This window comes from Streptomyces sp. NPDC007945 (assembly GCF_042958885.1).
Taxonomy (GTDB): Bacteria; Actinomycetota; Actinomycetes; order Streptomycetales; family Streptomycetaceae; genus Streptomyces.
On record NZ_JBIBJV010000001.1, the window covers coordinates 344480 to 401124 of the forward strand.

The 56645-nt window shown below is 72.5% G+C and carries 49 protein-coding genes and 1 riboswitch (2 of these 50 running past the window's edge); of the genes, 21 read left to right on the top strand and 28 right to left on the bottom strand.

The features are described from left to right. The 4 genes from ACFZCF_RS01580 to ACFZCF_RS01595 form a co-directional block, all read right to left on the bottom strand. Positions 1 to 749, bottom strand: partial view of an NlpC/P60 family protein gene (locus ACFZCF_RS01580; RefSeq protein ID WP_388439824.1) — the 5' portion only. Its footprint begins 277 nt before the window's first position; the window shows 749 of its 1026 coding nt (coding positions 1-749); its start codon is at positions 747 to 749; its stop codon lies off the left edge, out of view. 188 nt (positions 750 to 937) lie between these two features. Continuing rightward, positions 938 to 1984, bottom strand: a complete 1047-nt coding sequence (locus tag ACFZCF_RS01585) for an NlpC/P60 family protein (RefSeq protein ID WP_391283881.1) — start codon at positions 1982 to 1984, stop codon at positions 938 to 940. A gap of 265 nt (positions 1985 to 2249) precedes the next feature. Then, on the bottom strand, positions 2250 to 3614 hold the full coding sequence (locus ACFZCF_RS01590) for an NYN domain-containing protein (RefSeq protein WP_388439829.1): 1365 nt from the start codon (positions 3612 to 3614) through the stop codon (positions 2250 to 2252). 34 nt (positions 3615 to 3648) lie between these two features. Next, the gene (locus tag ACFZCF_RS01595; RefSeq protein ID WP_360600295.1) at positions 3649 to 3891 is read right to left on the bottom strand and encodes a hypothetical protein; all 243 of its coding nucleotides are present in this window, start codon (positions 3889 to 3891) and stop codon (positions 3649 to 3651) included. 159 nt (positions 3892 to 4050) lie between these two features. On the opposite strand from ACFZCF_RS01595, the gene ACFZCF_RS01600 reads away from it, so the two are divergent. Together ACFZCF_RS01600 and ACFZCF_RS01605 are read left to right on the top strand one after the other, a co-directional pair. Continuing rightward, on the top strand, positions 4051 to 4785 hold the full coding sequence (locus ACFZCF_RS01600) for a rhomboid family intramembrane serine protease (protein WP_391283883.1): 735 nt from the start codon (positions 4051 to 4053) through the stop codon (positions 4783 to 4785). Further along, complete coding sequence (locus ACFZCF_RS01605; protein WP_030758121.1) at positions 4782 to 5063, top strand: Lrp/AsnC family transcriptional regulator; 282 nt, start codon at positions 4782 to 4784, stop codon at positions 5061 to 5063. The genes ACFZCF_RS01600 and ACFZCF_RS01605 overlap by 4 nt, the downstream gene beginning before the upstream one ends. Before the next feature lie 180 nt (positions 5064 to 5243). Here the strand turns inward: ACFZCF_RS01605 and ACFZCF_RS01610 are convergent, their stop codons facing one another. From ACFZCF_RS01610 to ACFZCF_RS01635, 6 genes are all read right to left on the bottom strand, one after another. Next, positions 5244 to 6671 carry an aminotransferase class V-fold PLP-dependent enzyme gene (locus ACFZCF_RS01610; protein ID WP_391283886.1) on the bottom strand — a complete coding sequence of 476 codons (1428 nt, stop codon included), beginning with the start codon at positions 6669 to 6671 and terminating at the stop codon, positions 5244 to 5246. 210 nt (positions 6672 to 6881) lie between these two features. Further along, a riboswitch (SAM riboswitch) is annotated at positions 6882 to 6998 on the bottom strand. Positions 6999 to 7084: 86 nt separating this feature from the next. Further along, the gene (gene trpD / locus ACFZCF_RS01615; protein ID WP_388439839.1) at positions 7085 to 8149 is read right to left on the bottom strand and encodes an anthranilate phosphoribosyltransferase; all 1065 of its coding nucleotides are present in this window, start codon (positions 8147 to 8149) and stop codon (positions 7085 to 7087) included. A 130-nt stretch (positions 8150 to 8279) separates the two neighbouring features. Next, positions 8280 to 9905: a cytochrome bc complex cytochrome b subunit gene (locus ACFZCF_RS01620; protein ID WP_388439842.1), complete on the bottom strand. Its 1626-nt coding sequence runs from the start codon at positions 9903 to 9905 to the stop codon at positions 8280 to 8282. Continuing rightward, positions 9902 to 10954, bottom strand: a complete 1053-nt coding sequence (locus ACFZCF_RS01625; protein ID WP_391283889.1) for a Rieske 2Fe-2S domain-containing protein — start codon at positions 10952 to 10954, stop codon at positions 9902 to 9904. The genes ACFZCF_RS01620 and ACFZCF_RS01625 overlap by 4 nt, the downstream gene beginning before the upstream one ends. Further along, a complete protein-coding gene (locus ACFZCF_RS01630; RefSeq protein WP_388439849.1) occupies positions 10951 to 11760 on the bottom strand; it encodes a c-type cytochrome in 810 nt (269 codons plus the stop codon). Before ACFZCF_RS01630 ends, ACFZCF_RS01625 begins: the two co-directional genes overlap by 4 nt. Before the next feature lie 74 nt (positions 11761 to 11834). Continuing rightward, complete coding sequence (locus ACFZCF_RS01635) at positions 11835 to 12455, bottom strand: heme-copper oxidase subunit III (RefSeq protein WP_169085597.1); 621 nt, start codon at positions 12453 to 12455, stop codon at positions 11835 to 11837. Positions 12456 to 12657: 202 nt separating this feature from the next. Here ACFZCF_RS01635 and ACFZCF_RS01640 point away from each other — a divergent pair, with 202 nt between their 5' ends. Further along, positions 12658 to 13059, top strand: coding sequence for a hypothetical protein (locus ACFZCF_RS01640; RefSeq protein ID WP_388439853.1), 402 nt, complete (start codon positions 12658 to 12660; stop codon positions 13057 to 13059). A 39-nt stretch (positions 13060 to 13098) separates the two neighbouring features. On the opposite strand, the gene ACFZCF_RS01645 is transcribed toward ACFZCF_RS01640, so the two are convergent. From ACFZCF_RS01645 to coxB, 4 genes are all read right to left on the bottom strand, one after another. Further along, on the bottom strand, positions 13099 to 14352 hold the full coding sequence (locus ACFZCF_RS01645) for an Ig-like domain-containing protein (RefSeq protein WP_388439856.1): 1254 nt from the start codon (positions 14350 to 14352) through the stop codon (positions 13099 to 13101). Positions 14353 to 14464: 112 nt separating this feature from the next. Continuing rightward, complete coding sequence (locus ACFZCF_RS01650; RefSeq protein WP_031006980.1) at positions 14465 to 14863, bottom strand: cytochrome c oxidase subunit 4; 399 nt, start codon at positions 14861 to 14863, stop codon at positions 14465 to 14467. Then, the gene (ctaD, locus tag ACFZCF_RS01655; RefSeq protein ID WP_388439859.1) at positions 14860 to 16593 is read right to left on the bottom strand and encodes a cytochrome c oxidase subunit I; all 1734 of its coding nucleotides are present in this window, start codon (positions 16591 to 16593) and stop codon (positions 14860 to 14862) included. Before ctaD ends, ACFZCF_RS01650 begins: the two co-directional genes overlap by 4 nt. After that, the gene (coxB, locus tag ACFZCF_RS01660) at positions 16590 to 17555 is read right to left on the bottom strand and encodes a cytochrome c oxidase subunit II (protein WP_391283893.1); all 966 of its coding nucleotides are present in this window, start codon (positions 17553 to 17555) and stop codon (positions 16590 to 16592) included. Before coxB ends, ctaD begins: the two co-directional genes overlap by 4 nt. A gap of 333 nt (positions 17556 to 17888) precedes the next feature. Between coxB and ACFZCF_RS01665 the strand changes: the two genes are divergently transcribed. After that, positions 17889 to 19271: an aminotransferase class V-fold PLP-dependent enzyme gene (locus ACFZCF_RS01665; RefSeq protein WP_391283895.1), complete on the top strand. Its 1383-nt coding sequence runs from the start codon at positions 17889 to 17891 to the stop codon at positions 19269 to 19271. Positions 19272 to 19509: 238 nt separating this feature from the next. Here ACFZCF_RS01665 and ACFZCF_RS01670 read toward each other — a convergent pair whose 3' ends face one another. Beyond that, positions 19510 to 20484 (bottom strand): carbohydrate kinase family protein, encoded by a 975-nt coding sequence (locus tag ACFZCF_RS01670; protein ID WP_388439868.1) that lies wholly within the window; start codon positions 20482 to 20484, stop codon positions 19510 to 19512. A 133-nt stretch (positions 20485 to 20617) separates the two neighbouring features. Here ACFZCF_RS01670 and ACFZCF_RS01675 point away from each other — a divergent pair, with 133 nt between their 5' ends. Together ACFZCF_RS01675 and ACFZCF_RS01680 are read left to right on the top strand one after the other, a co-directional pair. Continuing rightward, a complete protein-coding gene (locus ACFZCF_RS01675; protein ID WP_351840890.1) occupies positions 20618 to 20824 on the top strand; it encodes a hypothetical protein in 207 nt (68 codons plus the stop codon). 67 nt (positions 20825 to 20891) lie between these two features. After that, positions 20892 to 22358, top strand: a complete 1467-nt coding sequence (locus ACFZCF_RS01680; RefSeq protein ID WP_391283897.1) for a hypothetical protein — start codon at positions 20892 to 20894, stop codon at positions 22356 to 22358. 80 nt (positions 22359 to 22438) lie between these two features. Here the strand turns inward: ACFZCF_RS01680 and ACFZCF_RS01685 are convergent, their stop codons facing one another. Next, entirely contained in the window at positions 22439 to 22795 is a 357-nt protein-coding gene (locus ACFZCF_RS01685; RefSeq protein WP_030758092.1) for an iron-sulfur cluster assembly accessory protein, read from the bottom strand. A gap of 246 nt (positions 22796 to 23041) precedes the next feature. On the opposite strand from ACFZCF_RS01685, the gene nadA reads away from it, so the two are divergent. Next, positions 23042 to 24226 (top strand): quinolinate synthase NadA, encoded by a 1185-nt coding sequence (gene nadA / locus ACFZCF_RS01690; protein WP_388439875.1) that lies wholly within the window; start codon positions 23042 to 23044, stop codon positions 24224 to 24226. Between the two features lie 75 nt (positions 24227 to 24301). Here the strand turns inward: nadA and ACFZCF_RS01695 are convergent, their stop codons facing one another. From ACFZCF_RS01695 to ACFZCF_RS01715, 5 genes are all read right to left on the bottom strand, one after another. After that, entirely contained in the window at positions 24302 to 27460 is a 3159-nt protein-coding gene (locus tag ACFZCF_RS01695) for an efflux RND transporter permease subunit (RefSeq protein WP_391283900.1), read from the bottom strand. Positions 27461 to 27617: 157 nt separating this feature from the next. Then, on the bottom strand, positions 27618 to 28301 hold the full coding sequence (locus tag ACFZCF_RS01700) for a response regulator (protein ID WP_388439881.1): 684 nt from the start codon (positions 28299 to 28301) through the stop codon (positions 27618 to 27620). After that, positions 28298 to 29536: a histidine kinase gene (locus ACFZCF_RS01705; protein ID WP_391283903.1), complete on the bottom strand. Its 1239-nt coding sequence runs from the start codon at positions 29534 to 29536 to the stop codon at positions 28298 to 28300. The genes ACFZCF_RS01700 and ACFZCF_RS01705 overlap by 4 nt, the downstream gene beginning before the upstream one ends. A gap of 495 nt (positions 29537 to 30031) precedes the next feature. Continuing rightward, positions 30032 to 30310 carry a hypothetical protein gene (locus ACFZCF_RS01710; RefSeq protein WP_388439887.1) on the bottom strand — a complete coding sequence of 93 codons (279 nt, stop codon included), beginning with the start codon at positions 30308 to 30310 and terminating at the stop codon, positions 30032 to 30034. A 20-nt stretch (positions 30311 to 30330) separates the two neighbouring features. After that, positions 30331 to 31128 (bottom strand): PspA/IM30 family protein, encoded by a 798-nt coding sequence (locus ACFZCF_RS01715; RefSeq protein WP_391283905.1) that lies wholly within the window; start codon positions 31126 to 31128, stop codon positions 30331 to 30333. A 283-nt stretch (positions 31129 to 31411) separates the two neighbouring features. Here ACFZCF_RS01715 and ACFZCF_RS01720 point away from each other — a divergent pair, with 283 nt between their 5' ends. The 3 genes from ACFZCF_RS01720 (at position 31412) to ACFZCF_RS01730 (ending at position 34100) form a co-directional block, all read left to right on the top strand. After that, positions 31412 to 32014 carry a DUF3043 domain-containing protein gene (locus ACFZCF_RS01720; protein ID WP_388439890.1) on the top strand — a complete coding sequence of 201 codons (603 nt, stop codon included), beginning with the start codon at positions 31412 to 31414 and terminating at the stop codon, positions 32012 to 32014. Between the two features lie 62 nt (positions 32015 to 32076). Beyond that, positions 32077 to 32853 (top strand): class I SAM-dependent methyltransferase, encoded by a 777-nt coding sequence (locus ACFZCF_RS01725; RefSeq protein ID WP_388439893.1) that lies wholly within the window; start codon positions 32077 to 32079, stop codon positions 32851 to 32853. A gap of 158 nt (positions 32854 to 33011) precedes the next feature. Next, positions 33012 to 34100, top strand: a complete 1089-nt coding sequence (locus ACFZCF_RS01730; protein WP_388439896.1) for a S1C family serine protease — start codon at positions 33012 to 33014, stop codon at positions 34098 to 34100. Between the two features lie 39 nt (positions 34101 to 34139). On the opposite strand, the gene ACFZCF_RS01735 is transcribed toward ACFZCF_RS01730, so the two are convergent. Next, on the bottom strand, positions 34140 to 34346 hold the full coding sequence (locus ACFZCF_RS01735) for a hypothetical protein (RefSeq protein WP_189945085.1): 207 nt from the start codon (positions 34344 to 34346) through the stop codon (positions 34140 to 34142). Between the two features lie 91 nt (positions 34347 to 34437). Here ACFZCF_RS01735 and ACFZCF_RS01740 point away from each other — a divergent pair, with 91 nt between their 5' ends. The 4 genes from ACFZCF_RS01740 (at position 34438) to ACFZCF_RS01755 (ending at position 39437) form a co-directional block, all read left to right on the top strand. After that, a complete protein-coding gene (locus tag ACFZCF_RS01740) occupies positions 34438 to 35640 on the top strand; it encodes a bifunctional adenosylcobinamide kinase/adenosylcobinamide-phosphate guanylyltransferase (protein WP_388439899.1) in 1203 nt (400 codons plus the stop codon). Positions 35641 to 35734: 94 nt separating this feature from the next. Then, positions 35735 to 36832, top strand: a complete 1098-nt coding sequence (gene cobT, locus ACFZCF_RS01745) for a nicotinate-nucleotide--dimethylbenzimidazole phosphoribosyltransferase (RefSeq protein ID WP_391283910.1) — start codon at positions 35735 to 35737, stop codon at positions 36830 to 36832. Between the two features lie 110 nt (positions 36833 to 36942). After that, a complete protein-coding gene (locus ACFZCF_RS01750; protein WP_388439905.1) occupies positions 36943 to 38730 on the top strand; it encodes a phosphatidylglycerol lysyltransferase domain-containing protein in 1788 nt (595 codons plus the stop codon). Continuing rightward, entirely contained in the window at positions 38727 to 39437 is a 711-nt protein-coding gene (locus tag ACFZCF_RS01755; RefSeq protein WP_391283913.1) for a hypothetical protein, read from the top strand. Before ACFZCF_RS01750 ends, ACFZCF_RS01755 begins: the two co-directional genes overlap by 4 nt. On the opposite strand, the gene ACFZCF_RS01760 is transcribed toward ACFZCF_RS01755, so the two are convergent. Continuing rightward, positions 39377 to 40141, bottom strand: a complete 765-nt coding sequence (locus ACFZCF_RS01760; protein WP_388439911.1) for a hypothetical protein — start codon at positions 40139 to 40141, stop codon at positions 39377 to 39379. The two genes, ACFZCF_RS01755 and ACFZCF_RS01760, sit on opposite strands and share 61 nt — an antisense overlap. A gap of 76 nt (positions 40142 to 40217) precedes the next feature. On the opposite strand from ACFZCF_RS01760, the gene cobS reads away from it, so the two are divergent. Then, positions 40218 to 40982, top strand: a complete 765-nt coding sequence (gene cobS / locus ACFZCF_RS01765; protein WP_391283915.1) for an adenosylcobinamide-GDP ribazoletransferase — start codon at positions 40218 to 40220, stop codon at positions 40980 to 40982. 66 nt (positions 40983 to 41048) lie between these two features. After that, positions 41049 to 42233: a hypothetical protein gene (locus ACFZCF_RS01770; RefSeq protein ID WP_391283917.1), complete on the top strand. Its 1185-nt coding sequence runs from the start codon at positions 41049 to 41051 to the stop codon at positions 42231 to 42233. Between the two features lie 26 nt (positions 42234 to 42259). Here ACFZCF_RS01770 and ACFZCF_RS01775 read toward each other — a convergent pair whose 3' ends face one another. Genes ACFZCF_RS01775 through ACFZCF_RS01795 form a run of 5 tightly spaced genes read right to left on the bottom strand, consistent with a single transcriptional unit; the run spans position 42260 to position 48826 of the window. Continuing rightward, positions 42260 to 43051, bottom strand: a complete 792-nt coding sequence (locus tag ACFZCF_RS01775) for an endo alpha-1,4 polygalactosaminidase (protein ID WP_391283919.1) — start codon at positions 43049 to 43051, stop codon at positions 42260 to 42262. Beyond that, the gene (locus ACFZCF_RS01780; protein WP_391283921.1) at positions 43048 to 43668 is read right to left on the bottom strand and encodes a spherulation-specific family 4 protein; all 621 of its coding nucleotides are present in this window, start codon (positions 43666 to 43668) and stop codon (positions 43048 to 43050) included. Before ACFZCF_RS01780 ends, ACFZCF_RS01775 begins: the two co-directional genes overlap by 4 nt. A 13-nt stretch (positions 43669 to 43681) precedes the next feature. Further along, positions 43682 to 45187: a hypothetical protein gene (locus ACFZCF_RS01785; RefSeq protein ID WP_391283923.1), complete on the bottom strand. Its 1506-nt coding sequence runs from the start codon at positions 45185 to 45187 to the stop codon at positions 43682 to 43684. Then, complete coding sequence (gene pelF, locus ACFZCF_RS01790; protein ID WP_388439930.1) at positions 45184 to 46710, bottom strand: GT4 family glycosyltransferase PelF; 1527 nt, start codon at positions 46708 to 46710, stop codon at positions 45184 to 45186. Before pelF ends, ACFZCF_RS01785 begins: the two co-directional genes overlap by 4 nt. Before the next feature lie 28 nt (positions 46711 to 46738). Beyond that, positions 46739 to 48826, bottom strand: coding sequence for a hypothetical protein (locus tag ACFZCF_RS01795; protein ID WP_391283925.1), 2088 nt, complete (start codon positions 48824 to 48826; stop codon positions 46739 to 46741). A gap of 292 nt (positions 48827 to 49118) precedes the next feature. Here ACFZCF_RS01795 and ACFZCF_RS01800 point away from each other — a divergent pair, with 292 nt between their 5' ends. The 5 genes from ACFZCF_RS01800 to aceE all read left to right on the top strand — a co-directional run. Further along, positions 49119 to 50624, top strand: coding sequence for a leucyl aminopeptidase (locus ACFZCF_RS01800; protein ID WP_388439936.1), 1506 nt, complete (start codon positions 49119 to 49121; stop codon positions 50622 to 50624). Positions 50625 to 50912: 288 nt separating this feature from the next. Next, positions 50913 to 52301: a dihydrolipoyl dehydrogenase gene (lpdA, locus tag ACFZCF_RS01805; RefSeq protein WP_388439939.1), complete on the top strand. Its 1389-nt coding sequence runs from the start codon at positions 50913 to 50915 to the stop codon at positions 52299 to 52301. 62 nt (positions 52302 to 52363) lie between these two features. Beyond that, positions 52364 to 54181 (top strand): 2-oxoglutarate dehydrogenase, E2 component, dihydrolipoamide succinyltransferase, encoded by a 1818-nt coding sequence (gene sucB / locus ACFZCF_RS01810; RefSeq protein WP_391283928.1) that lies wholly within the window; start codon positions 52364 to 52366, stop codon positions 54179 to 54181. Positions 54182 to 54313: 132 nt separating this feature from the next. Continuing rightward, a complete protein-coding gene (locus ACFZCF_RS01815; protein WP_031014059.1) occupies positions 54314 to 54937 on the top strand; it encodes a GntR family transcriptional regulator in 624 nt (207 codons plus the stop codon). A 274-nt stretch (positions 54938 to 55211) separates the two neighbouring features. Further along, on the top strand, positions 55212 to 56645 hold the 5' portion of the coding sequence (gene aceE / locus ACFZCF_RS01820; protein ID WP_391283931.1) for a pyruvate dehydrogenase (acetyl-transferring), homodimeric type. It continues 1269 nt past the right edge of the window; the window shows 1434 of its 2703 coding nt (coding positions 1-1434); its start codon is at positions 55212 to 55214; its stop codon lies beyond the right edge, outside the window.

A 56645-nucleotide genomic window follows, 5' to 3' on the forward strand; every position in this document is an offset into this window, starting at 1 on the left:
GTGGCGCCCCAGACGTACGGCTTGCCGACGGCGCTGCGGGCGGCGAGCACCGCGGCGGCGGCCCGGGAGTCGGCCGGGCCGAGGTCGGCGGGCGGCGGCGGTTCCTCGCCGGGAGCGCCGGCCCGGCCGCCGGAGCGGGAGGCCCGCTCGTAGTCGGCGCGCTCGGCGGCGGTCAGGGAGGCGAGGAGGCGGCGGGCCTCGGCGAGCTTGCGCTCCACGGACCGCTTGTGGCGGGCCACCTCGGCGCGGCTGCGCTCCAGCTCGGCGAGGGCGGCCCGGCCCTCGGCGCGCTCCTGGTCGAGGCGATGTCGCTCCTGCCGGAGCTCGGTGAGGGCGGCGGTCTGCCGGGCGGTGACCCGGTCGAGGACGGAGGCCCGGTCGAGGTAGCTGTCCGGGTCGGAGGAGAGCAGCAGGTCGAGGGTGGGGTCGAGGCCGCCGGAGCGGTACTGGGCGCCGGCGAGGGCGCCGAGGGCGCCCCGCATCCGGTTGATGCGTTCCTGGCCGCGGGCGAGGCTGTCCTGGGCCCGGCCGACCTTGCGGCGCAGCGCGTCGGCCTTCTCGTCGGCCCGGTTGTAGCTCTCGGTGGCGCGTTCGGCCTCCTCGTAGAGCCGGTCGACCCTGGCGCGGGTGGCCTCGGTGCCGGCGCCCGGGTCGGCGCTCGCGGGGACGGCGCCGAGGGAGGCCGCCGCGGTGGCCGCGGCGGCGGCGGTCAGGACGGTGACCCGGGCGGGTCGGCGGTGGGTGGCCACGGCTCGCGCTCTTTCGTTCGGCTCGTGCGGACTGGCGCGGCAGACAGTAGCCGCTCCCTCCCTCGCGTCCAACGAAGGCGCCGGGTACACAAAATGACGCCCCGCCGGAGATCACGAGGTCACCGGCGGGGCGTCAGGTCAGCGGAGTGTGCGCCGAACCACCCGTTCGGGCGGCACGGCCGGGCGGGTCAGCCGCCGATGCGGACACCGAACTGGAAGGTGCCCATGTAGTTCATGGACTCGTAGCGGACCACGGCGCCCGGCTTGGGGGCGTGCAGGATCGTGTTGTTGCCCGCGTACAGGCCGACGTGCGACAGGCCGTTGAAGAAGACCAGGTCGCCGGGCTTGAGCTGGCTGCGGCCGATCCTCACGCCGTCGTTCTGCTGGGTGTAGGTGGTGCGGCTGAGGCCGGCGCCGGCCTGGCGGTAGGCCCACTGGGTCAGACCGGAGCAGTCGTACGCGTTGGGGCCCTCGGCGCCGGAGACGTACGGCTTGCCCAGCTGGGTGGCGGCGGCGGAGAGCGCGGCGGCGCCGAGGCCGCTGGCCGGGGCCTCGTTGCCGAGGTCGAGGCGGGGGGCGGCGGCGCGGGAGGCGCGCTCGGCCTCGGCCCGCTCCTGCTGCTGGATGCGGGCGCGCTCCTCGGCGGTGAGGGTGTTGAGGAGCGTGCGGGCGTCGGCGAGCTTGCCCTGGATCTTCTTCTTCTTCTCGGCGAGCGTCTTGCGGACCTCTTCGAGGTCGCCGAGCTTGGCGGTGGCCTCGGCGCGCTGCTGGGCGAGGCTGCGCTGCTTGTCCTGGATGGCGGCGAGGACATCGGCCTGCTGGTCGGTGACCCGGCCGATGGCGGACGCCTTGTCCAGGTAGTCGTCCGGGTTCGCGGAGAGGAAGAGCTGGAGCGCCGGGTCGATGCCGCCGGAGCGGTACTGGGCGCTGGCGACCGAACCGATCTGGTCCCGGAGGGTGTTCAGCTCCTGCTGACCACGGGCCACCCGGTCCTGGATCTGGCCGATCTCCTTCTGCAGCTTGCCGCGGCGCTCCTCGGCCAGGCTGTGCTGCTCCGTGGCCTCCTCGGCCTCGTGGTAGAGCTTGTCGACCTTCGACTTGACTTCGTCGATCTTCGGCTTGGGGGCCGCCTGGGCTCCGGTCTGGGCGGAGAACGCGACGGCGGCGGCCGCGGTCGCGGTGAGCACGGTCACACGGGTGCGGCTCGGCTGCTTGGGTCGACGGTGGGACGCCACGAAGGCGAGCTCCTTCTTCCTCGAGCCGCCCGGCCGGTCAGGGGCAGGCGGTTCCTCCACGGACCACCCTGTTGGGCGATCAACCGCGCGGAGGTTCGAGGCCCGACCCTAGTGACCAAGTTGTGATCAGTTCAAATCCCGCTGGCAAAAAACTCGCTCACGCACCACTTTATTTACGCGCATCACACCGCGCGTGACGGGGACTTGACGGATTGCCATCCATAAATCGGGCATAGAGCTCAAGAGTTGCGTGCCGGGCGAGTCGTTACGAGAGTCGCGAAAGCCGCTTCAGGAGCAGAGCCGACGCCACCGGCCGCGCACCCGCCTTCGCGACGCCGTCCGCCACCTCGCGGTCGGTGGAGACCACCACGACCGGCCGGCCCGGCGGTTCCGCCCGCACCAGCTGGCGGATCAACTCGTCGGCCGTGACCCCGGGCTTGGAGAACAGCACCCGCACCCCGCGCGGCGGCGCCAGGAGCACCGGCGCCGCCAGCTCGGCGCCGTCGAAGACACAGGTGACCTCGGCGCCCGAACGGGCCGCGAGGGCGGAGAGCCCGCCGAGCAGCCGCAGCCGCTGCTTCTCCAACGGCATCGTCGGGTAGCCGGTCTTGGTGACGTTGTAGCCGTCGACGACCAGATGGGTCTGCGGCAGCTCCAACAGCTGGTCCAGCAGGGCCGGATCGGTCTCCGACAGGGCGCGGGCCGCGATGTCCTTCGGCGACATCCGCCCCGGCTCCACCGCGTCCACGGTGTCCGCCGGGTGCACCGACACGGGCGGCAGGGCCAGTTCGCGCCGCAGCCCCTGGGCCGCGTCGAGGACGGTGTCGAGCAGCAGCCGCAGCCGCATGTCCTCCACCGAGCGCCCCTCGCGGGCGGCCCGGCGGCTCGCCTCCAGGGCCGCCTCGACCTCGCCGAGCCGGGCCTTGAGCCGGCGCGACTCGCTCTCGGCGGCGGAGACCTGGGCGGCCGACTCGGAGCGGACCGCCTCGATCTCGCCCTGGACGCGCCGCAGCGCCGCCTCGCCGCGCTTCACGTCGCTCTGGGCGCTGCGCAGCTTGCGCTGAAGCGATTCGGCTTCCTTGCGGGCGGCCTCCAGGTCGTGCCGGAGCTGCTCGGTCTCGTCCCGGGTCCGCTCGCGGGCGGCGGCCAACTCCTCGCGGAGCCGCTCCAGCTCGCGCCGGCCGGCCTCGTCGGCCCGCTCGGCGTCGGCGCGCTGGACCTCCTCGCCGGCGGCGGCCACCAGCTTGGCCCAGCCGGTCGGGCGCAGCACGTACGCCGCCGCGGCCACGTCGACGGGGTCGGCGGCGGCGGGCGGGGTGCCGCCCTCCACGGCAGCGGCCAGCTCCGGCTGGGCCTGCTTGAACCGTTCGCCGATCCGCTGCCGGAAGAGCGGGTCCCCCTCCAGGGCGGCGGCCATGGCGTTGCCGGCGAACTTGGCGCGCCGACTCGCGGTGAAGCGGGCGTACTGGCGCAGGGGCGCGGGCAGCTCGGCGACGGTGAGGCCGCCGAAGGCGTCGGCGACCAGCGCGATCACCCGCCGCCGCACCCCCTCCGGCAGGGGATGGTCGAGCGTCTCGGCAGCGTCACCTGCCGCGCCGGCCGGTTCGCCACCGTGCGCGGACTGCTCCACGATCCGTCACCCCTACTGTCGTCGGCGCCGTCCGTCAGGACTCGACGCCCGGCTTGTCCACCAGTTCGATCTGGTCCACCGCGTTGCACCAGCGGCAGCGGACCGACTCGATGGTCTCACTGAGCACCTCGCGCTCCTCGACCTTGGGCTCCCCGGCGAGGTCCAGATGGACGTACTCGACGACCTTGGACGAGCGCGTCACGTCGAAGCGGGTCAGGTTGCCGCACAGGGTGCAGCGCCAGCGGGTCTCCTCGGTCGGCAGGGGAACCGTCGTCATGTGCCGTCCTTCTTCCTGTCGTGGTGGTACCAGGTACGGGAGCCGCGGTGCGCCGTCGGACTGCGGTGCTCGATCCCGTAACCCTACGGCCTCACCGGACGGCGCCCGGCCCGGCGAGGCACTCTGTCCACTTCGTCCCTCTTGGGCCATGATCTGTCCATGATCGACTGGCGAGCCACGGCCCTGGGCGCCTACCGGGGCCTCCGGACCGGACCCGCGGTGACGTACGGACTGATCGCCGCCTGCTGTCTCCTCTTCATTGTCAGCCCGGTCTCCGGCCTGAACCCGTCGTACGGGACCGGGGACGAGGTGCTGGCGGCGCAGAGCGCGTACTTCCGGCGGTGGGGGGTGGTGCCGGCCGAGCTGACCCGGGGCGACCCGGGCGCCCTGCTCACCCCCTTCACCGCCCTCTTCGTGCACGGCGGCTGGCTCCACCTGCTCGGCAACATGCTCTTCCTGTGGGTCTTCGGGGCGATGGCCGAGGAGCGGATGGGGCACGCCGAGTTCGCCCTCTTCTACCTGGGCACCGGCTACCTCGCCCTGCTGGGCTACGCGGTGGCGCACGCCGACAGCGGGCAGACCCTGGTCGGCGCCTCGGGGGCGATCTCCGCGGTGCTCGGGGCCTTCCTCTTCCTCTTCCCCCGCTCCCGGGTCACCAGCCTCTTCCCCTTCCTCTTCTTCCTGCCGCTGCGCTTCCCGGCCTGGGCGGTGCTCGTCTTCTGGTTCACGCTCCAGTGGCTGGCCGCGCGCTCCGCGGGCGCGGGCCCCGGGGTCGCCTATCTGGCCCACGTGGTGGGGTTCTCGGTCGGCTTCCTCTACGCCTGGGTGCGGTTCCGGGGTGGGGATAGAGTGAAAACCCCAGCAGCGGCGACCGAGGGAGACAGCCAGCCGTGATCACCGCGATCGTCCTCATCAAGACCAGCGTGGACCGCATCCCCGAGATCGCGGAGTCGATCGCCGCGCTCGACAACGTCAGCGAGGTCTTCTCGGTGACCGGTACGTACGACCTCATCGCGATGGTCCGGGTGCCGCGCCACGACGACCTGGCCGAGGTCATCCCCGGCCGGATCAGCAAGATCCCGGGCGTCGAGGGCACCGACACCCACGTGGCCTTCCGCACGTACTCGCAGCACGATCTGGAGGCGGCCTTCGCCATCGGCCTGGAGTCCTGAGCCGGGGCCGAAGGCGGACCACCGCCGGCGTCGCCCCGGCGACGCCGGCGTCGTCGCGGCCCCTCCTCCCGTGCCCGCACGTGTCTTCGAAGAGTGATCACGCACCGCGAGTCGACCGGCGTCGGACGGCCCGCGGACGGGCCCGACGCGGGAGCCGGCGCGTGGCCCGAACCGGTCGGGTCAGCCGCGGTCGGGGACGCAGCGACCGTCCTCCGTGCGGTACTTCCACTGGGCGCCATCGCTGACGAGCTCCTTCACGGCGCCGAGGAAACGCTCGACGTGCTCGTCCGGCGTACCGGCACCGAAGCTGACGCGGATGGCGTTCAGGGAACGCTCCCCCGGGGCGGCCGCCTCGGGAGCGCCGCACTCGCCCGGGTCCTGGGGGTCCGAGCCGAGGAGGGTGCGGACCAGCGGGTGGGCGCAGAACAGGCCGTCGCGGACGCCGATGCCGTACTCCGCGGAGAGGGCAGCGGCGAAGTGGGAGCTGTTCCAGCCCTCGACGACGAAGGAGATGACTCCGACGCGCGGGGCGTCGTCGCCGAAGAGGGAGAGGACGCGGACCTCGGGGACCTCGGCGAGGCCGGCGCGGACGGTGTCGATGAGGTGCCGCTCGCGGGCGACGAGGGCGTCGAAGCCGGCCTCGGTGAGCGCCTTGCAGGCGGAGGCGATGGAGTAGACGCCGATGACGTTCGGGGAGCCGGCCTCGTGGCGGGCGGCGGTGGTGTGCCACTCGACGTCCACGCCCCCGGCCCCCTCCCCGCCGACGCGTCGCGTGACCGTGCGGGAGGCGCCGCCGCCGGCCAGGTAGGGCTCGGCGGCCTGGAGCCAGTCGGCGCGGCCCGCGAGGACACCGGAGCCGAAGGGCGCGTACAGCTTGTGTCCGGAGAAGGCGACCCAGTCGACGTCCAGATCCTTCACCGACACCGGGTGGTGGGGGGCGAGCTGGGCGGCGTCCAGGACGATCCGGGCGCCGTGCGCGTGGGCGGCGGCGGCGAGTTCGCGCACCGGCCACAGCTCGCCGGTCACGTTGGAGGCGCCGGTGACGCAGACCAGGGCGGGGCCGTGGGGGTCGCGGTCGGCGAGGGCCCGCTCCAGGGTCTCGACGGCCTGCGCCGGGGTGCGCGGGGCGTCGAGGTACGTCACCCGGGCGTCGCGCCAGGGCAGCAGGGAGGCGTGGTGCTCGGTCTCGAAGACGAAGACCCGGCAGTCGGCGGGGACCACCTGGGCGAGCAGGTTGAGCGAGTCGGTGGTGGACCGGGTGAAGACGACCTGGTCGCCGTCGCGGCAGTCGAGGAACGCGGCGACGGTGGCGCGGCTCTGCTCGAAGAGGTCGGTGGAGAGCTGGGAGAGGTAGCCGGCGCCCCGGTGCACGCTGCCGTAGTACGGCGCGTAGGCGGCGACGTCGTCCCAGACGCGCTGGAGGGCGGGGGCGCTGGCCGCGTAGTCGAGGGCCGCGTAGGTGACCTCGCCGCCGGTGACGAGCGGGACGGTGACGTCCCGGCCGAGCACGGGCAGCGGCCCGGTGCAGCAGGCCTCGGCGGTCTCGCCGGTCTCGGCGGCGGTGTCGGCGGCGGCGATATCGGCGGAGGCGTGCGGGCGTGCGGACATGGCGGTATCTCCCGGCGTTCAGGCGAGTGGCGTGAAGGACCCGCAGGGCGACGCCGACCGGCGTACCGCGTACGGGTGTTGGCCTCGACGCGCGACACCGAAGGAGACGGGGGCCGCACGGAGGTGGGAAGAAGGGGCCGGAGGCCCTAGCGCATTCGCTTGCTCACGAAACCGCTCCCTCGAGGACCAGGACCCCAGGGATGGCGCAGGGGTCCGCGCTTGCCGAGGACCTTGCTGTCCACGGCCTGGTCTTCACCCGGGGCACCCCGCCACGGACGGAGGGTTGCCGGACAGCCAGCCGGGGCTTGAGGGCTGTCACTCATGACCTGTCGCCGAACGTATGCCACCGCTCGCGGTCCGCGCAACCCCGTCCGCATTCCGGAACGGGGGTCGCGCGGACCGCGGCGGGCGACTCAGGCGTTGCTGACGGCGATCCAGCGGTCCAGGGCCGCGCGGGCGGAACCGGAGTCGATCGACTCGGCGGCCCGCGCCATCCCGGCCCTCAGCTGCTCCGCGAGGGTGCCCTCGCCCGGCTCCAGGGCCGTGAGCGCCGCCGCCGCGTTGAGCAGCACGGCGTCCCGTACGGGACCGGTCTCGCCGGCCAGGAGGCGGCGGGCCACGTCGGCGTTGAAGGAGGCGTCGGCGCCGCGCAGCGCCTCCAGCGGCGCGTAGTCGACGCCGACGTCCTTCGGGTCGAAGACCTCCTCGCGGACGGCGCCGTCCCGGACCACCCACACCCGGGAGGTGCCGGTGATGGTCAGTTCGTCCAGGCCGTCGTCGCCGCGGAAGACCAGGGCCGAGTTGCCGCGCTCGGCGAGGACGCCGGCGACGATCGGCGCCATCCGAGGGTCGGCGACGCCGACGGCCTGGGCGCGCACCCGGGCCGGGTTGGTGAGCGGGCCGAGCACGTTGAAGGTGGTGCGGATGCCGAGCTGGCCGCGGGCGGCGGCGACGTGCCGCAGCGAGGGGTGGAACCTCACCGCGAAGCACATGGTGATGCCGGCCTCCTCGGCGACCTCGGCCACCCGCGCGGGGGTGAGGTCGAGGTTGATGCCGAGCTTCTCCAAGACGTCGGAGGAGCCGGAGGCGGAGGAGGCGGCGCGGTTGCCGTGCTTGACGACCTTGGTGCCGGTGCCGGCGACGACGATCGAGGCCATCGTGGAGATGTTGACGGTCTTGGCGCCGTCGCCGCCGGTGCCGACGATGTCGACGGCCGGTCCCGGCACCTCGATGGTGTTGGCGTGCGCGTACATCGTCCGGACGAGCCCGCTGATCTCCTCGACGGTCTCGCCCTTGGCCCGGAGCGCCACCATGAAGCCGGCGATCTGGGCGTCGGTCGCCTCGCCGCTCATGATGAGGTCCATCGCCCAGGCGGTGTCGTCGGCGGAGAGGTCCTTCCCCTCCAGGAGGCCGTTCAGGAGGACGGGCCAGGAGCGGCCCGCCGTGGTAGGTCCTCCAGCGGGGGTCACAGCGCTCATGGCAGCTCCTGGTGATCGTGCGTCGGATGCGGGGTCCAGCCTATCGAGCCCCGGGTACGGCAAAGAGCCCCGTCCATCGAATGGACGGGGCTCTCGCCGTGGCGACCTGTGTCAGGAGGTCGGGAGGGTCTCAGTGGTGGCCGTGGCCGCTCTGGATCTCCTTGTACTCCTCCAGGGTGGGCTTGGCGACCTGGTTGTCGTCGCCGTAGTAGCCCCTGTTGAGCTTGACCCGGAGCTTCTCCATCGCGCCGATCTTCCGCTGGACGCCGTTCTCGTCGACGGCCGGCGGCAGCGCGGCGGGCTCGTACTGCTCGTGCGCGGTGAGCTTGTACAGCTCGCCCTGGCTGAGCGGCTCGTGGACCTCGACGAACTCACCGTGCGGCAGGCGCTTGATGATGCCGGACTCGCGGCCGTGCAGCACCTTGTCCTTGTCCCGGCGCTGGAGGCCGAGGCAGATCCGCTTGGTGACGACGAACGCGATGACCGGGCCGAGGAAGAAGAAGATCCGCACGAACCAGGTGATCGAGTTGATCGACAGGTGGAAGTGGGTCGCCCAGAGGTCGTTTCCACCACCGACGAGCATGACCATGTACGCGGTGATCCAGGCGACACCGAAGGCGGTGCGCGTCGGAGCGTTGCGCGGGCGCTGCGCGATGTGGTGCTCGCGCTTGTCGCCCGTGATCCACGACTCGATGAACGGGTAGACCGCGATGGCGGCGAGGACCAGCGGGAAGATCGCCAGCGGGATCATCACGCCGAGGACCAGCGTGTGGCCCCACAGGTTGATCTCCCAGCCCGGCATGACACGGATCAGACCCTCGGCGAAGCCCATGTACCAGTCGGGCTGGGCGCCGGTGGACACCTGGTCCGGGCGGTACGGGCCGAGCGCCCAGATCGGGTTGATCGAGGCGATCGCCGCGATCACCGCGATGACGCCGAAGACCAGGAAGAAGAAGCCTCCGGCCTTCGCCATGTACACGGGGAGCAGCGGCATGCCGACGACGTTCTTGTTCGTCCGGCCGGGGCCCTCGAAGTGCGTGTGCTTGTGGACGAACACCAGGATCAGGTGCGCGACCACCAGGCCCAGCATGATGCCGGGGAGCAGCAGCACGTGCGCCGAGTAGAACCGCGCGACGAAGTCGCCGCCCGGGAACTCGCCGCCGAAGAGGAACATCGACAGGTAGGTGCCGACGATCGGCACCGACAGGATCGCGCCCTGCATGAAGCGGACACCGGTGCCGGAGAGCAGGTCGTCCGGGAGCGAGTAACCGGTGAAGCCGGTGAACATGCCCAGGAAGAACAGCAGGAAGCCGAACAGCCAGTTGATCTCACGCGGCTTGCGGAACGCGCCGGTGAAGAAGACGCGCATCATGTGCACGAACATGCCGGCGAGGAAGATCAGCGCCGCCCAGTGGTGGATCTGCCGGATGAGCAGACCACCGCGCACCTCGAAGGAGATGTGCATGGTCGAGTTGAACGCCTCGGACATCAGCTGTCCCTGGAGCGGGACGTACGAGCCGGCGTACTCCACCTCGTTCATCGACGGGTGGAAGAACATCGTCAGGTAGACGCCCGTCAGGATGATGATGAGGAAGCTGTAGAGGCAGATCTCGCCCAGCATGAAGGACCAGTGGTCCGGGAAGATCTTCCGCATGTTGGCCTTGGCCAGGGTGTAGATGCCCAGGCGGCCGTCGGCCCAGTCGGCGACCCGCTCACCGGCGGGGGCCTTCTTCTGCGTGTTGGTCACAGTGCTCATCCGCGCTCCCAGAATGCGGGACCGACGGGCTCGTCGAAGTCGCCGTGCGCTTCGAGGAAGCCCTTGTCGTTCACGCCGATCCGCAGCTGCGGGAGGGCGTGACCGGCCGGGCCGAAGATGACTCGGGCGCCGTCGGACAGGTCGAAGGTGGACTGGTGGCACGGGCAGAGCACGTGGTGCGTCTGCTGCTCGTACAGGGAGATCGGGCAGCCGACGTGGGTGCAGATCTTCGAGAAGGCGACGATGCCCTCGTGCGACCACTCGAGCTCGCGCTTGTCCTTGATGTCCTCCGGCTGAATCCGGACGATCATCAGGGCGGCCTTGGCGATCTCGGTCTGGAAGTTGTGGTCGTGCTCCGAGAGGCCCTCGGGCATCGCGAAGGTCAGCGAACCCACGGCCACGTCCTCGGGACGCAGCGGCTCGTGCGTGTTCATGTTGATGAGCAGCTTGCCCTTGGCCCACAGCGTCGTGCGGAGCTTCTTCTCGGGCAGCGGACCCATGTCACGCAGCAGCACGACGCCGGAGAGCGGCACCATGGCCAGCGCGCCGAAGAGCGTGTTGCGGATGAGCTTGCGACGGCCCATGCCGGACTCGGCCGCACCCTGCGCGAAGTCGGCCATGACCTGCGCCTTGACCTCGGGGGTGGCCGCGATCGGGTGACGGTCGTCCGCCATCTCCACGTCGGACATCAGGGTGCGGGCCCAGTGGACCGCTCCCGCGCCGATGAAGAAGAGGGCGAGACCGAGGGTCCAGCCGAGCGCGAAGTTGAGCGCGGACACATGACCGAAGGGCCAGATGTACACGATCTTGTCGACCGGGAAGATCACGTACGAGGCGATGAAGCCGACGGTGGCCAGCATCGACAGCACGAACATGAACGCGACGGCGCGCTCGGAGCGCCGGGCGGCCTTCTCGTCGATGTCCTGGACGCGCGGCTTGTGGGGCGGAAGGCCCGGGTCGGCGAACGGGTTGTCCGCGACCTTCACCGCGCCGTGCGCGGTGTCCTGCCCTGCCGGCAGGTTCTCTTCTGGAATCTCTTGGGTACTCATGACTTCTTGGCCTTAGCGGTGTGGGCCGCGACCCAGATGGCAACTGCGATCAGCGCACCCAGACCGAAGATCCAGGCGAACAGGCCCTCGGAGACGGGGCCGAGGCCACCGAGCGACAGGCCGCCCGGGCTCGCGGTCTCGTCGCCGTTGACGGCCTTGACGTACGCGATGATGTCCTTCTTCTCCTTCTCCGGCATGGTGCTGTCCGGGAAGGAGGGCATGTTCTGCGGGCCGGTCTGCATGGCCTCGTAGAGGTGCTTCGCGCTGACGCCCTCGAGGCTCGGGGCGTACTTGCCGTGTGTCAGCGCGCCGCCCTCGCCGGTGAAGTTGTGGCACTGCGCGCAGTTGGTGCGGAACAGCTCGCCACCCTTCGCGATGTCGGCGCCCTCGGGGCTGTACTGGCCTTCCTTCGGCGTGGCCGGGCCGGCGCCGAGGGAGGCCACGTACGCGGCGAGCTGGTCGATCTCGGCCTGCGTGTAGATGACCTTCTTCTTCGGGACCTGGGCACCCGGCTGCTGCGCCGGCATACGGCCGGTGCCGACCTGGAAGTCCACGGAGGCGGAGCCCACGCCGACCAGGGACGGGCCGTCAGAGGTGCCCTGACCGCCGGTTCCGTGGCAGCTGGCGCAGCCGACGGAGTAGAGCTTCTTGCCCTCCTCGATGGCGAGGGACTGGGCGGTTTCATCGGCCTTCGCCGTGCCCGCGGGCGCGAACGCGGCGTACAGCCCCCCCGTGGCCGCCAGCGCGAGAAGTAGGACGACGACCGCCGCCAGCGGATGGCGTCGTCGTGCGGAGAGCTTTTTCACGGATTACCCCGGTGTCAGGATCTTCTGCGTCGATGCTTGCTGGATGTCGGTCCGCCGTGACCGGCGGTGACCGACTACTTGATCATGTAGATCGTGGCGAAGAGGCCGATCCAGACGACATCGACGAAGTGCCAGTAGTAGGACACGACGATGGCGGCGGTTGCCTGCTCGTGAGTGAACCTCTTGGCGGCGTACGTCCGGCCGAGGACCAGCAGGAAGGCGATGAGACCGCCCGTCACGTGCAGGCCGTGGAAGCCGGTGGTCAGGTAGAACACCGTGCCGTACGGGTCCGACGAGAGCGAGAGGCCCTCGTGCTTGACCAGCTCGGTGTACTCCAGGACCTGGCCGCCGATGAAGATCGCACCCATCACGAACGTGATGATGAACCACGTCCGGAGCTTCTTCACGTCGCCCCGCTCTGCGGCGAAGACGCCGAGCTGGCAGGTCAGGGAGGAGAGCACCAGGATCGTGGTGTTGGTCGCCGAGAACGGGAAGTTCAAGGCCGCGGCCTTTTCCGCCCAGAACTCGGGACCTGTCACCGATCGCAGGGTGAAGTACATCGCGAAGAGGGCCGCGAAGAACATCAGCTCGGAACTCAGCCAGATGATGGTTCCGACGCTGGTGAGGTTCGGTCGATTGACCGACGGGTGCGCGTGCCCGGTATCTACTGTCGTTACTGTCGCCACGACCGACATTATGTCGGTCGCTTATCCCGCCCTCACTCCGGGGGGTGCCGTTCGGAGTGTCAGGGGGGTGTGTCCAGCCCGAACGGCCCATCACCGGGGCCGTCCGACACCCTTCGAACAGGTGTTGAACGGGTGTTGACGGGGTGTGGACCGGAGTAGCATCCCGCGCACCGGTCGAGGACGACCGGCCCGCCTTCCGGACGGAGGAACGATGCAGTCGAGTGCCACGGTCCTGGTCTACAGCGACGACGCGAACACCCGGGAGCAGGTCCGGCTCGCCGCCGGGCGGCGGCCCGCGGCCGACGTGCCGCCCGTGGAGTTCGTGGAGTGCGCCACGCTCCCGGCCGTGCTCAAGCGGCTCGACGAGGGCGGGATCGACGTCTGCGTCCTCGACGGCGAGGCCGTCCCGGCGGGCGGGATGGGCGTCTGCCGGCAGATCAAGGACGAGGTCTTCCACTGCCCGCCGGTGCTGCTGCTCATCGGGCGGCCGCAGGACGCCTGGCTGGCGACCTGGAGTCGCGCGGACGCCGCGGTCACCCTTCCGGTGGAACCCGTCGAGTTCGCGGCGTCCCTGGCGGCCCTGCTGCGCTCACGTCTCGCGATCGGGGCGTGAGCCCGGGCGCGTCGCGGCGCCCGGAGGTGGACCGAGCCGTCACAGGGACGGCCTGAGGCGGGCCTTGGCGTCCTCGGTGGCGGTCGGGTCGCCCTTCTCGGCGACCAGGGCGCTGCCTCGGCGCCACTTGTCCCAGGACAGGTTCCAGTCGCCGAAGCCGTTGCCGAAGGGGTCCATCGTCTCGCCGTAGCTGTTGACGGTCCTGACGATGTCGCCGGGGCGGACGGTCTCGTAGAACCAGGCGGCGTTGCCGGTGGACATGCCGACGCAGCCGTGGCTGACGTTGGCGACGCCCTGGGAGCCGACGGACCAGGGGGCGGCGTGCACGTACTCGCCGCTCCAGGTGACCCGGGTGGCGTAGTACACGGGCAGGTCGTACGACTCCGAGCTGCCCTCGGCGATGCCGATGCTGGTGCCGCGCATCCGGACGTAGTACTCCTTGCCGAGCACCACTTTGATCCCGTTCCGGGTGGAGAAGCCCGGTTTCCCGGTGGTCACCGGAATGGTGTTGATCACTTCTCCGTTGCGCCGCACGGTCATGTAGTGGGTCCCGGCGTCCGCGACGGCCTCGATCCGGTCGCCGATCTTCAGCCGGAGCGGCTTGGACGGGCCGCCGTAGAGCTTGTCGCCGACGCGGAGCCCGTCGAGGTTGCCGGTGACGGAGACGAGCGTGCCGGCCGGCCAGTACTCCTTGGGCCGGAAGTGCAGCTTCTTGTCGTCCACCCAGTACCAGGAGCCCTCGACCGCGGGGGTGGAGCGGACCTTGAGGGCCCGTTCGACGACGGCGCGCGCGGCCCGGTCCTTGACGGCGAGGCTGAGGTCGGCGGTGATCGGCTGCCCCACGCCGTACGTGCCCGCCTCCGGCCCGAAGGTGACGGTCAGGGCCCTTTTGGCCGGAGCCGTCTCGAAGGTGTACGTACGGGCGCCAGGCGCCCCGTCCTCGTCCTCCGTGGCCACCCTGACGGTGTAGCGGGTCCCGGCGGCCAGCGAGGCCGTGGAGCGCCACGTACGCCCGTCCGCGGTGAGTTCGCCCGCCAGGTGGCGGCCGGCCGCGTCGGTGGCGGTGACGTCGCTGATCCGCCCCTCGTCGCCCTTGGAGGTGATCTCCAGCGGCTTCTCGGGGTCGAGACGGGTCTCGTCGGCCGCCGCGAAGACCACCTGGTCGGCGGCGTCGTAGGGGCTCGCCGACAGCGGATGGCCGTCCGAGCCCGCGCACGCCGTCGCACCGGCGGTCACGGTGAGGGCCAGGAACGTGCAGCTCAGAACAGTCCGGATGCGCGGCGTGTCGTTCATGACCTCACGCTAAGGACAGTTCTCCGCCCGGGCGCGCCGAGCGCGGCAAAAGAGGGGCCCGGCCGCTTCGCGTACGAAGTGACCGGGCCCCTCGGGGTGTTACGGGGTACCGCTACTGGTTCTGGTTCTCACCGCGGTAGAACTCGAAGACCCAGCCCCAGATGCCGACCAGGATGAGCGGGGCGGAGAAGTACATGATCCACCAGCCCATCGCGATCGAGAGGAACGCGAGCGCTCCACCGAGGGCCAGCGACAGCGGCTGCCAGCTGTGGGGGGCGAAGAAGCCCACCTCGCCGGCCTCGTCCGCGACGTCGGCCTCCTTGTCGTCCTGCGCCATCGCGTCGACCCGCTTGGCCGTGAAGGCCAGGTAGTAGCCGATCATGATGGCCAGGCCGAAGGCCAGGAAGAGCGCCGTGGTACCGACCGGCTCCTTGCTCCAGACGCCGTACAGGATCGCCATGGCAAGGATGAAGACGCTCAGCCAGATGAACATCTTGCCCTGGATCTTCACTTGCCGGCCTCCTTGCTGCCGGTGAGGGCCGCGGCCTCGTGCGGCTTGTTCTCCAGCTGGTCGACCGCCGCGATCTCAGGGTGGTGCAGGTCGAACGCCGGCGATTCCGAGCGGATGCGCGGCAGCGTGAGGAAGTTGTGCCGCGGCGGCGGGCAGGAGGTCGCCCACTCCAGCGAGCGGCCGTAGCCCCACGGGTCGTCGACCTCGATCTTCTTGCCGTACTTGGCGGTCTTCCAGACGTTGTAGAAGAACGGCAGGATCGACAGGCCGAGCAGGAACGAGGAGATCGTCGAGATCGTGTTCAGCGCGGTGAAGCCGTCGGCGTCGAGGTAGTCCGCGTAACGACGCGGCATGCCCTCGGCACCGAGCCAGTGCTGCACCAGGAACGTGCCGTGGAAGCCGATGAACAGCGTCCAGAACGTGATCTTGCCGAGCCGCTCGTCCAGCATCTTGCCGGTGAACTTCGGCCACCAGAAGTGGAAGCCGGCGAACATCGCGAAGACGACGGTGCCGAAGACCACGTAGTGGAAGTGCGCCACGACGAAGTACGAGTCGGAGACGTGGAAGTCCATCGGCGGCGAGGCCAGGATGACGCCGGTCAGACCACCGAAGGTGAAGGTGATCAGGAAGCCGATCGTCCACAGCATCGGCGTCTCGAAGGACAGCGAGCCCTTCCACATCGTTCCGATCCAGTTGAAGAACTTCACGCCGGTCGGTACGGCGATGAGGAACGTCATGAAGGAGAAGAACGGGAGGAGCACGCCGCCGGTGACGTACATGTGGTGGGCCCACACGGTCACGGAGAGACCGGCGATGGCGATCGTCGCGGCCACCAGACCGATGTAGCCGAACATCGGCTTACGGCTGAAGACCGGGATGATCTCGGAGACGATGCCGAAGAACGGCAGGGCGATGATGTACACCTCTGGGTGTCCGAAGAACCAGAAGAGGTGCTGCCAGAGCAGGGCTCCGCCGTTGGCCGCGTCGAAGACGTGGGCACCGAACTTGCGGTCCGCCTCCAGGGCGAACAGCGCGGCCGCCAGGACCGGGAAGGCGAGCAGGACCAGGACACCGGTCAGCAGCACGTTCCAGGTGAAGATCGGCATGCGGAACATCGTCATGCCCGGGGCGCGCATGCAGATGATCGTGGTGATGAAGTTGACCGAGCCGAGGATCGTGCCGAAGCCGGAGAAGGCCAGACCCATGATCCACATGTCGGCGCCGACACCCGGCGAGCGGACGGCGTCCGACAGCGGGGAGTAGGCGAACCAGCCGAAGTCGGCCGCACCCTGCGGGGTGAGGAAGCCGGCCACCGCGATGATCGAGCCGAAGAGGTACAGCCAGTAGGCGAACATGTTCAGCCGCGGGAACGCCACGTCGGGCGCCCCGATCTGCAGCGGCATGATCCAGTTCGCGAAACCGGCGAACAGCGGCGTCGCGAACATCAGCAGCATGATCGTGCCGTGCATCGTGAACGCCTGGTTGAACTGCTCGTTCGACATGATCTGCGTGCCCGGACGGGCCAGCTCGGCGCGCATGAAGAGCGCCATCAGGCCACCGATGCAGAAGAACACGAACGAGGTGACGAGGTACAGGGTACCGATCGTCTTGTGGTCGGTGGTGGTCAGCCACTTCACCACCACGTTGCCGGGCTGCTTGCGACGGACGGGCACCTCGTTCTCGTACGCGTCCTCAGCCGCGGCACCCTTGGTTTCGTTGGGGATGCTCACAGTTGCTTCTTCTCCGCATTCCTGGCCGGGTCCGTCTGCGCAATGCCCGACGGGATGTAGCCGGTCTGCCCCTTCTCCGCCAGCTCCTTCAGGTGCTGCTGGTAGCGCTCCGGGGAGACCACCTTGACGTTGAAGAGCATCCGGGAGTGGTCGACGCCGCACAGCTCGGCGCACTTGCCGAGGAAGGTGCCCTCACGGGTCGCGGTGACCTCGAAGGCGTTCGGGTGACCCGGGATGACGTCCTGCTTCATCAGGAAGGGGACCACCCAGAAGGAGTGGATGACGTCGCGGGAGGTCAGGATGAACCGGACCTTCTCGCCCTTCGGCAGCCACAGGGTCGGGCCCGGGTTGCCGGTCTGCGGGTTCCGGTCGCCGGGGATGCCGTAGTCGTAGACGCCTCCGGCGTTGTCCGGCAGCTGGTTCTTGTACCGGTCCGGAAGCGTCGCGAGGTTCTTGTCCTTCTTCGCGTCGCCCTCGACACCGGGGACGTCCTCGATGTAGTTGAAGCCCCAGCTCCACTGGTAGCCGACCACGTTGATGGTGTGGGCCGGCTTCGGGGAGAGCTCGAGGAGCTTCGACTCGTCGCGCGCGGTGAAGTAGAAGAGCACCGAGACGATGATGAGGGGGGTGACCGTGTACAGCGCCTCGATGGGCATGTTGTAGCGGGTCTGCGGGGGTACCTCGACCTTGGTCCGGCTGCGCCGGTGGAAGATGACCGCCCACAGGATGAGGCCCCACACCAGGATGCCGGTGAGGAGCGCGGCAGCCCACGAGCCCTGCCACAGGGAGAGGATCCGAGGCGCCTCTTCCGTGACGGGGGTGGGCATGCCGAGGCGAGGGAAGTCTTCCCAGTTGTACGAGCAGCCGGTGGCTGTCGCCAGGATCAGGCCCGCAGTCAGCACCTGCGGCAGCTTCCGCCGCATCGGGCGCCGCGACGAGCGGTCGGAGCCGTTGGGACTCACGTAGCGCCTTCCCGAGAGTCTCGGCCCGCGTTGGTCGGCCACGGCCGTCCGTCTCGCTGGTCGGTCGCCGCCCCGGCCGCGGGCAGGGGTTTGGATGTTTATGCGGACCAAACCCTACTGGACGCTATTTGGGGTCGCGCGGGGAGGGTGCCCAACGCGCCGTCCGAGCCCCCGAAGGGATGGACGCGAAGGTTCCGGAGAGGGACCGGAAGCGCCCGTTCGGGGGTCTCAGGGCCCGGTGGGGCGTGCTCCTGACGGGGCTTCACGCGCGGTGGCTCGGGGATCCGCGGGGCGCCGCGCGGGCGTCGCCGGGGCAGGCCCTACGGTGGGCGGATGCCGTACTTCGACGCCGCGTCCGCCGCTCCCCTGCACCCCGTCGCCCGTCAGGCGCTGCTCGCCTCCCTCGACGAGGGCTGGGCCGACCCCGCCCGGCTCTACCGGGAGGGGCGGCGGGCCCGGCTGCTGCTCGACGCGGCGCGGGAGGCCGCGGCGGAGGCGGTGGGCTGTCGCCCCGACGAACTCGTCTTCACTCCTTCGGGAACACGCGCGGTCCACTCGGGCGTGTCGGGCGCGCTCGCCGGGCGCCGACGGGTGGGCCGGCGGCTCGTGCTGTCGGCGGTCGAACACTCCTCCGTCCTGCACGCGGGCGAGGCGCACGCGGCGGCCGGCGGCGAGGTGGCGGAGGTTCCGGTCGGCCGGACCGGGGCGGTGGACCCGGCGGCCTTCGCGGCGGCGCTGGACGAGGGGACGGCCCTGGCCTGCCTCCAGTCGGCCAACCACGAGGTCGGCACCGAGCAGCCGGTGGCCGAGGTCGCCGAGGCCTGCCGGGCCGCCGGGGTGCCGCTCCTCGTGGACGCGGCGCAGTCGCTGGGCTGGGGGCCGGTGCCGGAGGGCTGGTCGCTGCTCGCGGCGAGCGCGCACAAGTGGGGCGGGCCGGCGGGCGTGGGTCTGCTCGCGGTGCGCAAGGGCGTCCGCTTCGCACCCCAAGGGCCCTCCGACGAACGGGAGTCGGGGCGCGCGCCCGGCTTCGAGAACCTGCCGGCCATCGTGGCGGCGGCCGCTTCCCTGCGGGCGGTACGGGCCGAGGCGGAGGCGGAGGGCGCACGGCTGCGGGCCCTGGTGGACCGGATCCGGACGCGGGTGCCGGAGCTGGTGCCGGACGTCGAGGTCGTCGGCGACCCGGTGCGGCGCCTTCCCCACCTCGTCACGTTCTCCTGTCTGTACGTCGACGGGGAGACGCTCCTCGCGGAGCTGGACCGGGAGGGTTTTTCCGTTTCGTCCGGTTCGTCGTGTACGAGTTCGACGCTGACGCCCAGCCATGTGCTGCGCGCGATGGGCGTCCTGAGCGAGGGGAACGTACGGGTATCCCTGCCGGCCGGCACGGAGGAGGCGGACGTCGACCGCTTCCTGGCGGTGCTGCCGGGGGTCGTGGCGTCGGTACGGGACCGGCTGGGCGCGGTGCCGGCGGCGACGGAGCCCGCGCTCGCCGAGGAGCTCGTCGTCGACGCGGTCGGGAAGCGGTGCCCGATCCCGGTCATCGAGCTGGCCAAGGTGATCGGGACGGTGCGGGTGGGGGGGACGGTGGTGGTGCTCGCCGACGACGAGGCGGCGCGGCTGGACATTCCGGCGTGGTGCGAGATGCGGGGCCAGGAGTACGTGGGCGCCGCCCCCGCGCCCCACGGCGCCCACGCCTACACCGTCCGGCGCGCGTCCTGACCCTGGCGCGGTGCGGTGCCGCCGTTTCGTTGTGGGCATACGTTCCGCTAGGGCGGAACGGGTGGGCACAACGGAACGGCACCATTTGCGGGTGCCTCCGCACCTGCGCCTGAACCCGCACCCGTACGGCGTCGCACAGCAGGTGCGGGTTCAGGCGCGCAAAGCCTAGGCCCGGCAACGGGGCGCCTGGCCACAGGGACGGCGGTGGCGGCGCGAGGGCGCCGTGGTCCCGGTGGGGTCAGGAGAGGTGGGACTGGAGTTCCGTGGTGGCTTCTTCGCCGTAGGCCTTGGTGAAGCGCTCGATGAAGTTGGCGCGCCGCAGCGTGTACTCCTGCGTGCCGAGCGTCTCGATGACCAGCGTCGCCAGCATGCAGCCGATCTGCGCCGCCCGCTCCAGGCCGACGCCCCACGAGAGACCCGTGAGGAAGCCCGCGCGGAAGGCGTCGCCGACGCCGGTGGGGTCGACCTTGGCCTCCTCCTCCGGGCAGCCGACCTCGATCGCGGGCTCGCCGACGCGCTCGATGCGGACGCCGCGCGAGCCGAGCGTGGTGACGCGGTGGCCGACGCGGGAGAGGATCTCCTCGTCGGTCCAGCCGGTCTTCGACTCGATGAGGCCCTTCTCGTACTCGTTGGAGAAGAGGTACGTCGCCCCGTCGAGGAGCGTGCGGATCTCCTCGCCGTTCATCCGCGCGATCTGCTGCGAGAAGTCCGCGGCGAAGGGGATGCCCCGGGTCCGGCACTCCTCGGTGTGGCGGAGCATCGCCTCGGGGTCGTCCGCGCCGATGAGGACGAGGTCGAGCCCGCCGACCCGGTCCGCGACGGCCTTGAGCTCGATGAGGCGGGCCTCGCTCATGGCGCCGGTGTAGAAGGAGCCGATCTGGTTGTGGTCCTTGTCCGTGGTGCAGACGAAGCGCGCGGTGTGCAGGACCTCGGAGATGCGGACCGAGTCGGTGTCGACGCCGTGGCGGTCGAGCCAGGCGCGGTACTCGTCGAAGTCGTAGCCGGCCGCGCCGACGAGGATCGGGTTGCCGCCGAGCTGGCCCATGCCGAAGCAGATGTTGGGGCCGACGCCGCCGCGCCGGACGTCGAGGTTGTCCACGAGGAAGGACAGGGACACCGTGTGGAGCTGGTCGGCCACGAGCTGGTCGGCGAACCGGCCGGGGAAGGTCATGAGGTGGTCGGTGGCGATGGAGCCGGTGACTGCGATACGCACGGCTGGGACGCTCCTGCGGGTGTAAAGGGCGATGACGATCCACGGTAGCCGCTGCGGGGGCCGCTGCCGAACAGTGGAAACTACCCCAGAGTAGGCCTTTTCTCCGGAGGTGGGTGGTGCATACGGTGCGCCCATGACCACGTATCCCGCTCCTCGCGAGCGCCACGAGTCCGAACCGAGCCTCGCCGAGCTGCGCGGGGCCAGTGCCCGGATGGTCCCGCACTGGGTGACGCCGGCCGATCCGGCGCCGGCCCCGGTCTCCCCCGCCTCGATCCACGGGGTGGTCGTCCCGGACGCGTCGGCGCGGCTGATCGCCGCCACCGCCGAGTACGGCGGCTGACGGGACGGAACCGACCGCGCCGCCGCCCCGTCACACCGGTGTCCGAACGACACGAGGGAGCGTTGCGGTGAGCGGTACGGAGAGCGGACGCGGGCGACGGACCGCGCTCGTCGCCTCGGTGGCGGCGGGCGTGCTGCTGGCCGGAGGCGGTGGGCTGTATCTGGCGGCAGCCGGCGACGAGGGCGGACCCCCGACGGAGGCGAAGGCCGCGGACGCGGCGGCCGCGCCGCCACCCCTGCGGCTCGGGGGCGGCAGCGGCGGTACGGATCCGGGCGCGGGGATCGCGCCGGGCGAGCCCGACCCGGGCGGCGGCCCGGGCGGGACGGTCTACAGAGCCGAGGGCCCACTCCCCCAAGGGCCCTCGTCGGCCGCGGTCCACCGGCCGGAAGGCCTGGTCACCTCCGAGGAGGTGACCAGGCTGGCCGGGGTTCTCGGCATCGAGGGGCGCCCCGCGCTGGTCGGGGACGTGTGGACGATCCGGCCGGAGAAGGACGGCCGGGGGCCGCGCCTGGACGTGGCGCGGCAGGCACCGGGGAGCTGGACGTACTCCTGGTACGACGGCGGTCCGGCCGGCGACACCTGCCTGAAGGGCAAGGCGTGTCCGCCGCCGGGCGGGGCGAAGCCCCCGGCGGGCGGTTCCCCGGTGAGCGAGGCGGCGGCCAGGGCGGCGGCCGCGCCGGTCCTGAAGGCGCTGGGGCAGGACGACGCCAAGGTGTCGGCGGCGCAGGTGATGAACGGCTCCGTGCGGGTGGTGAACGCCGATCCGGTGGTCGGCGGGCTGCCCACCTACGGCTGGTCGACGGGGCTGCACATCGGCCCGGACGGACGCCCGGTCGCGGGCAGCGGGACGCTGAAGGAGCCGGTGGAGGGCGCGACGTACCCGGTGGTGTCGGCGGAGCGGGCGCTGGCGCGGCTGAACGAGGCCTCGAAGGGCACCGGCCCGATCGGCATCGGCGGCTGCGCCACGGATCCGCCGGCCGGGGAGCCGCAGGCGCCGTCCGAGCCGGGGAAGGACGTGCCGTGTCAGACGGTCGCGGACCCGGCGGAGCCGCGCCGGGTGCCGGTGACGGGCGCCGTGCTCGGCCTGGCGGCGACGGACACGGCGGACGGGCGGCTGCTGGTGCCCACGTGGCTGTTCACCGCGGACCCGGCCGACGCGGCGCCGTACACGGTGACCTCGACGGCGGTGGCGGCGGAGTTCCTGGCGACGCCGCCGGCCCCGTCGACGGAGCCGGTCGCGCCGGAGCCCTCCGAGGGGGTGGCGCCGGTGCGGAGGATCGAGTCGTTCACCGTGGGCGGTGACGGCCGGACGCTGAGGGTGACCTTCTGGGGCGGGGTGTGCCACGCGTACACGGCGCACGCCGCGGAGGACCCACGGCAGGTGCGGGTGCGGATCGACGAGAAGCCCCTGGATCCGGACCGGGCCTGCGCCCTGGTCGCGAAGGAGATCACCGTGGAGGTGACCCTGGCGGCGCCGCTGGGCGACCGGCCGCTGGTGGACGCGGCGAGCGGGGAGGCGGTGCCCCGCAGGTAGCCGCCGGAGAACGCGGAGAGGGCGGTGGCCCGGGAGGTCGGTCTCCCGGGCCACCGCCCTCTTCGGCGCTCCGCGACGGTTTAGCTGAACGAGTCGCCGCAGGCGCAGGAGCCGGTGGCGTTCGGGTTGTCGATCGTGAAGCCCTGCTTCTCGATGGTGTCGACGAAGTCGATCGACGCACCGCCGAGGTACGGGGCGCTCATGCGGTCGGTGACGACCTTGACGCCGTCGAAGTCCTTGACGACGTCGCCGTCGAGCGAGCGCTCGTCGAAGAACAGCTGGTAGCGGAGGCCGGAGCAGCCACCGGGCTGGACGGCGACGCGCAGCGCGAGGTCGTCACGGCCTTCCTGGTCGAGCAGAGCCTTGACCTTGGCCGCGGCGGCGTCGCTCAGAAGGATGCCGTCGGTGACGGTGCTGGTCTCGTCCGATACGGACATCTACATCTCTCCCGGGTTGTACGGAGACTGCTTGCCGACGGTGACAACCGGCGGTGCCCCGGATTCATTCCGGGTCGGGTGGGATTTCCCTCCTTCATGCTCGCACACCCTGTCCAGAGACGCGGAGGGCGAATGCGTCACATCGACACTATGGACATCGTCAGAATGACGTGAAGGGGTTATGATAGATAGCGTCATTTCGACGAAAAGGCTTTTGAAGACTCCCCCGAAGAAAGGGTGCGTGACGTGACCACCGCCCAGAACACCACCCTGGACGTCCAGCCGACGCCGCTCGCCCTGCTGCTGCTCGGCCGCGAGGCCGACCCCAGGAGCGAGCGCGGCGTCGAGTGTCCGGGCGACCTGCCGTCTCCCTCCGACCCGGACCTGGTGGAGCGGGCCCGCGCGGCCAAGGAGAAGCTCGGGGACAAGGTCTTCGTGCTCGGCCACCACTACCAGCGGGACGAGGTCATCCAGTTCGCCGACGTCACCGGAGACTCCTTCAAGCTCGCCCGTGACGCCGCCGCCAAGCCGGAGGCCGAGTACATCGTCTTCTGCGGCGTGCACTTCATGGCCGAGTCGGCCGACATCCTGACCGGCGACGACCAGAAGGTCGTCCTGCCGGACCTCGCGGCCGGCTGCTCGATGGCCGACATGGCCACCGCCGAGCAGGTCGCCGAGTGCTGGGACGTGCTCACCGAGGCCGGGATCGCGGACGTCACCGTCCCCGTCTCGTACATGAACTCCTCGGCGGACATCAAGGCCTTCACCGGCAAGCACGGGGGCACCATCTGCACCTCGTCCAACGCCGAGCGGGCGCTGAACTGGGCCTTCGAGCAGGGCGAGAAGGTGCTCTTCCTGCCGGACCAGCACCTGGGCCGCAACACCGCCGTCCGCGACCTGGGCATGTCCCTGGACGACTGCGTGGTCTACAACCCGCACAAGCCGAACGGCGGGCTCACCGCCGAGGAGCTGCGCGCCGCCAAGATGATCCTGTGGCGGGGCCACTGCTCGGTGCACGGCCGCTTCTCCCTGGAGTCGGTCGAGGACGTCCGCGCCCGGATCCCCGGCGTGAACGTGCTGGTCCACCCGGAGTGCAAGCACGAGGTCGTGGCCGCCGCGGACTACGTGGGCTCGACCGAGTACATCATCAACACCCTGGAGGCGGCCCCGGCCGGCTCGAAGTGGGCCATCGGCACCGAGCTGAACCTGGTCCGCCGCCTGGCGAACCGCTACGCCGACCAGGGCAAGGAGATCGTCTTCCTCGACAAGACGGTCTGCTTCTGCTCGACCATGAACCGGATCGACCTGCCGCACCTGGTGTGGACGCTGGAGTCGCTGGCCGAGGGCAACCTCGTCAACCGGATCGAGGTCGACCGGGAGACGGAGTCGTTCGCGAAGCTGGCACTGGAGCGGATGCTGGCCCTGCCGTAACGATTCCCCGGCCGGGTACGGCGGAAGGGGCGCCCCGCGAGTCCGCGGGGCGCCCCTTCCGTCCGTCGTACCGGTCTAGTCGAGCGCGTCGAGCAGCGTGGCGTCGAACGGGGAGACCTCCGGCTGCTGCGGGACCTCCGTGCCGTCGCCCTTCTTCGCGGTCTTCTTCGCCCCCTTCTTCGCCGCCTTCTTCTTCGCGCGGCGCTCCTTGCGGAGCTCGACCATCGCGTACAGCGTCGGGACGAGGAGGAGGGTCAGCAGGGTCGAGCTGATCAGGCCGCCGATGACGACCACGGCGAGCGGCTGGGCGATGAAGCCGCCCTCGCCGGTGATGCCCAGGGCCATCGGCAGCAGGGCGAAGATCGTCGCCAGAGCGGTCATCAGGATCGGCCGGAGCCGGTGCCGGCCGCCCTCGACGACCGCCTCGACGACGCCGTACCCCTGGGCCCGGTACTGGTTGATCAGGTCGATCAGGACGATCGCGTTGGTGACGACGATGCCGATGAGCATCAGCATGCCGATCATCGCCGGGACGCCCATCGCGGTGCCGGTGGCGACCAGCAGGCCGATGGCGCCGGTGGCGGCGAACGGGATGGACACCAGCAGGATCAACGGCTGGATCAGCGACCGGAAGGTCGCGACGAGCAGCATGAAGACGATCGCGACGGCCGCGAGCATCGCCAGGAACAGGTTGAGGAAGGCCTCGTTCTGGTCCTCGGAGACGCCACCGACGGAGGCCGAGGCGCCCTCCGGCAGGTCGAGCGCGCTGATCTTCGACTGGAGGGCGGTGCCGACGGCGCCGGTGTTGTCCGTGGTCGGCTTGGCCGTGATGGTCGCCGCGCGGGCGCCGTCGATCCGGGTCATGGAGACCGGGCCGGGCACGAGCTCGACCGTGGCGATGTCACCGAGCCGCACCGGGCCGAGGGGCAGCGCCTTCAGCTGGTCGAGGGTGGTGACCGGGGCGGCCGAGGTGATGAGGACGTCCCGCTCGGTGTCGTCGAGGGTGGCCTTGGCGGCGGGGGTGCCGCGGACGGCCTGGGCGACGATCATGCCGAGGGTGGTGTCGTCGAAGCCGGCGTCCGCCGCCTTCTCGTTGGCCCGCACCGAGATCCTCGGCACCGACTGGGAGAGGTCGCTCTGGACGTCGGTGACGTCCTCCAGCTCGGCGACCGCCTTCCGGACCTGCTCGGAGGCCTTCTGGAGCAGCTCCCGGTCGCCCGCCTTCACGACGACGCTGAGGTCCTGGGCGGCGAAGCCGTCGCCCGCCGAGATCGAGGTGTCGCCGACGCCGTCGAGCTTCCCGAGGGCCGACTCGATGGCGTCACGGGTCTTCTCGTACGAGGCGGACTCCTCCAGGGTCACCTGGAAGGACGCCTGGTTGGCGCCGGTGCCGCCGCCGAAGGCCGCCATGAAGCCGGAGGAGCCGACGGTGACCTGGTAGTCCTTGACGCCCTCGGTGTCCGCGAGGACCTTCTCGATCTTCTTCGCGGCCTCGTCGGAGGCGTCCAGGGAGGTCCCCGGCTCCAGCTTCTGCTTGACCGTCAGGACCGGCTGGTCGCCCTGGTCGAAGAAGTTGGTCTTGAGCAGCGGCGCCATGCCGAAGGTGACGACCAGGACGACGAGGGCGATGGCCACGCTGGTGAGGCGGCGGCGGGTGGCGAAGCGGAGGACCGGCACGTACGCGCGCTGGAGGCGGCTCTTCGCCTCCTTCTCCTCGGCGAGCCTGCGGGCCTCGTCCGGGTCCTCGGACGTGCCCTTGGGGGCGCGCAGGAACCAGTACGAGAGCACCGGCACGACCGTCAGGGAGACGAGCAGCGAGGCCAGCAGGGCGGCCGTCACGGTGAGGCTGAAGGAGCCGAACAGCTCGCCGACCATGCCGCCGACCAGGCCGATCGGCAGGAAGACGGCGACGGTGGTCAGGGTCGAGGAGGTGACCGCGCCGGCCACCTCCTTCACGGCGGTGATGATCGCGGACTGGCGGTCCTCGCCGTAGCCGAGGTGGCGCTTGATGTTCTCCAGGACCACGATCGAGTCGTCGACGACCCGGCCGATGGCGATGGTGAGCGCGCCGAGCGTCAGCACGTTGAGCGAGAGGTCGCGGGTCCACAGCACGATCAGCGCGAGGACGACCGAGAGCGGGATGGAGACCGCGGTGACCAGCGTCGAGCGGATCGAGGCGAGGAAGACCAGGATCACCAGGACGGCCATGACGAGGCCGAGGGCGCCCTCGGTGGTGAGGCCCGAGATCGACTTGGCGACGGCCGGGCCCTGGTCGGAGACGACGGTCAGCTCGGCGCCCGCGCCGAGCTGCTTCCGCAGCTCGGGGAGCTTCTCCTCGACGGCCTCGGAGATGGCGACGGCGCTGCCGTCCTTGTCCATGGTGGCCATGACGGCGAGGCTGGGCCTGCCGTTGGTGCGGGTCAGCGAGACCCGGCCGGCCTCCTCCTGCTCCACGGTGGCGACGTCGGCGAGCCGGACCGCCTTGCCCTTCGCGGGCTTGATCCGCAGGTCCTGGATCTGCCGGAGCGAGGTGTAGCCGCCGCCGACCTGGACGGTGCGGCTCTCGCCGGCCTCGGAGAAGGAGCCGGCGGGCATGGTGCCGCCGCCGTTGCGGAGGGCCTCGGCGAGGTTCATGGAGGTCAGGCCGGTCGCGGCGAGCTTGCGCTCGTCGGGGGTGACGGAGACCTGGAGGTCCTGCACGCCGTCGACGCTGACCTGGCCGACGCCGTCGATGTCCTCCAGGGCCGGGACGACGGTCCGCTCCAGCCGGTCGGCGAGGGCCTGCTGGTCCTGCTCGGAGGTGGCGGCGAGGACGACGGTCGGGATGTCGTCGGTGGAACCGGCCACGACCTGCGGGTCGACCGTGTCGGGCAGCAGCGCCCGGGCGCGGTTCACGGCCTGCTGGACGTCGGCGACGAGCTGCTTGGTCGACTCGTCCCCGTAGTCGAAGGAGGCCATGATGACGGCGCTGCCCTCGGAGGCGGTGGACGTGATGCCCTTGATGCCGTCGACGGCCTTGAGGTTGTTCTCCAGCGGCTCGACGATCTGCTTCTCGACCACGTCGGGAGAGGCGCCCTGGTACGGGGCGATGATCGAGACCATCGGGAGCTCGATCGACGGGAACAGCTGCTGCTTCAGCTGGGGTATCGCGATCAGTCCGAAGACGACGGCGACGATGGACATCAGCCCGATCAGGGCCCGTTGCGCGAGGCTGAATCTGGACAGCCAGGACATGGGGTCTCTCTTCCGTGGCGTACTCGTCGGCAGGCGGCGGGCAGCCAGGAGCGCCCCCCAGCGCTCAGGATCGGTCATCCGGGGGACGGATTCCTCGCCCCCCGGGCCCGTTTCCGGGCCGGCGCGTACCGCGTATGGAGTACGCCGACGGGCCGGGTCACTCACCCCTCGGGCGTACCAGTCCCGTCTCGTACGCGGTCACCACCAGCTGGGCGCGGTCGCGGGCGCCGAGCTTGGCCATGGCCCGGTTGACGTGGGTCTTCACGGTGAGCGGGCTGACGTCGAGCCGCTCGGCGATCTCGTCGTTGGAGAGGCCGCCGCCGACCAGGACCAGGACCTCGCGCTCCCGGGCGGTGAGGGCGGCGAGCCGGCCCGCGTCCACCCGGGCGCCGACCGGGTCGGCGGCGGCGCTCTGGGCGAGGAAGGTGGCGATCAGGCCTTTGGTGGCGGCCGGGGAGAGCAGCGCCTCGCCGGCGTGCGCGATCCGGATGGCGCCGAGCAGCTCCTCCGGTTCGGCGCCCTTGCCGAGGAAGCCGGAGGCGCCGGCGCGCAGCGACTCCACGACGTACTCGTCGATCTCGAAGGTGGTGAGCATGACGATGCGGACGTCGGCGAGCTCGGGGTCGGAGGTGATGGCGCGGGTGGCGGCGAGGCCGTCGGTGCCGGGCATCCGGATGTCCATGAGGACGACGTCGGGCCGTTCGCTGCGGGCCAGGGCGGCGGCCTGCGCGCCGTCGGCGGCCTCCCCGACGACCTCCATGTCGGGCTCGGAGTCCACGAGCACCCGGAAGGCGCTGCGCAGCAGGGCCTGGTCGTCGGCGAGCAGTACCCGGATGGTCATCGGTCGTCCTCCCCCGGCTCCCGGGCCGTCCCGGGCGTCAGCGGCAGTATCGCCTGCACGCGGAAGCCGCCGCCGTAGCGGGGTGCGGTGGTGAGGACGCCGCCGAGCGCGGTGACCCGCTCGCGCATGCCGAGGAGCCCGTGGCCGCCGGAGGGCTCGGGGGCCGGTCCGGGCTGCGGGGCGCCGTCGTCGAGGACGGTGATCTCGACGGTGGGGCCCACGAGGACGACGCTCACCTCGGCGCGGGCGTCGGGCCCTGCGTGCTTGCGGACGTTGGTGAGGGCCTCCTGGACGATCCGGTAGGCGGCGAGGTCGACGGCCGAGGGGAGCTGGTGGCCGGTGTCGGTGCGGGCCAGCGAGACCGGCAGGCCGGCCTTGCGGAAGCCGGCGAGGAGCCCGTCGAGGAGGGCGAGGCCGGGGGCGGGCTCGGTCGGGGCGGCGGGGTCGCCGGACTGGCGGAGCAGGCCGACGGTGACACGGAGCTCGTCGAGGGCGGAGCGGCTGGCCTCGCGGACGTGGGCGAGGGCCTCCTTGGCCTGGTCGGGCCGCTTGTCCATGACGTGCGCGGCGACCCCCGCCTGCACGTTGACCAGGGCGATGTGGTGGGCGACGACGTCGTGGAGGTCGCGGGCGATGCGGAGGCGCTCCTCTGCGACGCGGCGGCGGGCCTCCTCCTCGCGGGTCCGTTCGGCCCGTTCGGCGCGCTCCCGGATCGCGTCGACGAAGGCGCGGCGGCTGCGGACGGCGTCGCCGGCCGCGGCGGCCATGCCGGTCCAGGCGAAGACCCCGAGGTTCTCCTGGGCGTACCAGGGCGTCGGGCCGAAGGCCATGGCGGCGGCGGCGAGCGCGGTCATGGTGGCGAGGCCGACGCGCCAGGTCGTGGGGCGGTCGGTGCGGGAGGCGACGGTGTAGAGCGCGACGGCCGCGCTGATCGTGACCGGGGCGGGGCGGTTCTCGTCGAGCAGCTCGACGAGGCTGAGGGCGGCGGTGAAGGCGAGCACCGCGAAGGGCCTGCGGCGGCGGAGCACCAGGGCGACGGCGGCCGCGGTCATCATCACGGCGCCGAGGGGGGTGGGGACCCGGTCGCCGAAGGTGGGGCCGGTGGCGCTGCCGTGGGGGTCGGTGAAGGAGGCGGCGATCATCGCGACGAGGACGCCTCCGGCGAGGGCGGCGTCGAAGGCCAGGGGATGCTCGCGGAGGCGGGTGCACAGGCGTACGGGCAGGCTGGGGGTCACCGGTGAACGGTACGGCCCGTTCCGGCGCGCGGAACAGTGCGGGTTCCGGGGGGCGGCGGGGAGGGCGGCTCCGGCGGCGCGCCCGGCTGGAGCCCTCCGGTGGGGAGCGGGTGAGTCCGGGTGCAGCGGTGGGTCCGGCGCCGCGCCCGGAGGGGACCGTCCGGGAGGGGCGGGCGGGCCCGGGGGACGGCGGCTCCGGCGCCGCGCACGGCTGGTGCCGTCCGGTGGGGGCTGGTGGGTCCGGGGTCAGCGGTGGGTCCGGCGGCGCGCCCGGCTGGAGCCGTCCGGTGGGGACGAGCGGATCCCGGGAACGGCGGCTACGACGCCGCGCCCGGCTGGGGCCGGCCGGTGGAGCGGGCGGGTCCGGGCACGGTGGGTCCGGCGCTGCCCGGTGGTAACGAGCGGGTCCCGGGGCGGGGAGGCCGGGGCCCGGCTGGGGCCGTGCCGTGGCGCGGGCGCTCCGGCCCCGGCGCGGGCGGTCGCCCGCGTCGGGGGTCAGCCCGGGATCAGGCCGTCGTCGCCGAGCATGTCCCGGACTTCGGTCAGGGTCGCCTCGGGGGACGGGAGGATGAGTTCCGAGGGGTCCAGGGCGTCGTCGGGCAGGGGTGTGCCCAGGGTGCGGACGGCTTCGAGGAGGGCCGCCAGGGTGCGGCGGAAGCCCTCCTCGTCGCCCGACTGCATCTCGCGCAGCAACTCGTCGTCGAGCTTGTTCAGCTCGCCGAAGTGGCTGTCGGCCAGCTCTCGCTGGCCCTCCCCCATGATCCGTACGATCATGACGCGTCCTCTGCCGTCGGCTACTGCTTGTCGAAGCGGGGGGGGTTCTGCTGCTGGTTCTGCTGCGGGGTGCCCGTGGCGCCACCCTCGATGGCCTGCTGCCGGTCGGAGGGGCCTCCGGCCAGTTCGGCCTTCATGCGCTGGAGCTCCAGCTCGACGTCCGTGCCGCCGGAGAGGCGGTCCAGCTCGGCCTGGATGTCGTCCTTGGCGAGACCCGACTGGTCGTCGAGGGCGCCGGAGGCGAGCAGTTCGTCGATGGCGCCGGCCCGGGCCTGGAGCTGGGCGGTCTTGTCCTCGGCCCGCTGGATGGCGAGGCCGACGTCGCTCATCTCCTCGGAGATGCCGGAGAAGGACTCGGCGATCCGGGTCTGGGCCTGGGCGGCCGTGTAGGTGGCCTTGATGGTCTCCTTCCGGGTGCGGAAGGCATCGACCTTGGCCTGGAGGCGCTGCGCGGCGAGGGTGAGCTTCTCCTCCTCGCCCTGGAGCGTCTGGTGCTGCACTTCGAGGTCGCTGACCTGCTGCTGGAGCGCCGCCCGCCGGGAGAGCGCCTCGCGGGCGAGGTCCTCGCGGCCGAGGGCCAGCGCCTTGCGGCCCTGGTCCTCCAGCTTGGCGGACTGGCCCTGCAGCTGGTTCAGCTGGAGTTCGAGCCGCTTGCGGGAGGTGGCGACGTCGGCCACGCCCCGGCGCACCTTCTGCAGCAGCTCCAGCTGCTTTTGGTAGGAGTAGTCGAGCGTTTCGCGCGGGTCCTCGGCCCGGTCAAGGGCCTTGTTCGCCTTCGCGCGGAAGATCATCCCCATACGCTTCATGACACCGCTCATGGGCTTCGCGCGCCCCCTTCTGACGGACTCGGCACCAGCTCTTCGTCAGGATCCACAGTACGGTCCCTGTCTCCATTACCGCACTGTTCGGAGCGGGATGCGCTCCTCCCCAAGGACGACTGCGGCACCTCCCGTCTCCGGCGGGAGGAGTAGAGGCGTCTCGGGGAGACCCCTGGCGCGCCGCCGCGTCCTCGTGTGCGTACCGGCTACGACGCCGGCTGTGAGCGGATCGTTCCCTCCCGGGCTGGGGTTCCGTGCCCGCCACCCCGTACCCTTGGGTTTTGTGTTCCGTAGCCGTTCGAAGGATGAGAAGGCGCCCACCGAGAAGGTGACGGCGGACCTTTCCAAGCAGCCCCGCGACCCCGAGGCCCCCAAGGGCCGCCCGACCCCGAAGCGGAGTGAGGCCCAGACCCAGCGTCGCCGCGCGCAGAGCGCCCCGCTCGACCGCAAGGAGGCCGCCAAGCGCCAGCGCGAGGCCCGGCGAGCCGACCTGACGCGTCAGCGCGAGGCGCTGAACAGCGGTGACGAGCGTTATCTGCCGGCCCGTGACAAGGGTCCGGTCCGCAAGTTCGTGCGCGATTTCGTCGACTCGCGGTTCGTGATCGCCGAGTTCTTCCTGCCGATGGCCGTGGTCATCCTGGTGCTCTCGCTCTTCGGCAACACCAATCGCGCGCTGCAGAACATCTCGCTGCTGCTGTGGCTCGGTGTGATCATCCTGATCGTCATCGACTCCATCGGCATCTGGATCCGCCTGCGGAAGCAGCTGAACGCGCGGTTCCCGAACGAGCCGAAGCGCGGCGCGATCGCCTACGGCCTGATGCGCACGCTCCAGATGCGCCGTCTGCGGCTGCCGAAGCCGCAGGTCAAGCGCGGAGAGCGGCCCTGAGCGCGGACGGCTCGGTCTCCGGCGGCGCCTTCGGCGTCTCCCCCACCGGGACGGGCGCTCCCGTGCTGCCCGCCGTCGTCCACTGGCCCGCCGGTCACGGCGGGCTCCGGGACACCATCCGGCAGGAGATCGTCGCCCGGCAGGTCGACGAGCAGATAACCGGCCGCTACCCGGTGGGGCAGCGGCTGAGGATCCTCGACGCGGGCATGGGCGCCGGCACGCAGGCGCTGCGTCTGGCCCGGGCCGGCCACACGGTCACGGGCCTGGAGTCGGACCCCGAGCTGCTGAAGGCGGCCCGGGAGTCGCTGGCGACCGAGCCGGCCGGGATCCGGGAGCGGGTCCGGCTCATCGAGGGCGACGGCCGCGAGACCGGCGTCCACTTCCTCCCTGGAAGCTTCGACGTGGTGCTGTGCCACGGCGTGCTCATGTACGCGGACGAGCCGGACGCGCTGCTCGCGGGCCTGGCCCGGATGCTGGCGCCCGGCGGCCTGCTCTCCCTGGTGGTACGGAACGCGGACGCCCTCGCCATGCGGCCGGGGCTCGCCGGGGACTGGGCGGGTGCGCTGGCCGGCTTCGACACGGACGTCTACCAGGACGACGACGGCGTGAAGGTGCGGGCCGACCGCCTCGACGCGCTGACGGCGACGCTCGCGGGGATCGCGGCGCCGCTGCACGCCTGGTACGGCGTGCGGGTCTTCACCGACGGCGTGCCGGCGGAGGTGGGTCTGCCGGCGGCCGAGGAGCTGGAGCGGCTGCTCGCCGCCGAGGAACGGGCAGGCCGGACGGATCCGTACCGGCGGGTGGCGGCGCTGCTGCACCTGTGCGGGGTACGGGGCTGAGCCACGGGGCCGGAGGGGCCGATGCGCCGACGCGGCGCACCGGCCCTTTTCCGTATCGCCTTCTCCCTGCCCCTGTCCCTGCCCGGTCGGCCGGGGCGTACGCCTGATCGGCGGCACCCATCGGGACGGACGAAGGGGGTGGAACGGATACTCCGGACATGGATGCCTCCCGCGCGCGTGCCCGCTCCCGTGACCGACGCCTCGTCCTGTCCCTCGCCGCGGGGGTCTGCGCCTGCGCGCTGACCGCCGGGTGCTCGTCCGGCTCCGGTTCCGGCGCGGCCGACGCGGCCGAGCGGATCACCGCGCAGGCGGCACCGGCGGCCGCGAACGACCTCCAGGACGACTACCAGGCCGTCATCAAGGACGTCCTGCCGTCCGTGGTGCAGATCGACGCCTCGGAGGGCCTCGGCTCCGGCGTCGTCTACGACGACAAGGGGCACATCGTCACCAACGCCCACGTGGTCGGCGACGAGACGTCCTTCCAGGTCACCGCCGCCACTGGCGGGCATCCGGTGGCGGCCCGGCTGGTCGCGGCCTATCCGGAGCAGGACCTCGCGGTGATCCGCCTGGAGTCGGTGCCCGACGGGCTCAAGCCGGCCGAGTTCGGCGACTCGGCGGACGTGGCGATGGGGCAGATCGTGCTGGCGATGGGCTCCCCGCTGGGGCTTTCCGGCAGCGTCACCCAGGGCATCGTCTCGGCGACCGGCCGCACGGTCAGCGAGGGCCGGACCGGCGGCGGCACGGGGGCGACCATCGGGAACATGGTGCAGACCTCGGCGGCGATCAACCCGGGCAACAGCGGGGGCGCGCTGGTCGACCTGGACGGCCGGGTCGTCGGCATCCCGACGCTGGCGGCGAGCGACCCGCGGATGGGCGGCGGTTCGGCGCCCGGGATCGGCTTCGCGATCCCCGCGTCGATGGTGCGGACGGTCGCCGACCAGATCATCGAGGACGGAAGGGTCACCGACTCGGGCCGGGCCGCCCTCGACATCACCGGCCGCACCGTCCTGGACGACGACTACGAGCCGGCGGGCGTGGCCGTCGTGGAGGCGGAGGCCGGCGGGGCGGCGGCGGACGCGGGGCTGCGGGCGGGGGACGTGATCACCCGGATCGCCGACGACGACATCACGACGATCACCTCGCTCGCGGAGTCGCTGGCGGGCCGCAGCCCCGGCGACGACGTGACGGTCACGTACGTGCGGGGCACGGCGACCCGCAAGGCGGAGGTCACGCTCGGCGAGATGTGAGCGGCCTCCGGCCCCGCGGGCCGCGCGGGCGCGACGCTCCTACTCCCCCGCGTCCAGGGGCATCGGGCCGTAGATCTTGACGGTGTCCTCGGAGAGGGTCGCCTGGTCGGCGCCGCCGGCGAGGAGGTCGCGCCAGTGCTCGCCCAGCCAGCTCTCGGCGTCGCCCTGCGTGGTGAAGTCCTCCGGGGTCACCACCGGGGTGACCTCCGTGCCGTCGGACTTCTCGAACCGCCACGTCCATGCCATGTCCGCCTCCTGGGGCTCACCGGATGATCGGTTTCCTGCCCGCAGCGTAGCCGGGCGAGCACCGCGCGCGGGGGCGCGGGAGGATCAGAGCGTGGAACTGACTCTGCTCGGCACCGGCTCCCCGCTCGGACTGCCCCGCCCCGACTGCCCCTGCGCGGTGTGCGCGTCCTCCCGCGGCGCACGCGCGCGTGCCGCGACCGCGCTGCTCGTGGACGGGGCGCTGCTGCTCGACCTGACCCCGGGGGCGGCGCTCGCCGCGGCCCGCGCGGGGCGTTCGCTGGTGGGGGTGCGGCAGGTGCTCCTGACGTATCCGCACGACGGTCCGCCGGTGGAGCTGCCGGCCGGGCTGCCGACGGCCGGGCGGGTGCCCGACGGACGGGAGCTGACGCTGATCAGCGGGCACCGGGTGCGGGCGGTGCCGATGGACTCCCCGGGGACCGGCTACGAGGTGGTGTCGCCCGAGGGCGAGCGGCTGCTCTACCTGCCGCGCGGCGCGGCGCCGGCCGGTCTCGCGGATCACCACCAGGAGCCGTACGACCTGGTGGCGGCGGACGTGACGGGCCGCCCCGACGCCCTGGCCCGGCTGCGGGCGAGCGGCGCGGTGGGGCCCGGCACGGAGGTGATCGCCGTCCATCTGGACCACGACGCGCCGACGGGCGGCGAGCTGGACCGGCGGCTCGCGGCGGCCGGGGCGCGGGCGGTGCCGGACGGGACGGTGCTGTACCTGGGCGAGTACCACGAGCTGCCGGAGGTGCCGCGCCGGACGCTGGTGACGGGCGGCGCGCGGTCGGGGAAGTCGGTGGAGGCCGAGCGGCGCCTGGAGACCTTCCCCGACGTGCTGTACGTGGCGACCGGCGGGACCCGCGAGGGCGACCCGGAGTGGGCGGAGCGGGTGGGCCTGCACCGGGAGCGGCGGCCGGGCTCGTGGCGTACGGCCGAGACCACCGATCTGGTGCCGCTGCTCGCGGAGGAGGGCCCCGCGCTGCTGATCGACTGCCTGTCGCTGTGGCTGACGGATGCCATGGACCGGGTGGGCGCCTGGGACGACGCCGTCTGGGCGGACGGCGGGCGGGCGGCGCTGCGGGAGCGGACGGCGGAGCTGGTGGCGGCGGTACGGGCGACCCGCAGGACGGTGGTGGCGGTGACGAACGAGGTCGGTTCGGGCGTGGTGCCGGCGACGGCGGCCGGGCGGCGCTTCCGGGACGAGCTGGGGCGGCTCAACGCGGCCTTCGGCGACGAGTGCGAGCAGGTGGTCCTCGTGGTCGCCGGTCAGGCGCTGGTGCTGCGCGGGTAGGGTGCTGATCCTCGACGATCCCCGACGGTGCCCGAGGGTGCCCGAGGCGACCAGCCCGTGCCGAACCTCGCTGATGTCACAAGGCGGAACCCCGATGGAACCCCTGCACCCCCTCAATCTCGACGACTTCTCCGATCTGATCGAGCGCCCCGACGGCGGGATCCGGCGCGACGCCGAGGAGCGCCGGGAGCGGCTCGCGGTCCGCGCGGGCGCGCTCGGCCGTCTCGACGAGCTGGGCGAGTGGCTGTCGGCCGCCCAGTCGGCGGTGCGGGTGCGGGCGATCGCGCAGCCGAAGGTGGTCGTCTTCGCCGGCGACCACGGCATCGCCGTCCAGGAGGTGTCGGGGCGCCCGGCCGGGACCGCGCACGTCCTGGTCCGGGAGCTGCTCGACGGGGAGAGCCCGCTCGCGGTCCTCGCCCGCTCGATGGACGTGCCGGTGCGGGTCGTGGACGCCGGCCTGGACTGCGACCCGGAGCTGCTGCCGGAGTCGGTGACCCGGCACCGGGTGCGGCGCGGCAGCGGCCGGATCGACGTCGAGGACGCGCTGACGCCGGAGGAGACCGAGGCCGCGGTGCGGCTCGGGATGGCGATCGCCGACGAGGAGGCCGACTCGGGCACCGATCTCGTGGTGCTCGGCGACCTGAGCGTGGGCGGTACGACCCCGGCGTCGACGCTGATCGCGGCGCTGTGCGGCACGGACGCCTCGGTGGTGACGGGGCGCGGCGGCACGGGGATCGACGACCTGGCGTGGATGCGCAAGTGCGCGGCGATCCGGGACGCGCTGCGGCGGGCCCGGCCGGTGCTCGGCGACCAGCTGGCGCTGCTCGGCGCGGTCGGCGGGGCGGACCTGGCGGCGGCGACCGGCTTCCTGCTGCAGGCGGCGGTGCGGCGGATGCCGGTGATCCTGGACGGCGTGGTGGGCGCGGCCTGCGCGCTGGTGGCGCAGCGGGCGGCGTTCCGGGCGCCGGACTGGTGGCTGGCGGGCCAGGTGTCCGGGGAGCCGGCGCAGGCGAAGGCGCTGGATCGGATGGCGCTCAACCCCCTGCTCGATCAGGGCGTCCTGGTGGGTGAGGGAACCGGGGCACTGCTCGCGCTTCCCCTCGTCCGGGCCGCGGCGGCGCTCGCCGCCGAGCTGCCCGAGCGCCCGGAGCCGACCGCCGCGGGCGCGGCCGCGCCCGCCGGGGCGGTCTGACGGGGGCGCACACCGGAATCGGTGAGGCCGGGGGGCGGCCGTCCGCGACGCGCGGGCGGCCGCCTCCGGCGTCGCCGCACGGCAAGCGGTGCCCCATATGATCGCTTTTCATGGGAGAGGTCCGTTTGTCCGCCGAAGGAACGCCCCGGGGCACCGACCGCTCGCGGCGCAGTGCCGCGTTCGCCGTCTGGTACCTCCGCGTCGTCACGTTCGTCAACCTCCTGAGTGCCGTCTGGGTCTCCTTCGGACAGGACCTGCGGCGGCACAACGAGGACGACTACTTCACGCCGTACATGCTGACGGCGGGCTTCGCCTCCGGCGTCTTCACGCTCTTCCTGGCGATCACCATGCGCCGCCGCAAGCGGGCCGCCTGGATCCTCAACACGGTGCTCAGCGGGCTGTTCCTGCTGCTCTTCGCGGTGGTGATGGTCTTCCCGGAGGTCCGCGGGCACGCGCAGAACTGGATCTCGCTGGCCCTGAGCGCGGCCTTCTTCCTCGCGCTGCTGCTCGGCCGCAAGGAGTTCTACGCGAAGGGCGACCGGTCCAACCCGCTGCTCGCGGCGGTCGTCGCCGTCGGCGGCCTGCTCGTCACCTCGCTGCTCGCCGCTCTCCTGGTGACCGCCACCAACACGGCCACCGGCCCCTCCACCTTCCTGGAGCGCTGGCGGTACGGCGTGATGCGGCTGATCACGCTGGCCGCGGACGACTCCCGCTTCCCCGCCATCGCCACCCCCGGCTGGGTCGACGTGGTCGTCAACGTGATGTCCACGCTGCTGCTCTTCGCCGTGCTCTTCGCCGCCTTCCGCTCCCGCCGCGCGGTCGACCCGCTCACCGAGGAGGACGAGGAGCGGCTGCGGGCGCTGCTCGACAAGCACGGGGAGCGGGACTCGCTCGGCTACTTCGCGCTGCGCCGCGAGAAGAGCGTCGTCTGGTCGCCGAGCGAGAAGGCCGCCGTCGCCTACCGGGTGGTGGGCGGGGTGTCGCTCGCCTCCGGCGACCCGATCGGCGACCCGGAGGCGTGGCCGGGGGCGATCGAGCCGTGGCTCGCCGAGGCGCGGGAGCACGGCTGGATCCCGGCGGTGATGGGCGCGAGCGAGGAGGCCGGGGTGATCTACGCCCGGCACGGCCTGGACGCCCTGGAGCTGGGTGACGAGGCGATCGTGGAGACCGACGAGTTCACCCTGGACGGGCGGGCGATGCGGACCGTGCGTCAGGCCTACAACCGGGTCGAGCGGGCCGGGTACGAGGTGCGGATCCGGCGCCACGAGGCCATTCCCGCCGAGGAGATGGCGGAGCTGCTGCGCAAGGCCGACGACTGGCGGGACGGGGCCACCGAGCGCGGCTTCTCGATGGCGCTCGGCCGGCTCGGGGACCCGCGCGACGGGCGGTGCGTGATGCTGGAGTGCACCGACGGCGCGGGCGAGCTGCGGGCGCTCCTCTCCTTCGTGCCGTGGGGGCCGAAGGGACTTTCGCTCGACCTGATGCGGCGTGACCGGGACTCCGGGAACGGGCTGATGGAGTTCATGGTGATCGAGCTCCTCCAGCGCGCGAAGGAGATCGGGATCACTCAGGTCTCACTGAACTTCGCGATGTTCCGCTCCGTCTTCGAACGCGGCTCGAAGCTCGGCGCCGGACCGGTGCTGAGGCTGTGGCGCTCCCTGCTCAGCTTCTTCTCCCGCTGGTGGCAGATCGAGTCGCTGTACCGGGCCAACGCCAAGTACCGACCGATCTGGGAGCCGCGTTTCATGCTCTTCGAGAAGAGCGCCGACCTGCCGCGCATCGGCCTGGCCGCCGGCCGGGCCGAGGGCTTCCTGGAGGCCCCCTGGCTCCTGGGGGCACCCCCTGGACGAAGTCCTTGGGGGAGGCTGCACCGCAAACACCTGGCGGGCGGGCGGTGAGCTCGCCGGTGCGCCGCTTCGCCCGGCGCGAGTGGGGGCCGCTGGCCGCGACCGTGCGGGGGGAGCTCGCGGCCCGGCGCTGGAAGGCGGTGCCGCTGACGCTCGCGGCGGTCTGCCTCACCGCGCTCTTCCAGTTCGTCCAGAACCAGGAATGGGGGTACGGGCCGGTCCAGGCGATCGGGGCCGTACGGGCCGAGGACCCGCTGTGGCTCGCCCTGCTGCGGACGCCGCTCTCGCTGTTCGTCCCCGCGCTCGACCTGCCGGTCTGGGGCGCGCTCGCGCAGGTCCTGCTGGTCTTCGGGATCGCGGAGCTGTGCCTCGGGCGGTGGCGGACGCTGGGGGTCGCGTACCTGGCGACGCTCTGCGGGACCCTGTACGCGCGCGTGGGCATCGCCCTGGGCCCCGGCACCCTCCTCGGGCTGCCGGTGACCGACGCGCAGGTGGTGGACACCGGGCCGTCGGCGGCGGTGGTCGGCCTCGCCGTCTACGTGTGCCGGCGGAAGCGGGCGTACTGGACGGGCGCGGCGGTGGTGGCGGCGATGGTGGTCGAGGTGGTCGTCAAGCCGAACCTGGCCGGCAAGGAGCATCTGGCGGCGATCGCCGGGGTGCTCGTCCTGATGGCGTTCGAGGCCTGGCGGGAGCGGGGTCAGGACGCGCCGGGGCCGCGGCCCGGGACGCGTTCCTGGAAGCCGCCGATCAGGTCCTGAACCCTTCGCCGCACCCGGGTCCAGCGCTTGTCGTGCCGGTAGGCGCGGACCGTGCCGCGCGCGCGTGCCCGGTGGCGGCGGCGGTAGAGGTGCCGCCACCACCAGGAGCCGGGGCGGGCGAGGCGGACGGCGCCGACGATCGCCACGAACGGCACGAAGACCCCGAGGAGCGCCATCCGCAGCTTGCCCTTGACGAGGGCGACCAGGATGAACAGGAAGTTCAGGGCCAGGGTGAGGAGGAAGCCCACCCGGTCCTGGCGCTCCTCGTCGGTGACGTCGTCGACGCCGAGCGGGGAGAAGCCGCTGAGCGGCAGCAGCACGAGGGCGGCGGTCAGCACCACGACCTCCACGCTCTGCCGGCCCTCCTCCGACCAGTACACGTCGTCGAGGTGGAGGATGAGCGCGAACTCGTCGAGGACGAGCCCGGCGCCGATCCCGAAGACGACGGCGAAGGCGGCGGCGCCGAAACCGTGCCGGCCGCTGCCGACCGCGCCGAAGCCGCCGAGCACGGTGAGGACCACGCCGGGCACGACGTGATGGATGTGGAGCCCGCCGGTGGAGACGTTCCGGAACGGTCCCTTTCCGGCCCGGATCAGCCGGGTGACCGTGCGGGTGACCAGGAAGGTCAGGACGAACGAGGTCAGCGCGAGGAGCATCGGCAGCTTCCCCGGCTCCAGGATGTTGCGGGAGAACCAGTGACCCATGCCACCCCGTTCCGAGATGCACCTCTTGTCCGATAGGCGCAATCTACCGTCCTGGTCCGGCGATTACCCTGCCCGGATGGACGGCCTGCGTTTCGCCTTCGGCACCCTCACCGTGTTCCCCGCCCGCATCACCCGCTGGGACCGGGACGCGGCGCGCGCCGGCATGCTCTGCGCCCCGCTCGCCGGGCTCGCGGTCGGCCTGGTCGCCGCGGCGACCGGCGGCGTCCTCCTCCCCCTCGGCGCCGGCCCCCTCCTCGCCGCCGTCGTCACCGTCGCCGTCCCCGCCGTCCTCACCCGGGGCCTGCACCTCGACGGCCTCGCCGACACCGCCGACGGCCTCGGCAGCGCCAAGCCGGCCGAGGACGCGCTGCGCATCATGAAGCAGTCCGACATCGGCCCGTTCGGCGTCATCGCCCTCGTCCTCGTCCTGCTCGCGCAGGTCGCGGCCCTGTACGAGCTGTACGGGGAGGGCTGGGCGCACGGGGCGGTCGCCGCCGTCCTGGCGGCCACGGTCGCCCGGCTCGCCCTCACCCACGCCTCCCGGCACGGCGTCCCGGCCGCCCGGCCCGAGGGCCTCGGCGCGGTCGTCGCCGCCACCGTCCCGGTCCGCTCCGCGACCCTCTGCACCGCCGCCGTCCTCCTCCTCGCCGCCGCCTCCGGCCTCCTCCTCTCCTCGTACGACGCCGTCCACGCCGTCCTCGCCACCGGCGCCGGCCTGGCCGCCGCCGCCTTCCTCCTCCGCCGCTGCGTCCGCCGCTTCGGCGGCGTCACCGGCGACGTCTTCGGCGCCGTGGAGGAGACCGCGGCGACGGCGACCCTGGTCGCGCTGACGCTGGGCTGACCGCGGGTGACCTCTTCGTGATCTCCCGGCGGGCAACCATCTCCCCCTCCGCCGGGTCATCAGGACATGAACAGACGCCTCTCCGCCGCCCGTTCCGCCGCGCTCGCCGCCGTCGCCACCCTGCTCCTGGGCGCCTGCACCGGCTCCGGCGGGGACACCGAGGCGGCGCCCGCCGCCCACCCCGTCTTCTCCGCGCCGCCCGCCCGCCAGGTCTTCCTCGCCCTCCGGCACACCCAGGAGACCGGCGGCGCCGCCCTCCGGCAGACCGTCACCTTCACCGCCGGACGGACCACGGCCGTGCAGACCGTCACCGGCCGGGTGGACTTCGCCGGCGCGCGCGGCGAGGCGTCGAGCGACTGGCGGATCGACCCCGGCTTCCCGGCGACCGCCCGGGACACGATCCTCGGCGACCTGGTCGCGCTGGAGACCGGCGCGGCACGGGGGCGGTACACCGTCGACACCCGCGCCATCCACTACCGGGCCGGCTCCGCCGGGTACTGGCTGCGGTACGAGGGCGACATCGAGCCGTTGTGGGGCGTCGACTCCGTCAGCCACCTGCGCGGCACCGAGAGCGCCGTGGGCGGCACGCTCCTGGAGGTGCTGAGCGGCGTGCGCCCGAAGGCCGGGGGCGGGACCGTCCCGGGCGGCGGCCGGACCTACCGGGCGGACTTCCCGCTCGCCCACGCGCTCGCGCTCTTCCCCGGCGACCTGGTCCAGGAGCTGGCGCCGATTCCGCTCTTCGCCGGCTCCCCCGGCGCGCCCGTCCCGGTGAGCGTCGAGGTCGACGGCGAGGGCCGGATCGTACGGGCCGGGGCCGACCTCGCCGCCGCGCTGCCTTCCAGCGAGGAGAGCGCGCTCGCGGAGGTGACCGGGCTCCGGGTCGAGCTGACCCTGAGCGACTTCGGCCCGCCCGCGCCCGCCGTCGGCACCGCCCCGGACGGGCGGGTCCTGGACGCCGCCCGCTCGGTCGTCCCGCTGTACGAGGCCGCGGCCGGTAGCTGTGTGGACCTCGACACGGGGATGCGCCACCGCAGCCTGGTGGCCCGGGTGCCCTGCGAGGGCCGCCACGACGCCAGGATCACCGGGCGGCACGATCTGGACGGCGCCTACCCGGGACCGGACGCCGCCCTCGACCGCGCCGAGCGGGCCTGTGCCGACGTGAAGTCACCGGGGAACTGGCGCGCCTGGTCTACCCCGTCGGAATGGCGGGACCGCGGCAAGGGCTGGGTCACCTGCTTCCAACTCTCGTAGCCCCCCTGCCTCCCGGCCGCCGAGCCTCAGCAGGCCCGGCGCCAGGCGTCGAGTTCGTAGCGCTTGCGGAGCGAGCTGAGGCCCAGTTCGCGGGAGCGGGGGCAGAACTGGGCGGGGGTCAGTTCGTACTCGGCGTGGAAGACGGGTTTGTCCGCGGCGACGAAGGGGGCCAGGAGGTCGCACTCGTCGTACTGGGCGCACTGCTCGTTGACCGCGAAGTCGAAGTCGGGGAGGAGCTCGGGGATCTGGTCGAGGTCGTTCTTGAGGCCGACGGCCAGGCCTCGTCCGTGGGCGAGGCGGGCGATGAGGCGGTTGTAGGCGAGCTGGTCGGCGGCGGTGAGGGGGAAGCCGGTGCGGTTGCGGTAGCCGTCCATGTTGTCGGGTTCGACGGCGTCGAAGCCCTTGGCGCGGCACATGTCGATGCGTTCCGCCATGAGGGGTGCGAGGACGTCGGTGCGCCGGATGTCGAGCCAGCGTTCGCCGGCCCAGCCGTTGCTCCTGCCGAGGACCGACGCGGGGAAGCGGTCGGCGTCGGGGCGGAAGTCCTCCCAGGCCCCGGTGGAGAGGTAGCAGATCACCTTCCGGCCCCGGCGGTGCAGGTCGGCGACGGTCGCCGCCGGGTGGTCGAAGCCGTCGATGTCGTAGACGGGGACGTCGACGGTCGGGTCCAGGCGGCCGCTGAGCTGCCACTGCCAGGCGAGCCCGGCCCTCGGGCGCCAGCGTTCCCCCTCCTCCGGCTTGGGATCGGGGGCGGGGCCGGTGGTGCAGGCCGTGGCCAGGAGCAGGAGGACCGCGAGGAGCGGCAGGAGGCGCCTCATCGGGCGGGCTCCGGGATCCCGTGCGGCAGGGTCCCCCAGGGGTGGGCGCCCGTGCCCGGCACCGCGCAGTGGATCCCGGTCGCGGGGCGGAAGCCGGGCGGGGCCGCGTAGACGAGGTGGCAGTGGTGCGGGGCGGCCGGCAGGTCGAGGGCGCGGTAGGTGTCCCAGGGGCCTTCGAAGGTGACCAGCAGGTCGGCGAGGTCGGCGTACCCCTCGTCGGGGTGGGTGCCGTGGTTGAGGACGAGGGTCGCCGCGCCGGCGGCCCGTGCGGCGACGGCGAGGCGGCGGTAGTGCGGGAGGGCGTCGGGCGCGGTCGCGACCTGGTCGAGGAAGGCCCCGTCGGCGCCGTACCAGTCGCGGTGGCGGAGCAGGTCGCCGACGACCTCGGCGTGCGGACGGCGGCCGTAGGCGGTGTCCGCGTACCCGAGGATCCGCACCCCGGCGGCGCGCAGCCGCCCGGCGACCTCCGCGAAGGCCGGATCGGGGGCCTCGCCCGCGCCGTCCGCGGGGTTGAGGACGACGCCGTGGAGCGTCGGCGCGGCGGCGACCAGCGCCGCCCAGTCGTCGGGGCGGTCGGCGGGGTGCTCGTAGAAGGGCACCAGGAGGGAACGTTTCACGGGCGGTGCCCTTCTAGAGGCGGTGGGCGGTCGGTCGTACCAGCAGAGCACGGGTGAGGACCGCCAGCACGGCGGCCGCCGCCCCGGCGGCGAGCGTTCCCGCCGCCGGTTCCAGGGTCTGCGCGGCGGCGGCCGACAGGCAGACGGCCGCCGCGCCGAGGACGGCGCCGAACGCCTGGAGGAGCAGCCCCAGCCAGAGCACGGTACCGAGGAGCAGCAGGGTGAGCAGCCGCTCCCCCGTCGGCCGGGGGGCGTCCGGCCAGAGCAGGGTGGCGGCGAGGAGGAGACCGAGCAGCACGGCCAGGTAGCCGCCGAGGCAGCGGACCAGGGTGCCGGTGACGGCGCGGCGGAACGCGCGGGCGGAGGTGAGGGTGCGCAGCCGGGCGAGGCTGCCGCCCCGGAAGCGGTGCAGCAGCCATTCGGCGGGCCCCATGGAGAGGGTGAGCGCGATGACCGCGCCGCTGCCGGTGGCGAGGGCGTCGCCGAGTCCGGCGTACAGCACCAGGACGCCGCTGCCGAGGCCGAAGAGGCCGTACGGGACGGAGGCAGCGAGCGGCGGTCCGCCCCACCCCGCGGCGCCGCGCGCGGTGCCGGGGCGCAGCGCGCGGGCGGCGACCAGGCAGGCGGCGGTGAGCGAGAGGGTCGGCAGGGCGACGCGCAGCGGGTCGGGCAGGTCCCAGCGGAGGGCGGGGAGGGCGCCGAGGAGCGGCAGCAGGGCGGCGAGCAGGGCCCGTTCGCGGCCGAGGACGAGGAGCACGGTGGCGGCGCCGAGGTAGAGGGACTGGCCCGCGGCGAAGAGGGCGGCGGGGAGTTCGCCGTCGTGGGCGGTGGCGAGGGCGACGGCGGTGCCGGCGAGCGCGCCGGCCGGGGCGCCGGTGAGCAGGGCGCGGGCGGCGGCGGGCCGGTCGCCGAGGCCGAGCCAGGTGTGGGCGCGGTGGGAGAGGGCCTGGTTCCAGACCCAGCCGGTGACGGCCCCGGCGAGCAGCGGCACGGTGCCGGCGGGCAGGCCGTACCGCCCCTGCTGTCCGGCGAGCAGCGGGCCCGCGAGGACGTAGGCGAGGGCGGGCAGCGCGAAGACGAGGCCGCGCAGGAGACAGCCGCCGAGGCCTTCAGCGGGGCCCGGCCCGTTCCGGTCCTTCGCGGGCGGCCCGGGGTGGCGGCGGGCCACGCGCGCGTACAGCTCCTCGGCGAGCGCGAAGGAATCGTTTCGCCCGTAGGTGAGGCGGATGTGGTCGTCGGTCAGGCCGTCCGATTCGAGCAGGGCGGCTATCTCGTCCGGGTGCACGGCGGCGGCCACGAACGCGTCGAGCCGGTCGGCGAGGTCGTCGAGGGGGTCGGCCGCCAGGGCGGGCGCGGCGGTCCCCGGGGCGGACCCGGTGCCGGTTCCGACGGGCGGGGTGCCGGTTCCTGGTGCCGGACCGGCCGGGGCCGGGGCGGGGGTCGGCCGGTGGCGCGGGCGGGGCGGGGTCGGGAGGGGTGGGTGGGTGGTGGGGGGTTTCAGCCAGAGGGAGCCGCTCATGCCGGGGTGCCTTCGGGGACTCGGGGTGCGCCTCGGCGCGGGGACGGGATGCTGACGCGCAGGGGCGGGACCGCGGGGGCCGCCGGATCGGCGAGTTCGCGGTAGATGCGGCGGAAGCCGTCGACCGAGCGGTGCAGGGTGAACTCGTCGATCACCCGCTGTCGGGCCCGCCGGCCCAGCTCGGCGCGGCGGGCGCCGTCGCGCAGCAGCGCGGAGGCCGCGGCGGCCATGACGGCGGGTTCGCGGGGCGGGACGACCACGCCGGCGTCGCCGACCGCCTCCCGCACCCCTCCGACGTCGGTCGACACGGTGGCCCGGCCGCAGGACATGGCCTCGATGAGGGAGAAGGGGAAGCCCTCGCTGATGGAGGAGAGCATCACCACGCTGCCGGCCGCGTAGGCGGAGGGCACGTCGGAGACGCGGCCCTCGAAGGAGACGCCGTCGGCGACGCCGAGTTCGGCGGCGAGCTTCTCCAGGAGGGTGCGGTAGTCCTCGTTGCCGGCGGGGACCGGGCCGAAGAGGCGGAGCCTCAGCTCGGGGAGTTCGGCGCGGCAGATCGCGTACGCCCGGACGAGGGTCTCCAGGTCCTTGATCGGGTCCACCCGGCCGCACCAGCTGAGCGTGGGGACCTCGGGTTCGGGGCCGGCCTCGGGGAAGAGGGCGGGGTCGACGCCGTTGTAGACGGTGCGGATGCGGTCGGCGGGGGCGCCGCCGCGCTCCTCCCAGCGGCGGTTGTACTGGTTGCAGGGGGTGATGAGGTCGGCCTGGCGGTAGCCGAGGGAGTTGAGCTCGCGGTAGAAGCCGAGCATGAGGGCCTTCACGGGCCAGCTCTGGGCCTCGGTGCGGTAGCCGAGGTAGCGCTCGCGGAGGTAGATGCCGTGTTCGGTGAGCAGGAAGGGGACCCCTTCGAAGTGTTGCGCGGCGAGCGCGGGCAGGGTGGCGAGGCCGCTGGAGACGGCGTGCGCCACGCTGCCGTCGGCTATCCGGGCGCCGAGCGGACGCAGGGCGTGTTCCAGCAGGTCGGTGGCGGTGAGGGCGTCGTGGACGGTGGGCCCGGCCGCACGCGTCGGCAGGTGCGGCATGGTCCAGATCCACATGAGGGAGCGCAGGGCGGCCTCGGAGCGGAGGGCCGGGGTGAGCCGGCCCTCGCGGGCCAGGGCGGCGAGCTCGTACAGGGGGCCGGCGAGGTCGTGGCCGGCCTCCGGGTCGAGCAGGGCGAGCAGGAAGCGCTCGTAGGCGGCGAGGAAGCGGCGGCCCGCGCGCCCGCGCGGGGGCCGCCGGGCCCGGGTGGGCGCGGCCGGTCCCCGCGGGTGGCCCCAGAGGGGGAACGCGGTGTGCCGGGTGACGTTGGGCGGCAGTTCCCAGGTGACGGGTTCGCGGCCGCTGCCGGTGAGGGCGAGGATCTCGAAGGTGACCTCGGGCATGCCGCGGACGAGCTGGTCGCACCAGGTGCTGACGCCGCCGTGGACGTGCGGGTAGGTGCCTTCGGTGAGCATGGTGACGTGACGGCCACTGCTCGGCATGGTGTGTGTTCCCCCCGGAGCGGGCTGGTCAGGCGGTCGGGAGCTGGAGTGTGACGGCGGTCTGGAGCAGTTCGGGCGCGGTCCACGCCGAGCGGCTGCCGGCGTACGCGGTGCCGAAGGCGGTGGTGCCGAGGACGAGTTGCTTACGGGTGCCCTCGGGAGCGGTGACGGGGATCTGGACGCCGGAGGGCGCCTTGACGGTCACGGTGCCGCCGATGCGGTAGGCGGTGACCTTGCCGGCGGCGAGGGCGGCGTCCCAGGCGTCGCGGCGGGTCAGCTCGGTGCCGACGTCCTTCTGACGGGGGTTCACGAGCGGGGTGTCGGCGGCGAAGAGCGCCCGGTAGTCGGCGAGGACCCGGTCGAGGACCGGGTAGAGGAGGCGCTCCTCGGCCAGGTTCGACTGGTGGACGTAGTGCGGCCGGGGGTCGTTGGCGAGGACGTGGCCGAGGGCGGTGCGGGCTTCCTGCGGGACGATGTGCGTCGGGTAGCCGGTGGCCGGGTCGAGCGGGGCGGGCAGGCAGGTCGAGGCGGGGTCGGCCTCGCAGACGCCGCTGCCGCCGTGGGCGCGGGAGGTGTAGATCCAGTTGTACTCGTCGGTCATCTCGGCGGCGGTGCCGACGTTGTAGTACACGTTCATGGGGTGCCGGGGCACGGTCCTCGCGGCGCCGACGGCCCGCTGTCGGGGCTCGCGGGAGTTGTCGCTCGCCGTCCACTTCACGCCGTTGTCGGCGAGGGCGCCGGCGAGGTTCGGATTGTCGGCGGGCTGCTGGGGCAGGGTCCTCAGGCCGGAGTGCTCGCCGGTGACGAGTTCGGAGCGGTCGACGGAGATGCCCTTGCCTACAGCCCAGTTGACATTGTTCCGGATCTGCGCGGAGATCTCGGCGCGGCCGACCCAGAGGGTGCCGCCGGAGGCGTCGGCGGCGCACCGCCAGGGGACGGCGGTGTTGTCCTGGACGCAGCCGAGGTAGGGGTGGGTGTAGGTGTGGTTGATCCAGCGGTACTGCGCGCGGTCGGCGATCAGGCGGGCGGCGAGCGGGTCGCTGCCGCCGTGTTCGGTCTTCCACTGCTCGCCCTGGCCGCCGTTGTAAACCATGTCGAGGGTGAAGCCGGAGGCCTTCTGCCAGGCGGCGGCGTAGGTGGCGTCGGCGGCCGTCATCCGGATGGGGTTCTCGGCCGCCGGGTCGCCGCCGACGCAGTCGAGGTCGCCGGGGGTGCAGTTGCGGACGGTGTCCCAGCGGGCGTCGGGGGCGAGGACGTCGTCGACGTGGACGGAGAGGTAGTTCCGGGACTGCCCGAGGTGGACGCCCTGCGTGAGCCATTCGACGATGCCGCGGGAGAGGGCGCGGAACTGCCGCTGGTGCCGGTTGTAGGCGAAGGTGACGACGAGTTCGCGGCGCCCGTCGGCGGCGTACTCGCCGACGAGGCTGGCCCGGCCGCCGCCGTCGACGGGGATGTCGACGAGGCTGGTGAAGCCGGCCCGGGGGCGGCCCGCGTAGCCGTAGCTCTCGGAGACCGCGGGGTCGTTGTCCTCGAAGGTCAGGCTGCCGGCGAGGTAGCCGAAGGGGCCGGCCAGGCCGGCCGGGGTGACGCCCGCGGTGACCCCGTCGAGGACGCCGGACCAGCCGCCGTCGGTGGGGTAGTCGAGGCCGACGCCGGGGTGCGACCAGGTGTACGCGTCGACCTGCGGGACGCCGAAGGTCCGCTCGTACGTCTGGAGGGCGGTGTGCTCGGCGGAGTCGGGGCCGAAGGCGGTCTCGTGGGGCAGGACGACGCCCTGGTACTTGGCGCGGGGCCGGCCGTCGACCGTGTCGCTGAGGAAGGCGGGGGTGAGGACGGGCCGGTCCGGGTCGTTCAGGTCGAGGGTGCGGTACGGGACGCCGGAGCCCTTCAGCTCGGCGGTGATGGCCTCGATGGCGCTCCCGCCGTCGTCGACGACCAGGACGGTGAGGTCGATCCGGGGCACGGGGGCGGCCGCGGCCTGCGCGGACGGGAGCACGGTGGCGAGGAGCGCGGCGGCGGCGAGCGCCCCGGCGGCGCGGCCGGCGCGGCCCGGCACCGCCCGCCTTCCGGCCTCCGTCGGCGCGGGCGCGGGCGTGCGGAATCTGTTCGCGTGCATGGTGTGGTGTCCCCCCTCGGCGGGGCCCCGGCTCGGGGGGCCCGTGGAGATGAAGCGAAGGCGCGAAGGCCGCGCTCGTGCGAATGAGGCGAGTGTGGCGTCGGCGCGACAGCCGGAAGGACAAACATGAAAGAGACACCTCGGATGAGTGAATCGAAGCCGCGGTGAGCGAACCGGGTGAGCGAGCGTAGGCTCGTTCTCGGCGCTCATCGGGCCGAAATACGATGCGGCGGGCTCGGTCGGCCCATCCCTCGACCGCCACAGAACTCAATGGAAGCGAGAATTCACCACCGTGACTGCTCTCACTCTCAGCACTGCCGGTGCGGCGACGCTGCGTGCCGACGCCCTCGTCGTCGGCGTCGCGAAGGCCGGGAAGGCGCTCGTCGTGGCCCCGGGCGCGGAGGCCGTCGACAAGGCGTTCGACGGCAGGCTCGCCGCCGTCCTGGAGACCCTGGGTGCCTCGGGTGGAGAGGGTGAGGCGACCAAGCTGCCCGCGCCCGCCGGCCTGAAGGCCCCCGTCGTGCTCGCCGTCGGCCTCGGTTCCGCCCCCGAGGAAGGCGAGTCGTACGACTCCGAGATCCTGCGCCGCGCCGCCGGCACCGCCGCGCGCGCCCTGTCCGGCACGAAGAAGGCCGCGTTCGCGCTGCCCGTCGCCTCGGCCGAGGACGCCGGTGCGATCGCGGAGGGCGCGCTGCTCGGCGCGTACTCCTTCGACGCCTACCAGGAGCAGAAGGACGGCAAGAAGCCGCTCGCCGAGGTGGCGCTGCTCGGCGCCAAGCCGCGCGACAAGGCCCACAAGGCCGCCGCGGACCGCGCCCTGGCCGTGGCCGAGGAGATCAACCGCGCCCGCGACCTGATCAACACCCCGCCGAACGACCTCACCCCGGCCGCCTTCGCCACCGCCGCCCAGACGGCCGGCAAGGAGCACGGCCTCAAGGTGCAGGTCCTCGACGAGAAGGCGCTCGCCAAGGGCGGCTTCGGCGGCATCCTCGGCGTCGGCGCCGGCTCGGTGAACCCGCCGCGCCTGGTCCGCATCGCCTACACCCACCCGAAGGCGGAGCGGACCCTCGCCCTGATCGGCAAGGGCATCACCTACGACTCGGGCGGCATCTCCCTCAAGCCGGCCGGCCACAACGAGACGATGAAGTGCGACATGAGCGGCGCGGCCGCGGTCTTCGCCACCGTCGTCGCCGCCGCCCGCCTGGGCCTGGAGGTCAACGTCACGGGCTGGCTCGCCCTCGCCGAGAACATGCCGTCGGGCTCCGCCACCCGCCCGGGTGACGTCCTGCGCATGTACGGCGGCAAGACCGTCGAGGTCCTGAACACCGACGCCGAGGGCCGGCTCGTCCTCGCCGACGCGATCACCAGGGCGTCGGAGGAGCAGCCGGACGCGATCATCGACGTGGCGACGCTGACCGGCGCCATGGTCCTCGCCCTCGGCGAGCGCACCTTCGGCATCATGGCCAACGACGACGACTACCGCACCGCGATCCACGAGATCGCCGGCGAGGTCGGCGAGCAGTCCTGGCCGATGCCGCTCCCCGCGGAGCTGCGCAAGACCATGGACTCCCCGACCGCCGACATGGCGAACATGGGCGTCCGGATGGGCGGCGGCCTGATCGCCGGTCTCTTCCTCCAGGAGTTCGTGGGCGAGGGCATCACCTGGGCGCACCTGGACATCGCGGGCCCGGCCTACCACGAGGGCGCGCCGTACGGCTACACCCCCAAGGGCGGCACCGGCTCCTCGGTCCGCACCCTGGTCCGTCTCGCCGAGCTGACGGCGGCCGGCGAGCTCTGAGTCCCGCCGAGGTGACGGAAGGCCCCGGACGCCACGGCTCCGGGGCCTTCCGCCGTTGTTCGCCGTCGACGAAATCCGTAGCTTCGTACGCCTGCTCGGACGGCCGGACGGAGGATCGCCCGGTCTCATCCACCGGCCCCGCGTCCCGCCATCCGTCAACAAGTGCGAAGATGGGTTCTCGGCAGGACAGGGCCCCCACCACAGGGCCGAAATAATGCGGCCGGACACCGGAGCCGCCGCCCGGTCATCGACGACCGGCGACGAGCGCACATGCATGGAGGACGTGACGTGGCGAACGACGCCAGCACCGTTTTCGACCTAGTGATCCTCGGCGGCGGTAGCGGCGGTTACGCCGCCGCGCTGCGCGGAGCGCAGCTGGGCCTGGACGTCGCACTCATCGAGAAGAACAAGCTCGGCGGCACCTGCCTGCACAACGGCTGCATCCCGACGAAGGCCCTGCTGCACGCCGGCGAGGTCGCCGACCAGGCCCGTGAGGCCGAGCAGTTCGGCGTCAGGGCCACCTTCGACGGCATCGACATCAAGGCCGTGCACAAGTACAAGGACGACGTGATCGCGGGCCTCTACAAGGGTCTGCAGGGTCTCGTCGCCTCCCGCAAGGTGACCTACATCGAGGGCACCGGCCACCTGTCCTCCCCCACCTCGGTCGACGTCGACGGACGCCGGGTCGAGGGCCGCCACATCCTCCTCGCCACCGGTTCCGTGCCGAAGTCCCTGCCCGGCCTGGAGATCGACGGCAACCGGATCATCACCTCGGACCACGCCCTCACCCTGGACCGTGTGCCGGAGTCCGCCATCATCCTCGGCGGCGGTGTGATCGGCGTCGAGTTCGCCTCCGCGTGGAAGTCCTTCGGCACCGACGTGACGGTGATCGAGGGCATGAAGCACCTCGTTCCGGTCGAGGACGAGAACAGCTCGAAGCTCCTGGAGCGCGCCTTCCGCAAGCGGGGCATCAAGTTCAACCTCGGCACCTTCTTCCAGAGCGCCGAGTACACCGAGAACGGCGTGAAGGTCACCCTCGCCGACGGCAAGACCTTCGAGGCCGAGGTGCTGCTCGTCGCCATCGGCCGCGGCCCGGTCTCGGCCGGCCTCGGTTACGAGGAGCAGGGCGTCGCGATGGACCGCGGCTACGTCCTGGTCGACGAGTACATGCGCACCAACGTGCCCACGATCTCCGCGGTCGGCGACCTGGTCCCGACCCTCCAGCTCGCGCACGTCGGCTTCGCCGAGGGCATCCTCGTCGCGGAGCGGCTGGCCGGTCTGAAGCCCGTCCCGATCGACTACGACGGCGTGCCGCGGGTGACGTACTGCCACCCCGAGGTCGCCTCCGTCGGCATCACCGAGGCCAAGGCCAAGGAGCTCTACGGCGCGGACAAGGTCGTCGCCCTCAAGTACAACCTCGGCGGCAACGGCAAGAGCAAGATCCTGAAGACCGCCGGCGAGATCAAGCTCGTCCAGGTCAAGGACGGTGCCGTGGTCGGCGTCCACATGGTCGGCGACCGCATGGGCGAGCAGGTCGGCGAAGCGCAGCTGATCTACAACTGGGAGGCGCTGCCGGCCGAGGTGGCGCAGCTCATCCACGCCCACCCGACGCAGAACGAGGCGCTCGGCGAGGCCCACCTGGCCCTGGCCGGCAAGCCGCTGCACGCACACGACTGACGCTCACGTCATCCCAGGGCGCGACGACACACTTCCGCAATTCGTTAGGAGCAACTGAAACCATGTCGGTTTCCGTAACCCTGCCGGCGCTCGGCGAGAGCGTCACCGAGGGCACCGTCACCCGCTGGCTCAAGGCCGAGGGCGAGCGCGTCGAGGCTGACGAGCCGCTGCTCGAGGTCTCGACCGACAAGGTCGACACCGAGATCCCCGCTCCCGCCTCCGGCATCCTCGCCTCCATCAAGGTGGCCGAGGACGAGACCGTCGAGGTGGGCGCCGAGCTCGCCATCATCGACGACGGCTCGGGCGCCCCCGCCGCCGCCCCGGCGCCCGCCGCCGAGGCCGCTCCGGCCCCGGCCGCCGAGGCCCCGGCGCCGCAGGCCCCGCAGGCCGCCCCGTCCACGGAGGTCCAGGAGCCGGCCCCGGCCCCGACCGCCGAGGCCGCCGCCGGCGGCGGTTCCGCCGAGGGCACGGACGTGGTCCTGCCCGCGCTGGGCGAGTCCGTCACCGAGGGCACCGTCACCCGCTGGCTGAAGTCGGTCGGCGAGACCGTCGAGGCCGACGAGCCGCTGCTCGAGGTCTCCACGGACAAGGTCGACACCGAGATCCCCGCCCCCGCCTCCGGCGTCCTCCTGGAGATCGTCGTCGGTGAGGACGAGACCGCCGAGGTCGGCGCCAAGCTCGCCGTCATCGGTGCCGCGGGTGCCGCTCCGGCCGCCGCCCCGGCCCAGGACGCCCCGGCTCCGGCCCAGGCCGCCCCCGCCCCGGCTCCGGCCGCCCCCGCCGCGGCTCCGGCTCCGGCCGCCCCGGCCGCCCCGGCTCCTGCCCCCGCGCCGGTCGCCCCGGCCGCGCCCGCAGCCGCCCCGGCTCAGGCCGCCCCGGCCGCGCCGTCGATCGCCCCGGCGGTCGTCACCCCGGTCCCGAGCACCCCGGCCCCGGCCGCCGCTCCGGCCGAGGACGGCGCCTACGTGACCCCGCTGGTCCGCAAGCTCGCCACCGAGAACGGTGTCGACCTGGCGGCCGTCAAGGGTTCCGGCGTCGGCGGCCGCATCCGCAAGCAGGACGTCCTCGCGGCCGCCGAGGCCAAGAAGGCCGCCGCCCCGGCCCCCGCCGCCGCTCCGGCCGCCGCCGCCGCGAAGGCCCCCGCTCTGGAGGCCTCCCCGCTGCGCGGCCAGACGGTCAAGATGACCCGCATGCGCAAGGTCATCGGCGACAACATGATGAAGGCGCTGCACGGCCAGGCCCAGCTGACCTCGGTCGTCGAGGTCGACATCACCAAGCTGATGCAGCTGCGCGCCCGTGCCAAGGACGCCTTCGCCGCCCGTGAGGGCGTCAAGCTCTCCCCGATGCCGTTCTTCGTGAAGGCGGCGGCCCAGGCGCTGAAGGCCCACCCGGTCATCAACGCCCGGATCAACGAGGACGAGGGCACGATCACCTACTTCGACTCCGAGAACATCGGGATCGCGGTGGACTCCGAGAAGGGCCTGATGACCCCGGTCATCAAGGGCGCGGGCGACCTCAACATCGCCGGCATCTCCAAGAAGACCGCGGAGCTCGCGGGCGCCGTGCGCGCCGGCAAGATCACGCCGGACGACCTGGCCGGTGCCACCTTCACCATCTCCAACACCGGTTCGCGCGGTGCGCTGTTCGACACCGTCATCGTTCCGCCGAACCAGGTCGCCATCCTGGGCATCGGTGCCACGGTGAAGCGTCCGGCCGTCATCGAGACCGCCGAGGGCTCGGTCATCGGCATCCGCGACATGACCTACCTGTCGCTGTCGTACGACCACCGCCTGGTGGACGGCGCCGACGCGGCCCGCTACCTGACGGCCGTCAAGGCGATCCTGGAGGCCGGCGAGTTCGAGGTGGACCTCGGTCTGTAAGGCGCGTTGAGGCTTTCCGCCTCGGAGGCAACGTAACGAGCCTCACCAGCGGTGTCCCCGTCCGGGTGTGTGTCCGGGCGGGGACACCGCCGTATTGTCTAAGGGTCACGAAACTCCCGGAGGAGCCGCTCCATGACCGTCCCCGTCGTCCACTCGCTGCGCGAGCAGATCCGCGAGCACATCGTGGAGGGGATCGTCAGCGGCCGCTGGAAGCCGGGGGAGCGGATCGTGGAGCGCCGGATCGCGACCGAGCTGGAGGTGTCCCAGACCCCGGTGCGGGAGGCGCTGCGGGAGCTGGAGTCGCTGCGGCTGATCGAGTCGGCGCCGAACAAGGGCGTCCGGGTCCGCAACCTCACCGCGGCCGACCTGGAGGAGAGCTACCCGGTCCGGGCCGGTCTGGAGCAGATCGCGGCGGAGCTGGCCGCGCCCCGCCTGTCGGCCGACTGCTCCACGCTGGAGCCGCACGTGGCGGCGCTGTACGAGGCGGACGCGACCTCCGACGGCACGGCGCAGGTGCGGCACACGGTGGCCTTCCACCGGGAGCTGGTGAAGGCGGCCGGGAACAGCGTGCTGCTGCACACCTGGGAGGGGCTCGGCATCGAGGTCTTCACGGCGCTGTCGATCCGCTGGCTCGGGACGGTGCAGAAGTCGTACGCGGAGGAGCACCAGGAGCTGGTGGAGGCCTTCCGCCGGGGCGATCCGAACATCGGGGCCCTCGTGAAGGCGCACGTGCTGGGCTGCGCCCCGCGCGCCTGATGCGTTTTCGCTGGTCAGAGCTGTTTTCGTGCCCCGCTTCCGCGGGGCTTCGAGCATTTTCCGACCGTTCGAAAGCAAGGCACCGGGTGCCCCTTTTCGCGGCACCCTGTGCCGACTTTCTCGATCTGAAGAGGTTTCCTCCCTCAACCCTTTGATCGATCATCGATCGGCGGTTTACAGTCGTCGGCGGGCCGTCACCCGGCCCGCAGCCCTGTCCTGCCAGACAAGGCCACCGTTTTTATCTCCACCCCCATCTGTCCGGAAGGCGGCGATCATGACCGATCCCGTAGGCAAGATTCCGAGCGAGCTCGACCAGCTCCCGGACCGTGACACCGAGGAGACCGCCGAGTGGGCGGCCTCCCTGGACGCCGTCACCAAGGCCGCCGGCCCTCACCGGGCCGCCTACCTGATGCGCCGTACGCTCCAGCACGCCGAGGGCGCGGGCCTGGCCCTGCCCAAGCTGCTGGAGACGGACTACCTCAACACCATCCCCACCTCCTCCGAGCCCGCCATCGAGGGCGACGAGGAGCTGGAGCGGAAGATCACCGCCTGGAACCGCTGGAACGCGGCCGCGATGGTCACCCGCGGCTCCAAGCACGGCGTCGGCGGCCACATCGCCACCTTCGCCTCCGCGGCCTGGCTCTACGAGACCGGCTTCAACCACTTCTTCCGCGGCAAGGAGGGGGACGGCTCCGGCGACCAGCTCTACATCCAGGGCCACGCCTCCCCCGGCATCTACGCCCGCGCCTTCCTCGACGGCCGCCTGGACGAGTCGCACCTCGACAACTTCCGGCAGGAGTCGGGCGGCAACGGCCTGCCCTCCTACCCGCACCCGCGGCGCCTGCCCTGGCTGTGGGAGTTCCCCACGGTCTCCATGGGCCTCGGCCCGCTCTCCGCGATCTACCAGGCGCGCTTCAACCGCTACCTGACCAACCGCGGCATCAAGGACGTCTCCGCCTCGCACGTCTGGGCCTTCCTCGGCGACGGCGAGATGGACGAGCCCGAGTCGACCGCGGCCCTCGCGCTCGCGGCCCGCGAGGGCCTCGACAACCTGACCTTCGTCATCAACTGCAACCTGCAGCGCCTCGACGGCCCGGTCCGCGCCAACTTCAAGATCGTGCAGGAGCTGGAGGCCCAGTTCCGCGGCGCCGGCTGGAACGTCGTGAAGACCCTCTGGGGCAACGCCTGGGACGAGCTGTTCGCGCTCGACACCACCGGCGCCCTGGTCCGCCGCCTCCGCGAGGTGCCGGACGCGCAGGTCCAGACGTACCAGACCCGTGACGCCGCCTACATCCGCCAGGACTTCTTCGGCAAGGACCCGGAGCTCGCCGCGATGGCGCAGCTGCTCTCCGACGACAAGATCCTGGAGTGCTTCCACCTCTCGCGCGGTGGCCACGAGCCGCGCAAGGTGTACGCCGCGTACAAGGCCGCCCTGGAGTACAAGGGCGCCCCGACCGTGATCCTGGCGCAGACCGTCAAGGGCTTCACCCTGGGTGAGGGCTTCGCGTCGAAGAACGCGAACCACCAGATGAAGAAGCTCACCACGGACGAGTTCAAGAACATGCGCGACCTTCTCGAACTCCCGATCTCGGACGCGCAGTTCGTCGACGGCGTGGTGCCCTACGGCCACCCCGGCGCCGACTCCCCCGAGGTCCGCTACCTCCAGGAGCGCCGCGCGGCCCTCGGCGGCCCCGCCCCGGCCCGCCGC

Bases quoted from the DNA above. Each gene is read 5' to 3' on its own strand.
- ACFZCF_RS01625 (WP_391283889.1), bottom strand. From the start codon at position 10,954: ATGAGTACCCAAGAGATTCCAGAAGAGAACCTGCCGGCAGGGCAGGAC.
- ACFZCF_RS01815 (WP_031014059.1), top strand. From the start codon at position 54,314: ATGACCGTCCCCGTCGTCCACTCGCTGCGCGAGCAGATCCGCGAGCAC.
- ACFZCF_RS01700 (WP_388439881.1), bottom strand. From the start codon at position 28,301: ATGACCATCCGGGTACTGCTCGCCGACGACCAGGCCCTGCTGCGCAGC.
- ACFZCF_RS01675 (WP_351840890.1), top strand. From the start codon at position 20,618: ATGACCACGTATCCCGCTCCTCGCGAGCGCCACGAGTCCGAACCGAGC.
- trpD (WP_388439839.1), bottom strand. From the start codon at position 8,149: ATGAGCGCTGTGACCCCCGCTGGAGGACCTACCACGGCGGGCCGCTCC.
- ACFZCF_RS01795 (WP_391283925.1), bottom strand. From the start codon at position 48,826: ATGCACGCGAACAGATTCCGCACGCCCGCGCCCGCGCCGACGGAGGCC.
- cobT (WP_391283910.1), top strand. From the start codon at position 35,735: ATGGAACCCCTGCACCCCCTCAATCTCGACGACTTCTCCGATCTGATC.
- ACFZCF_RS01715 (WP_391283905.1), bottom strand. From the start codon at position 31,128: ATGAGCGGTGTCATGAAGCGTATGGGGATGATCTTCCGCGCGAAGGCG.
- ACFZCF_RS01735 (WP_189945085.1), bottom strand. From the start codon at position 34,346: ATGGCATGGACGTGGCGGTTCGAGAAGTCCGACGGCACGGAGGTCACC.
- ACFZCF_RS01685 (WP_030758092.1), bottom strand. From the start codon at position 22,795: ATGTCCGTATCGGACGAGACCAGCACCGTCACCGACGGCATCCTTCTG.
- ACFZCF_RS01595 (WP_360600295.1), bottom strand. From the start codon at position 3,891: ATGACGACGGTTCCCCTGCCGACCGAGGAGACCCGCTGGCGCTGCACC.
- ACFZCF_RS01635 (WP_169085597.1), bottom strand. From the start codon at position 12,455: ATGTCGGTCGTGGCGACAGTAACGACAGTAGATACCGGGCACGCGCAC.
- ACFZCF_RS01640 (WP_388439853.1), top strand. From the start codon at position 12,658: ATGCAGTCGAGTGCCACGGTCCTGGTCTACAGCGACGACGCGAACACC.
- ACFZCF_RS01610 (WP_391283886.1), bottom strand. From the start codon at position 6,671: ATGTCCGCACGCCCGCACGCCTCCGCCGATATCGCCGCCGCCGACACC.
- ACFZCF_RS01760 (WP_388439911.1), bottom strand. From the start codon at position 40,141: ATGGGTCACTGGTTCTCCCGCAACATCCTGGAGCCGGGGAAGCTGCCG.
- ACFZCF_RS01785 (WP_391283923.1), bottom strand. From the start codon at position 45,187: ATGAGCGGCTCCCTCTGGCTGAAACCCCCCACCACCCACCCACCCCTC.
- sucB (WP_391283928.1), top strand. From the start codon at position 52,364: ATGTCGGTTTCCGTAACCCTGCCGGCGCTCGGCGAGAGCGTCACCGAG.
- ACFZCF_RS01770 (WP_391283917.1), top strand. From the start codon at position 41,049: ATGAACAGACGCCTCTCCGCCGCCCGTTCCGCCGCGCTCGCCGCCGTC.
- ACFZCF_RS01695 (WP_391283900.1), bottom strand. From the start codon at position 27,460: ATGTCCTGGCTGTCCAGATTCAGCCTCGCGCAACGGGCCCTGATCGGG.
- ACFZCF_RS01775 (WP_391283919.1), bottom strand. From the start codon at position 43,051: ATGAGGCGCCTCCTGCCGCTCCTCGCGGTCCTCCTGCTCCTGGCCACG.
- pelF (WP_388439930.1), bottom strand. From the start codon at position 46,710: ATGCCGAGCAGTGGCCGTCACGTCACCATGCTCACCGAAGGCACCTAC.
- ACFZCF_RS01645 (WP_388439856.1), bottom strand. From the start codon at position 14,352: ATGAACGACACGCCGCGCATCCGGACTGTTCTGAGCTGCACGTTCCTG.
- cobS (WP_391283915.1), top strand. From the start codon at position 40,218: ATGGACGGCCTGCGTTTCGCCTTCGGCACCCTCACCGTGTTCCCCGCC.
- ACFZCF_RS01665 (WP_391283895.1), top strand. From the start codon at position 17,889: ATGCCGTACTTCGACGCCGCGTCCGCCGCTCCCCTGCACCCCGTCGCC.
- ACFZCF_RS01600 (WP_391283883.1), top strand. From the start codon at position 4,051: ATGATCGACTGGCGAGCCACGGCCCTGGGCGCCTACCGGGGCCTCCGG.
- ACFZCF_RS01710 (WP_388439887.1), bottom strand. From the start codon at position 30,310: ATGATCGTACGGATCATGGGGGAGGGCCAGCGAGAGCTGGCCGACAGC.
- ACFZCF_RS01620 (WP_388439842.1), bottom strand. From the start codon at position 9,905: ATGAGCACTGTGACCAACACGCAGAAGAAGGCCCCCGCCGGTGAGCGG.
- ACFZCF_RS01730 (WP_388439896.1), top strand. From the start codon at position 33,012: ATGGATGCCTCCCGCGCGCGTGCCCGCTCCCGTGACCGACGCCTCGTC.
- ACFZCF_RS01750 (WP_388439905.1), top strand. From the start codon at position 36,943: ATGGGAGAGGTCCGTTTGTCCGCCGAAGGAACGCCCCGGGGCACCGAC.